Annotated in this window: 54 protein-coding genes, 1 tRNA gene and 1 pseudogene (1 of these 56 only partly in view); 19 read left to right on the top strand and 37 right to left on the bottom strand. The window is 54.2% G+C overall.

Annotated elements, in window-relative coordinates:
- The 12 genes from tssJ to ACESQ2_RS01960 all read right to left on the bottom strand — a co-directional run.
- On the bottom strand, positions 1–159 hold the beginning of the coding sequence (gene tssJ / locus ACESQ2_RS02015) for a type VI secretion system lipoprotein TssJ (protein WP_049104576.1). 372 nt of this gene lie to the left of the window's left edge; 159 of the gene's 531 nt are visible here — the first part of the coding sequence; its start codon is at positions 157–159; the stop codon falls past the left edge of the window.
- Entirely contained in the window at positions 143–1639 is a 1497-nt protein-coding gene (locus tag ACESQ2_RS02010) for a type VI secretion IcmF C-terminal domain-containing protein (RefSeq protein WP_368762895.1), read from the bottom strand. The genes tssJ and ACESQ2_RS02010 overlap by 17 nt, the downstream gene beginning before the upstream one ends.
- Entirely contained in the window at positions 1584–3458 is a 1875-nt protein-coding gene (locus ACESQ2_RS02005) for an ImcF-related family protein (RefSeq protein WP_368762894.1), read from the bottom strand. The genes ACESQ2_RS02010 and ACESQ2_RS02005 overlap by 56 nt, the downstream gene beginning before the upstream one ends.
- Positions 3451–4860: a hypothetical protein gene (locus ACESQ2_RS02000; RefSeq protein WP_373170119.1), complete on the bottom strand. Its 1410-nt coding sequence runs from the start codon at positions 4858–4860 to the stop codon at positions 3451–3453. The genes ACESQ2_RS02005 and ACESQ2_RS02000 overlap by 8 nt, the downstream gene beginning before the upstream one ends.
- Entirely contained in the window at positions 4860–5117 is a 258-nt protein-coding gene (locus ACESQ2_RS01995) for a PAAR domain-containing protein (protein ID WP_046877045.1), read from the bottom strand. The genes ACESQ2_RS02000 and ACESQ2_RS01995 overlap by 1 nt, the downstream gene beginning before the upstream one ends.
- Positions 5117–5578, bottom strand: a complete 462-nt coding sequence (locus ACESQ2_RS01990; RefSeq protein WP_373170118.1) for a hypothetical protein — start codon at positions 5576–5578, stop codon at positions 5117–5119. The genes ACESQ2_RS01995 and ACESQ2_RS01990 overlap by 1 nt, the downstream gene beginning before the upstream one ends.
- Before the next feature lie 65 nt (positions 5579–5643).
- Positions 5644–6438 (bottom strand): hypothetical protein, encoded by a 795-nt coding sequence (locus tag ACESQ2_RS01985; RefSeq protein WP_224322563.1) that lies wholly within the window; start codon positions 6436–6438, stop codon positions 5644–5646.
- 3 nt (positions 6439–6441) lie between these two features.
- The gene (locus ACESQ2_RS01980) at positions 6442–7203 is read right to left on the bottom strand and encodes a hypothetical protein (protein ID WP_046877043.1); all 762 of its coding nucleotides are present in this window, start codon (positions 7201–7203) and stop codon (positions 6442–6444) included.
- A gap of 14 nt (positions 7204–7217) precedes the next feature.
- Positions 7218–9305, bottom strand: coding sequence for a DUF3274 domain-containing protein (locus tag ACESQ2_RS01975; RefSeq protein WP_014228085.1), 2088 nt, complete (start codon positions 9303–9305; stop codon positions 7218–7220).
- Positions 9302–11815: a type VI secretion system Vgr family protein gene (locus tag ACESQ2_RS01970; protein WP_373170117.1), complete on the bottom strand. Its 2514-nt coding sequence runs from the start codon at positions 11813–11815 to the stop codon at positions 9302–9304. The genes ACESQ2_RS01975 and ACESQ2_RS01970 overlap by 4 nt, the downstream gene beginning before the upstream one ends.
- Before the next feature lie 712 nt (positions 11816–12527).
- A complete protein-coding gene (locus ACESQ2_RS01965; protein ID WP_373170116.1) occupies positions 12528–13385 on the bottom strand; it encodes an HNH endonuclease in 858 nt (285 codons plus the stop codon).
- Between the two features lie 317 nt (positions 13386–13702).
- Positions 13703–14167, bottom strand: coding sequence for a helix-turn-helix domain-containing protein (locus tag ACESQ2_RS01960; RefSeq protein WP_373170115.1), 465 nt, complete (start codon positions 14165–14167; stop codon positions 13703–13705).
- A 239-nt stretch (positions 14168–14406) separates the two neighbouring features.
- Between ACESQ2_RS01960 and ACESQ2_RS01955 the strand changes: the two genes are divergently transcribed.
- Positions 14407–14904 carry a hypothetical protein gene (locus ACESQ2_RS01955; protein ID WP_046877039.1) on the top strand — a complete coding sequence of 166 codons (498 nt, stop codon included), beginning with the start codon at positions 14407–14409 and terminating at the stop codon, positions 14902–14904.
- 14 nt (positions 14905–14918) lie between these two features.
- Here ACESQ2_RS01955 and ACESQ2_RS01950 read toward each other — a convergent pair whose 3' ends face one another.
- The 5 genes and pseudogenes from ACESQ2_RS01950 to ACESQ2_RS01930 form a co-directional block, all read right to left on the bottom strand.
- A complete protein-coding gene (locus ACESQ2_RS01950) occupies positions 14919–15842 on the bottom strand; it encodes an SIR2 family protein (protein ID WP_046877038.1) in 924 nt (307 codons plus the stop codon).
- Between the two features lies 1 nt (position 15843).
- Complete coding sequence (locus ACESQ2_RS01945; RefSeq protein WP_373170114.1) at positions 15844–16797, bottom strand: DUF4365 domain-containing protein; 954 nt, start codon at positions 16795–16797, stop codon at positions 15844–15846.
- Between the two features lie 27 nt (positions 16798–16824).
- A complete protein-coding gene (locus ACESQ2_RS01940; protein WP_129671107.1) occupies positions 16825–17169 on the bottom strand; it encodes a hypothetical protein in 345 nt (114 codons plus the stop codon).
- Between the two features lie 135 nt (positions 17170–17304).
- Positions 17305–17580: pseudogene (locus tag ACESQ2_RS01935) on the bottom strand (recombinase family protein); the annotation flags it as partial.
- 699 nt (positions 17581–18279) lie between these two features.
- Complete coding sequence (locus ACESQ2_RS01930; protein WP_145976068.1) at positions 18280–18486, bottom strand: hypothetical protein; 207 nt, start codon at positions 18484–18486, stop codon at positions 18280–18282.
- A gap of 58 nt (positions 18487–18544) precedes the next feature.
- Between ACESQ2_RS01930 and ACESQ2_RS01925 the strand changes: the two genes are divergently transcribed.
- From ACESQ2_RS01925 to ACESQ2_RS01915, 3 genes are all read left to right on the top strand, one after another.
- Positions 18545–18808, top strand: a complete 264-nt coding sequence (locus tag ACESQ2_RS01925) for a hypothetical protein (RefSeq protein ID WP_046877036.1) — start codon at positions 18545–18547, stop codon at positions 18806–18808.
- A gap of 107 nt (positions 18809–18915) precedes the next feature.
- Positions 18916–19248: an NIPSNAP family protein gene (locus ACESQ2_RS01920; RefSeq protein WP_049104564.1), complete on the top strand. Its 333-nt coding sequence runs from the start codon at positions 18916–18918 to the stop codon at positions 19246–19248.
- A 269-nt stretch (positions 19249–19517) separates the two neighbouring features.
- The gene (locus ACESQ2_RS01915; RefSeq protein ID WP_046877034.1) at positions 19518–21359 is read left to right on the top strand and encodes a TIGR04141 family sporadically distributed protein; all 1842 of its coding nucleotides are present in this window, start codon (positions 19518–19520) and stop codon (positions 21357–21359) included.
- Positions 21360–21453: 94 nt separating this feature from the next.
- On the opposite strand, the gene ACESQ2_RS01910 is transcribed toward ACESQ2_RS01915, so the two are convergent.
- From ACESQ2_RS01910 to proB, 4 genes are all read right to left on the bottom strand, one after another.
- Positions 21454–23385: a site-specific integrase gene (locus tag ACESQ2_RS01910; RefSeq protein WP_046877033.1), complete on the bottom strand. Its 1932-nt coding sequence runs from the start codon at positions 23383–23385 to the stop codon at positions 21454–21456.
- 87 nt (positions 23386–23472) lie between these two features.
- A tRNA-Thr gene (locus ACESQ2_RS01905) sits at positions 23473–23548 on the bottom strand.
- A gap of 112 nt (positions 23549–23660) precedes the next feature.
- Complete coding sequence (proA, locus tag ACESQ2_RS01900) at positions 23661–24914, bottom strand: glutamate-5-semialdehyde dehydrogenase (RefSeq protein WP_014228088.1); 1254 nt, start codon at positions 24912–24914, stop codon at positions 23661–23663.
- A 10-nt stretch (positions 24915–24924) separates the two neighbouring features.
- Entirely contained in the window at positions 24925–26028 is a 1104-nt protein-coding gene (gene proB, locus ACESQ2_RS01895; protein ID WP_004848066.1) for a glutamate 5-kinase, read from the bottom strand.
- Positions 26029–26318: 290 nt separating this feature from the next.
- Here proB and phoE point away from each other — a divergent pair, with 290 nt between their 5' ends.
- Entirely contained in the window at positions 26319–27371 is a 1053-nt protein-coding gene (gene phoE / locus ACESQ2_RS01890) for a phosphoporin PhoE (protein ID WP_004129421.1), read from the top strand.
- A 62-nt stretch (positions 27372–27433) separates the two neighbouring features.
- On the opposite strand, the gene ACESQ2_RS01885 is transcribed toward phoE, so the two are convergent.
- Complete coding sequence (locus ACESQ2_RS01885; RefSeq protein ID WP_004848069.1) at positions 27434–27997, bottom strand: C40 family peptidase; 564 nt, start codon at positions 27995–27997, stop codon at positions 27434–27436.
- Between the two features lie 330 nt (positions 27998–28327).
- Here ACESQ2_RS01885 and ACESQ2_RS01880 point away from each other — a divergent pair, with 330 nt between their 5' ends.
- Positions 28328–29272, top strand: coding sequence for a LysR family transcriptional regulator (locus ACESQ2_RS01880; protein WP_046877030.1), 945 nt, complete (start codon positions 28328–28330; stop codon positions 29270–29272).
- On the opposite strand, the gene ACESQ2_RS01875 is transcribed toward ACESQ2_RS01880, so the two are convergent.
- A complete protein-coding gene (locus ACESQ2_RS01875) occupies positions 29269–30336 on the bottom strand; it encodes an ABC transporter substrate-binding protein (RefSeq protein ID WP_373170113.1) in 1068 nt (355 codons plus the stop codon). The genes ACESQ2_RS01880 and ACESQ2_RS01875 overlap by 4 nt on opposite strands.
- Before the next feature lie 222 nt (positions 30337–30558).
- Between ACESQ2_RS01875 and ACESQ2_RS01870 the strand changes: the two genes are divergently transcribed.
- Genes ACESQ2_RS01870 through ACESQ2_RS01860 form a run of 3 tightly spaced genes read left to right on the top strand, consistent with a single transcriptional unit; the run spans position 30559 to position 34678 of the window.
- Positions 30559–32127: an ABC transporter permease gene (locus ACESQ2_RS01870; protein WP_373170112.1), complete on the top strand. Its 1569-nt coding sequence runs from the start codon at positions 30559–30561 to the stop codon at positions 32125–32127.
- Positions 32124–32867, top strand: coding sequence for an ABC transporter ATP-binding protein (locus tag ACESQ2_RS01865; protein ID WP_014837530.1), 744 nt, complete (start codon positions 32124–32126; stop codon positions 32865–32867). The genes ACESQ2_RS01870 and ACESQ2_RS01865 overlap by 4 nt, the downstream gene beginning before the upstream one ends.
- Positions 32868–32890: 23 nt before the next feature.
- The gene (locus tag ACESQ2_RS01860) at positions 32891–34678 is read left to right on the top strand and encodes an aryl-sulfate sulfotransferase (protein WP_049069033.1); all 1788 of its coding nucleotides are present in this window, start codon (positions 32891–32893) and stop codon (positions 34676–34678) included.
- A 7-nt stretch (positions 34679–34685) separates the two neighbouring features.
- On the opposite strand, the gene ACESQ2_RS01855 is transcribed toward ACESQ2_RS01860, so the two are convergent.
- Positions 34686–35483, bottom strand: a complete 798-nt coding sequence (locus ACESQ2_RS01855) for a helix-turn-helix domain-containing protein (RefSeq protein ID WP_025107222.1) — start codon at positions 35481–35483, stop codon at positions 34686–34688.
- A 100-nt stretch (positions 35484–35583) separates the two neighbouring features.
- Between ACESQ2_RS01855 and ACESQ2_RS01850 the strand changes: the two genes are divergently transcribed.
- The gene (locus ACESQ2_RS01850) at positions 35584–36393 is read left to right on the top strand and encodes a sulfite exporter TauE/SafE family protein (RefSeq protein ID WP_064377649.1); all 810 of its coding nucleotides are present in this window, start codon (positions 35584–35586) and stop codon (positions 36391–36393) included.
- A gap of 110 nt (positions 36394–36503) precedes the next feature.
- Positions 36504–37166 (top strand): HAD family phosphatase, encoded by a 663-nt coding sequence (locus ACESQ2_RS01845; protein ID WP_014228097.1) that lies wholly within the window; start codon positions 36504–36506, stop codon positions 37164–37166.
- A gap of 99 nt (positions 37167–37265) precedes the next feature.
- Here ACESQ2_RS01845 and phnE (ACESQ2_RS01840) read toward each other — a convergent pair whose 3' ends face one another.
- The 4 genes from phnE (ACESQ2_RS01840) to phnC form a co-directional block, all read right to left on the bottom strand.
- Positions 37266–38147, bottom strand: a complete 882-nt coding sequence (gene phnE, locus ACESQ2_RS01840) for a phosphonate ABC transporter, permease protein PhnE (protein ID WP_025107219.1) — start codon at positions 38145–38147, stop codon at positions 37266–37268.
- The gene (phnE, locus tag ACESQ2_RS01835; RefSeq protein ID WP_025107218.1) at positions 38144–39016 is read right to left on the bottom strand and encodes a phosphonate ABC transporter, permease protein PhnE; all 873 of its coding nucleotides are present in this window, start codon (positions 39014–39016) and stop codon (positions 38144–38146) included. Before phnE (ACESQ2_RS01835) ends, phnE (ACESQ2_RS01840) begins: the two co-directional genes overlap by 4 nt.
- A gap of 68 nt (positions 39017–39084) precedes the next feature.
- Positions 39085–40026 carry a phosphonate ABC transporter substrate-binding protein gene (gene phnD, locus ACESQ2_RS01830; protein WP_009654530.1) on the bottom strand — a complete coding sequence of 314 codons (942 nt, stop codon included), beginning with the start codon at positions 40024–40026 and terminating at the stop codon, positions 39085–39087.
- Between the two features lie 23 nt (positions 40027–40049).
- On the bottom strand, positions 40050–40892 hold the full coding sequence (gene phnC, locus ACESQ2_RS01825; RefSeq protein ID WP_014228100.1) for a phosphonate ABC transporter ATP-binding protein: 843 nt from the start codon (positions 40890–40892) through the stop codon (positions 40050–40052).
- A gap of 926 nt (positions 40893–41818) precedes the next feature.
- Here phnC and ACESQ2_RS01820 point away from each other — a divergent pair.
- From ACESQ2_RS01820 to ACESQ2_RS01795, 6 genes are all read left to right on the top strand, one after another.
- Entirely contained in the window at positions 41819–42361 is a 543-nt protein-coding gene (locus ACESQ2_RS01820; RefSeq protein ID WP_014228101.1) for a helix-turn-helix transcriptional regulator, read from the top strand.
- Positions 42362–42514: 153 nt separating this feature from the next.
- Positions 42515–43102, top strand: coding sequence for a common pilus major fimbrillin subunit EcpA (locus ACESQ2_RS01815; protein WP_004848092.1), 588 nt, complete (start codon positions 42515–42517; stop codon positions 43100–43102).
- 59 nt (positions 43103–43161) lie between these two features.
- Entirely contained in the window at positions 43162–43830 is a 669-nt protein-coding gene (locus ACESQ2_RS01810; RefSeq protein ID WP_004848094.1) for a hypothetical protein, read from the top strand.
- Positions 43831–43855: 25 nt separating this feature from the next.
- Positions 43856–46381, top strand: a complete 2526-nt coding sequence (locus ACESQ2_RS01805; protein ID WP_046877023.1) for a fimbrial biogenesis outer membrane usher protein — start codon at positions 43856–43858, stop codon at positions 46379–46381.
- Positions 46382–46400: 19 nt separating this feature from the next.
- Positions 46401–48014 carry a hypothetical protein gene (locus tag ACESQ2_RS01800; RefSeq protein WP_223239395.1) on the top strand — a complete coding sequence of 538 codons (1614 nt, stop codon included), beginning with the start codon at positions 46401–46403 and terminating at the stop codon, positions 48012–48014.
- Entirely contained in the window at positions 47983–48687 is a 705-nt protein-coding gene (locus tag ACESQ2_RS01795) for a molecular chaperone (protein WP_014837540.1), read from the top strand. The genes ACESQ2_RS01800 and ACESQ2_RS01795 overlap by 32 nt, the downstream gene beginning before the upstream one ends.
- 27 nt (positions 48688–48714) lie before the next feature.
- Here ACESQ2_RS01795 and ACESQ2_RS01790 read toward each other — a convergent pair whose 3' ends face one another.
- From ACESQ2_RS01790 to ACESQ2_RS01775, 4 genes are read right to left on the bottom strand one after another with little or no spacing between them, the layout of a single operon-like run.
- On the bottom strand, positions 48715–49398 hold the full coding sequence (locus tag ACESQ2_RS01790) for an amino acid ABC transporter permease (RefSeq protein ID WP_046877022.1): 684 nt from the start codon (positions 49396–49398) through the stop codon (positions 48715–48717).
- Entirely contained in the window at positions 49388–50140 is a 753-nt protein-coding gene (locus tag ACESQ2_RS01785) for an amino acid ABC transporter permease (RefSeq protein ID WP_014228108.1), read from the bottom strand. The genes ACESQ2_RS01790 and ACESQ2_RS01785 overlap by 11 nt, the downstream gene beginning before the upstream one ends.
- Positions 50137–50955 carry an amino acid ABC transporter ATP-binding protein gene (locus tag ACESQ2_RS01780; RefSeq protein WP_373170138.1) on the bottom strand — a complete coding sequence of 273 codons (819 nt, stop codon included), beginning with the start codon at positions 50953–50955 and terminating at the stop codon, positions 50137–50139. The genes ACESQ2_RS01785 and ACESQ2_RS01780 overlap by 4 nt, the downstream gene beginning before the upstream one ends.
- A 13-nt stretch (positions 50956–50968) precedes the next feature.
- The gene (locus tag ACESQ2_RS01775; RefSeq protein ID WP_014228110.1) at positions 50969–51778 is read right to left on the bottom strand and encodes an ABC transporter substrate-binding protein; all 810 of its coding nucleotides are present in this window, start codon (positions 51776–51778) and stop codon (positions 50969–50971) included.
- 722 nt (positions 51779–52500) lie between these two features.
- Here ACESQ2_RS01775 and ACESQ2_RS01770 point away from each other — a divergent pair.
- Positions 52501–52683, top strand: a complete 183-nt coding sequence (locus ACESQ2_RS01770; protein WP_222582028.1) for a hypothetical protein — start codon at positions 52501–52503, stop codon at positions 52681–52683.
- Between the two features lie 107 nt (positions 52684–52790).
- Here the strand turns inward: ACESQ2_RS01770 and ACESQ2_RS01765 are convergent, their stop codons facing one another.
- From ACESQ2_RS01765 to ACESQ2_RS01745, 5 genes are read right to left on the bottom strand one after another with little or no spacing between them, the layout of a single operon-like run.
- On the bottom strand, positions 52791–53486 hold the full coding sequence (locus ACESQ2_RS01765) for an ABC transporter ATP-binding protein (RefSeq protein WP_004848112.1): 696 nt from the start codon (positions 53484–53486) through the stop codon (positions 52791–52793).
- Positions 53479–54261 (bottom strand): ABC transporter ATP-binding protein, encoded by a 783-nt coding sequence (locus ACESQ2_RS01760; protein ID WP_014228113.1) that lies wholly within the window; start codon positions 54259–54261, stop codon positions 53479–53481. Before ACESQ2_RS01760 ends, ACESQ2_RS01765 begins: the two co-directional genes overlap by 8 nt.
- Positions 54248–55297, bottom strand: coding sequence for a branched-chain amino acid ABC transporter permease (locus ACESQ2_RS01755; RefSeq protein WP_004848115.1), 1050 nt, complete (start codon positions 55295–55297; stop codon positions 54248–54250). Before ACESQ2_RS01755 ends, ACESQ2_RS01760 begins: the two co-directional genes overlap by 14 nt.
- Entirely contained in the window at positions 55297–56196 is a 900-nt protein-coding gene (locus ACESQ2_RS01750) for a branched-chain amino acid ABC transporter permease (RefSeq protein WP_004099333.1), read from the bottom strand. The genes ACESQ2_RS01755 and ACESQ2_RS01750 overlap by 1 nt, the downstream gene beginning before the upstream one ends.
- Positions 56197–56216: 20 nt before the next feature.
- Positions 56217–57323, bottom strand: a complete 1107-nt coding sequence (locus ACESQ2_RS01745) for an ABC transporter substrate-binding protein (protein WP_024359092.1) — start codon at positions 57321–57323, stop codon at positions 56217–56219.
- Between ACESQ2_RS01745 and ACESQ2_RS01740 the strand changes: the two genes are divergently transcribed.
- Entirely contained in the window at positions 57316–57459 is a 144-nt protein-coding gene (locus ACESQ2_RS01740) for a hypothetical protein (RefSeq protein ID WP_162557331.1), read from the top strand. The two genes, ACESQ2_RS01745 and ACESQ2_RS01740, sit on opposite strands and share 8 nt — an antisense overlap.
- Positions 57460–57671 lie beyond the last annotated feature (212 nt).

Genomic DNA, 57671 nt, shown 5'->3' with positions numbered 1-57671 from the left:
GGCGGCCAGTGTCAGATGCAGGGTATCCACCTTCCGGTAAAAAATGGCGTCTGTCACCGCCGTTGCCCCTTGTCCGGCGCGCTGTGCCAGACCACAGCCTGCCAGGGAGAGGACTGTCAGTAAAGCGCCGCAGATACGCCAGCTAGCGGACATCATCATTACCCCCGTCATCCTGAATAAACACCTGCTCAGGCAATTTAAAACGGCGCAGTTTCAGCAAATCCAGCGGCCCGTTGTAGCGCTGGGCGCGCAGGTTCAGCGACAGGCCGACGCCGTCCTCAGCAGGCCAGCTTAAGCGCCAGCGGCCGCTGTCAGTCTTCTCGCGCTGCGCTTTCTCCAGCAGACGCAACAGCGCCCAGGGGCCGTCGGCCTGAAAAGCAGTACGCACCGGTCCGATGTTCTCCCCCTGATTGCGGGAATAACTAAGCACGGCCTGTGGCTGCGCGCTCTGTTTATCCGGCCAGGTGAATGTCTGCCATTCCGCCTGCTGGTTAAAATACTTCATCATCGCGCTGTCTATCTGCAAATCCGTCTCCACCACATTGCGCATCGGGTACATCTGAATATCAAATTCCGTATGCAGTTCGCCCTGCATAAAAAACGCCTGCCCCAGTTGTGTCAGCAGATTAACCGCATCCAGAAACGCCGGACTGAATTTCATCCCCTGGCTGTTCAGTGCGGAAGGCACCCAGACATCGCCCTGTTTATCCAGCAGGCCGCCCAGTTGCTGACGAAGAAACTGCTCCGTCACGCCTTGCTGCGGTGCTATAAAATGAGCCAGCAGCGCCGGGGAGGCATCATTTTCGGAAGAGGCAAAGGGGTAGCGCCCGGAGAATGCATCCTGCCAGGGCTGAACAATCTGTGTGCGCCAGGCTTCATTCATCGCCTGCTGCGCCGGGGCCAGTACCGACTGCCATGCCTGCGCAAGCGGCTGTACAAACGCTGCATCAGCGAAGCCGCTCCAGTCCTGGCCGAGACTGGCCGCCAGCAGCTCACCCTGGCTGCGCGCCACCGCCAGCGGGTTGTCGCGCCGGGAAAAGGCGTCCTGTGCCAGTGCCAGCGTCATGGCCTGCGGATCCGGTGAGGTACTGACCTGCCGGAGCGAAAGACGCGCCTGCGTCACCTGAATCAGATAATCCTGTAATGTCAGCCCGCTGACGGGCGTTGCGCTGTTTTTCGTCTGACCAGGTTGATTCTCGTCAGGGGGTAAAACCGCCAGCAGCGGCGCAAAAGTTTGCGTCACCACGGAGGCCGGATCGGCAGTTTTTGCCGTGCGCGCATCCGTACTTTCCTGACCGGAAACCCGTTGTTTTACCGATTCCAGCAGCGAAGTGCCCATCGTCGTCTCTTCCTGCCCGATACCTGCCTGCCAGCGCAGGGTTTTACCGAGCGCGACCAGCGGGGAGCGTTGTACGTCCCCCAGCAGGGTAAGCTGGTCAATGGCCGAAGAGAGCGAGTCTGCCTGACGCCAGCGCAGACTGTTGAGGAATTCCAGCCAGGCGTTGCTGTAGTCGGTAAAGTAACGTTCCGCCAGACGGGTACGCAGTGCCTCTTCACTTAACACCGGGGAGGTTCGTCCGGTATCATCCAGCACCCAGTCGGTGTGGATTTGCCGTCCGGCTGATGGCCTCCCTGACATTCTGCCGCCAGGCTTCGCGGGTAAACATACCGGGAAGTGACGCATTGCTGTAGAACAGGTCGCCGCTGCCAGCGTCCCCCAGCAGGTCGTTGAGGGTGATATCGGCATGACGCTGCGCAACCTGTTGCAGAACCTGCTGATAAAGCGTGTTCTCACTGTTCTGTATCCCTTTCTGACTGCGCAGCAGGGTACGAACATTCGCAATCATGGTGCTGTATGCCGGGAGTCGCCAGGCCGGGTGCGCAGGCAGTTCGCGCGCGTAAAAATCCAGCATATCGGACGAGAGCATCATCCATTCACCGGGCGTTATACCGCGGGCCGGGTTCTGCCATAACGGCAACAACACCTTTTTCAGAAATTCCGGCTCTGCCCGTTCCGGTTGCGTCAGCATCAGATACGCCTTCAACTGGCGATAAGTTTCTGCTGTCAGCGTGCGGCGCTGCGTCGAGCCGGGCGGCAGCGCCATATACTGGCGTAAATGGCTGCGAAGCTGTTCCGCCAGTGGTGCAACCAGCAGCGTCTGGTTTTGCTGTTGCCAGACCGGCCACATGGCCGCCAGCAGCGCATCATTCTGGTTCAGACCGAAGCGATACCACCAGGGAGCACCTTCGCGACTGCGGTATAACAGGGTATCCATGCGTGCCTGACGCTCCTGTTGCTGACGCACCTGCTCCGCGACCGGTCGCGCTTTTTTCTCCGGCAACAGCAACGCCATATCTGCCTGAACCAGACGGTAATTAAACAGTGCCGAGAGCAGCATTCCCGCTCCCCATAGTCCCAGAAATGCAACGGTGCCACGCACCAGCCAGTCGCCTGCAATCAGGTGGTCGCGTTCTCCCCTGGCGTGACGTATCTGCGCCACAGGCTCTGACCAGGCCGCAGACAGTGAACAGGCGTGCTGGCCCATATGCTGACCCGGCAGGGCGGGGGGCATGAAAAACAATCCGCAGAGTGGGGTTTCGCTCCCGCGCCGGACGAACGGTTGCAGGGCCGTGGTAATTCTGCTGCCGGTGGCGTGCTGGATATCGTGCGACACCTGCAACAGCCAGTTCCAGCGCGGCTGAAGGGACAGTTGCGCCATTCCCTGTCCGGTCAGTTGCGGGAGCAGGGTATGCAGTTGCGTCTGAATATTGGTTTCCTGCGCAGGGGACAAGGCAATACCCACACTCTGGCGCGGTCGGTCGTACTGGTCATGCACGCTGTCGCGCACGCAGAGGGTGTACAGCGGGGGCCGCCAGCTCAGCGTGCGGGCAATATCCCGTAACTGCTGCCAGAGCGTGCGCATGACTCCGTCGTTAAACTCGTCCGGGCTGCTGTTTTCCAGCCCCGGCAGACGCGCCATACCCGAAGGCGGCGTAATGTCCGTCACCCACAGCACCGCGTTCAGCACCCGCCGCCCGCGCAGACGGCGGAACAGGGCGATGTCTTCCTGAGCAATGTTTCCCGGCTCGCCGCACCACAGCAGAGTGGCGGACAGGCTGCGCTGCCAGCGTTCACTGGTCAGACCCGGCAGCAGGGCTTCCACGGTCTGCGCCTGCCCGGTGACCAGCAGCCAGGGCTGACGGTGACGCCGGTGTTCATTGTGCAGACGCCAGAATACCCGTTCGCTTTCTTCCTGTTTTTTATCCGCTGGCCGGGAGAAAGAGAGTAGCTGAAAGGCAAAACCCAGTCGCGCCAGCAGAAAATAGCCCAGCAGAATGCCCGCCTGGGCAATCCGCAGGGTGGATTCATCCACAAACCATGCCTGTGCCTGCGTCTGGCACAGCGCCATCAACAGTATCGCCAGCAGCAATAACATCAGATGAAGCGCTTTACTCATGGCGTATCCCGCCCTGCAACTGCCACTCATCATTCAGCCTGCGTTGCCAAAGAATCAGGGCCAGCGGCACCGCTGCCAGCATTAACAATGCATACAGTACGCCGCCGCCCGCCAGCCACGGCCACAGCGTCTGCTGCACCGTTGAGTCCATCAGCAGAAAGAACAGCAGCAGTACGCAGCAGACGCCCGCCGTCCAGGCCAGCGGGTAGCGTGATATGCTATCCTCCGGCCACTGGGTCGCGGGCGCGGGATGGACGTTTAACTGTACGCAGGCAGTTTGCTCTGGTAACGGTGCCACCACCATCTGGCCGCGCTGCCCGGTGTCGGTGGCCTGTGCCGCCAGTCCCAGCGCCAGCCAGAAGCTGTTTTTATCCGGCTCCCCGATATGGCGGGCAAGCAGGTGCTGTCCGTCAGACGGCAGTGTCTCCCCCTGCGCATCCAGTACGGCAAGCACGGTATTACGCGCGCGGGTATCCAGCCCGGCATCCCACAGGTGGCGGCGCTGCCCCTTTACCATCTGCTCCACCGCCAGCAGGTCCGTCAGAGCCTCTTCCGGTTCAGTGGCGGGTGCAAACAGCGGGCGAAATACCGATACCGGACGAAAACCCGTGTTTTCAGGTAAACGCTGGCGAGCCGCCGTGAACAACAGCGCCACGCTGAATTCACTGCCTGCCGCATCTGCGCTGAGCAACTGTGTGCAGAGCAGCAGCCGTGGCGTATCGGACGCTTCATCGCACCACTGATACAGCAGGCGGGCATCAGGCGGCTCCGCCTGCCAGTGAATACGGTTGTCCGGCAACTGGCGGCTCAGCAACGCAAGCCAGCACTGTGCCAGCGCCTGTCGGCTTTCGTCTTCCACGCTGCCGGTATACAGCCAGATATCCACCACCGGCTGCGGACGCAGAACCGCCAGTAGTGGTGTGAGCGTTTGTCTCAGAATGTCCCGTAACGGCGACATGCCCAGCTCACTTTGCGGCGGACGGGGCAGTAATACCGCCTTCGCTGGTGCCTGGGGCACGACGCCTTCCAGCCCCAGTACACGCAGTGCAAGGTCGGGTTCCGGTGTCAGGACATGCCATGCAGCCAGCGTCAGCGACTGGCGTCCCCACTGTCGCCACTGTGCCTGCTTACTGTCGATAAACAGATGCCGCCAGCGGATTTCCCGCCGCTGATGCAGGGCATGGCTTAGCAGAAACAGCTCCAGCGCCACGGAGGTCAGCAGGGGAATAAGCAGCAGCCAGAACCAGAAACGGCGGTCGGCGAAACCCCGCGCCACCGGCCAGGTGAAAAACAGCACCACAGCCGCCGCCAGTACACACGCCAGCGGCAGTAACAACCATACCCACCAGGCAGGGAAACCCGGTAGCGATTTACGCTCCATTTGCGGTAAACGCCAGTCCATCAGCAGTCCGCTCCGGCATTGGGCAACGATGTTCTCAGCACGCATCCGCACTGTGCCGTGCAGCCGTCAACAATCACCGCCCGGTCATTCATCGTCCAGGTTGGGTGACCTTGGGTTACCGGCACGGTGCCGTGCTGCGGGCAACTCACGGTATCGCCCGCCAGCATCACCTGTTTGCCATCGAATATGGCCCCGGATGCGGTGATGACGTTGCCGCCGTGAGAATGGCTGTCGCCGAGTCGAATTACGCCGCGCATTAATTGCCTCCCTGATGATAGCGGTCAACAGCAGCCTGAGGAATAGTCTCAGATATTTTATCCACGCCGAAAACGTTCGACTGAAAACCGGCCATATACATGATGACAAACGGTGTTCCTGGCTTTTTCCCGGTCTGGTAATTTTGTGACTCAGAAGTGACCTGATAGGTTTTATTTTTATCAGAAGGCATCAATAACCCCAGCCCTTTAATAATAGCCGTGCATTCGGTATATCCCTGTTCTTTAAGCTCTTTGGCTTCTGGCCTGATGACCGATAAAAATTGCGGTTGATGGTCTTCTGATTCAATCATTGCCAGATAACTGCCATCGCTTTGCTTCTGAATATACAGGTCTGCACGCTGCTCGACTTTATAGCTCCCCTGAAGTTCCGGGCAGGCATAAACAAAAACAGGCACCATTAACAACAGTGAACCCAGTATGTTTTTTGACAGTAACATCATAATTCATCCCTTCTGTTTGTTATTGTCTGCGACATCAGGAAAAGAAGTATCGAGTTCTTCATTATTTATTTTCCCTGTTCCGATGCAGTCAGCCCTAAATCCGGGTCGCAGCGCATATGGTCCCAGCCGGTGTAATTTTTAACCTCCGGGACTTTATTGGGGATGCCCTGCCAGTTGGGTTTATGAGCAAAAATACTCCAGTGGTCTGGGCCAGCAACTGCATTCCAGGAAGTATATTCCCATCCCCAGTCCATCCCTGAGCTTCCGGGCATTAAACGATCATGTTCCAGTTCTCCCCGCGAATTACGCCATGAATAAAGAATACCCTCGCCACCTGGTTGAAGACGTGGATCGTCAAAAGGTTTTGAACTGATATACAAATCACCCTGTCTGGTCAGCAGGAAACTCTGGTCGTTGACCACTGTGAAGGATTCAACATCATCTTTATCTGGTCTCCAGTTACCATATCGTTTTGCTCCTCCTACCGGAGAGAATCGCGCCTGTCCCCAGGTCTGACCATAATCGCGGGAAATTAAAAAACCCGATAAATCGTCCCAGGGAACGGCAATATACTTCTCCGATGGGTGAACATATTTAAAGAATGAAATCCTGAAAACAGGAGTATCACGCGCCACCACTTCGGCGCGGATCTGCCTCTGCGTGTCGTTGTACCAGAGCGCGCCTTCACAGTTGAAACCCACCAGCTCCAGATAACGGTGATCGTCAAAACGGTAAACCACCTGAGTGGGCGGCTTTTGTGACTGGCGATTGCCAGCATGGCAGGCTGTCAACAAAACCGTGCTAAACGCCAAAACAGTAAAGTGGGCAGCAGGCAACGGAATGGCACCCTTTATTTTCATCACCTATTTTCCCCCCCGTTCCGATGCTGGCAACCCTAAATCCGGATCGCAGCGCATATGGTCCCAGCCGGTGTAATTTTTAACTTCCGGGACTTTATTGGGGATGCCCTGCCAGTTGGGTTTGTGAGCAAAAATACTCCAGTGGTCTGGGCCAGCAACTGCGTTCCACGAAATGTATTCTCTTCCCCAGTCAAGTCCTGAGCTTCCGGGCATTAAACGATCCTGTTCCAGTTCTCCCCGCGAATTATGATATGAGTAAGGAATACCTTCCCCCCCCTTTTGAAGACGCGGATCGTCAAAGGGTTTTGAGCTCATATAAATATCGCCGGATTTAGTTTGTATAAATCCCTGATCGTTTACTACTGTGAAAGACAGAATATCATCACTTTCAGGACCCGAGGCTCCATATTGCTTTGCGCCTCCACCTGGCATAAAGTGGGCATCGTGCCATGTTTTCCCATAATCTTTAGAAACCATTACACCTGATACATCGTAATAGGTGATCGCAATGTACTTTTCGGAAGGATGGACGTATTTTTTGGTAAAGAGACGGTAAAACTGAGACGTCACTTCGGTATGGATATTACGCTGTGTATCCGTATACCAGAGCGCCCCTTCACAGTTGAAGCCCACCAATTCCAGATAACGGTGATCGTCAAAACGATATACCACCTGAGTGGGAGGTGTCTGTCTGGCCGTACCCGCACTACAGGCGGTCAATGCACCGGTTCCGACAACAAGTACGTGTATAAGTATCTTTTTCATTGGGTTTCCTCTCCTCAAACCTGTGGCTTCGGCATATCCCACTGTAAAACCTCCACCATCTCGTTTTCGGTATCACGTTTACTGCCCGGTTTAACGCGTTGACGAGGGCCATAGTCATTCACCACGCCAGACTCCCCCGTGGGCATTGGCTTTTCGCCTGTTTCAGGTTTGTTCATTAATTTTTTGAATTCATCTGGCAATATTCCCTCTTGATAGTATTTCTTGATTTTAGGCTCTGGATTCCCCGGTCTGCGCCAGTCCGCCTGTAACAGCAAACTGTCCCAGAACGCCTTATTCTCAAACGCTTCATTACGACCAATGGCCAGGTCATAGGGTACGGCTTTCACCGGCACATCCGGGTTACACACAATTGACGAGTGTTGACTGTAGGTGGTCTTGTTGGCAGCGACTTTCTCCAGCTCTTCCTTCGTCATATAGCGCCGTACTTTCAGCCGCTGTGACGGGCCGTATCCACCCTCCACCCTGCCGCTGACAGCTTCCATCTGATGAAGCGTGCTCAATTCTGCCAGTTGCGCCGTACCCAGCGACTGGCCGTCGCGCAGATAGCGGAACGTCGCCGTATCCGGCACCTCCAGCACCTCCTGCGGAAAATCCTCGGCTTTTCTTGCTGCCTTAGCGATTGCCGGGTCATTGCCAGTGAGCGACATTTCGTAACCGTCTTTTTGCCCCTGAAGCTCAAAGACGAAGGGGGCGGGCAGTACCGCGCCGTTGATGGTGACATCCTGGTAAGTGTATTTCACATCTTGCTTGGGGATTTCCGGGTCATTTGCTTTCGCCTGCGGCATGACAAACGAATAACCGGTTTTATCTCCTACCATCACATCCTTGCAGAACACCCGCTGGCGTAAATTCTCCCCCATCTGCGCGCTGATTTTGTCCGGAATGCCGCGCCAGCCCATGCCCTGCACCGGCAGCATCGACACAACCTGGTCGTTCGGGCAGAAATAGTTGTACACCAGGCCAAAGTTGTTGCGGTTGTATGCTTCAGCACTCCATTTGTCCCGTCCGCTGCGCGACAGGCAAAGCTGGTCGTACAGTTTTTCAGTATCCCCCGCATTATGGGACTGACCGCCGTTATACTGAGGGTTATCCGCCATTACTTTGCAGAAGTGTGCCAGCGTCTGCTGACGTGCCTTATCCGTCTGCTGGTTGCCCGGCTGGGCGTTCTCCAGCCAGCGGTTTTCCAGCGAATAAGGGGAGTTATTGAGGATTACACAATCTGCGGGGTTAAAACCTTCCGCCTTCACCCACAGGTTCGCCAGCATGGTGACAATGGTGCCCTGACTGTGGGCGACAATATTGATGGTGTCTTTTTTAGTTGATTCATTCTGCCGGATAGCCAGAATCAAATCCGCCAGCCGCCGCGCGGCGAATGCCTGGTAAATGCGGTGCGGGTTGGCATAAATCGGGTGGCTCCAGTCGCCGTCATTCATCTTCGAGCGGGACAGCGCCCCGACAATCTCCAGCGCTGCACCGTTAGCGCCCGGCCCGAACATATCGGGGATGTTGGTGGTGGCGTTGGCGAAAGTGCCGCCCCCTTTGGCGAACGCCGGATCGAGCCAGTTGTTCAGGTTATCGACATTTTCACCGTTATGGGCATGAAGGACTTTTTTATCATCCTGTTGATACGTATCGTAAGCCAGGTCTGTCTTATCCCGCTTTTCCCGCAGTTCATCGCGATAGCGCTTCTGGTCGGCTTCCCAGGTGGCTTTATCCACGGGTTTGTATCCCCAGTAGAACGGGATCGTTGGTGAACGGTTCACCACCCCGATACAGGTCTGTTTTTCCTGTGGACAGGTGGTGGCGGAGATATTGCCGTCCGGGTCGCTTATCATGAATTCATGTGCTTTCCAGTCGTGGGGATGTAAATCATCCCGGCCCAGCCGTTCGTTCAGCCCCTGACAGATACCTTCGTCCTGGTTCTGATAGGCCTCTCCCACATCATTGACGCCGTGAACCAGAATCACGATACAGGGTAAGGGAGACTCCACTTCACAATCCTGCACCAGCATTTTTCCTGAATCTACCGGACGGCAGATGTCCCCCACCGATAAAAACTTCGGGTTACGAATATCACTCATGATGCTTCTCCCTTAAGGAGTTCAACGGTGGCTTTTTCCAGTTCGTTCATTGTCAGTAGTGAAGATTCGCCACTCTCGTCTGTAATGCCTTCCTGCACGGAACCATCCTGACGGTGAATACGGAATTTCTGGTTTTTCAGAATATGTGAAGGATCGCCCTTGCGGTGCAATCGGTATTTCAGGCCAAACGTCCCTTCGTTAAATGACGGCATCGCCTGGCTGATGCTCTCTCCGCCCTGGTAAATCAGGTTTGGCGTTTTTTGTACAATACGCGTGGGGCCAAGCTGTTCAAGCACGCCGTCTTTAATGCGAATGCCTGCACCGCCGCACATCAGCAGCAGCTCCTGTTTAGCATTCAGCACAATGCGCCCGTTGGTGCTGGTCAGTTGCATATCTGCAAACGAGGTCAGTTCCATCTGGTCTTTCTGCGCCTGGATCTGAATTTTCCCGGCGGCGGCTATCAGTTTGATGCCCATTTTGTGAACGAATACGGAGAATATCTGCCCGACGGCGACGGAAAACTGGCGGAAGACGCTGAAGCTGGCGTCCTGTCCGGCGGTGGCGAGCAGGTTTTTGCCAGCGGAATGTTGCAGGGACTCCGGCGTGGTCTGAGCAATTCCGGCTTCGCCATGTACCACGATGCCGGGCTGTTGCAGTGAGGTCAGGGCAGCGGAAAGCTGCTGTTGCGTGGCGGTACTGACCGGAGAGGACTGGGCGATATTCGCCGTCTGCTCCAGCGTTTTCGCCAGCGCCAGTGCTTTCTCCAGTTGCGCGATGGTCGCTGCCATATCCAGTTGTTTGCCCTGCGCCTTTGGCTGGGCTTCGCTGGTGAGCAGAACGCCTTTTGCGGCGCGTATCGCCGCCCAGCCCCCGGTGCGCAGTTCCGCGCCTTCGCCGCGCAGTTTACGGTTCTGATCCACCAGGTTGCCGAGGTTAAGCTGGCTGCGGTCATTATTGGGTGTGGACAGCTTGATATGCTCTTTGCCGCGTGTGTCATCCATCCGCATTTTGTTGCCGGAAGGCGTTCTTAACACATTGCGTTTGTGGTTCTGCTGCGCGACATGGTCCGGGTGGGTGGAATCATGCATTACATGGGCGATATACGGGCGATCGCCGTCGCTGTTTTCAAACGCTATCAGTACTCCCGTACCGTCCAGCAGCGGCCAATGGAAGCCGTAAGTATCTCCGGCATAAGGTTTCGCCAGCCGCACCCAGCAGCTTTCAAAGCCTTTCTTCCACTCTTTCAGGTCGAGATCAAAACGGATGCGGTAACGGCCCTGATTGTCGATATACGAGTAGGTGTCGTTTTCCTCTTCGCTCGACACGCGGGCTGGCAGCGTGCCGGACATCGGCGGCCACGGCAGCAGCGGCGGGCGGTATGTAAAGCGGTTGTTCCAGGGAACGGCGGTGAAGGTGACAAAATACGCTGTGTCGCGCGCCACGTTTTCGCAGCGGGTGGAGACAATCAGCAGCCCGTCCGGCGCATCGGCGAAGGTTTTACCGGTGACGGTGATTCGCATCCCTGGTCGCAGGGCCATGCAGTTACATTTCCCTTCGAAGGTAATCAGTTCGCTGAGGTGGCGCTCCTGACGACGCTTCGCGTACCAGATGCCCTGGCCGGGCTGCTCCTCATATTCTTTTCCGGCGTCGGGATAATGTTCCGCCCAGCGGTAGTCGGTGGCCCACAGAGCTCGAAAATCCTCATGGGTTTTCACTTCCGACTTCATGTCGCTCTGCGCCTGAAGATAGTTATCGTCGTTAGTCTGCACCCGTTTCGGCACCGCCTGGCGGTTAACGGTGATATCCCATACCGATTCCAGCCCGCCATCGAACAAACCTGAAGGATGACGGAAGGGGATTGCCGGACCTTTTATCCAGCCGCCGGAATGGTCGGTAAGGACAATGACGTCTTCGTCATTCTCTTCGTCGTACTGACGGTAAAACGACACACCGCTATCGGCCAGACGGCGTGAAACGTGGTCGTAGTCGGATTCCCCATACTGCAACATAAAATCGCGTGGCGGGTAGCGATCGGTGAGCTTAAAGACGAAGCTTAGTTTGTCTATCAGGTAGTCACCGAAGGTGTGTTCCGTCAGGCTGATGATGCTGTCATTGAGGAACACCGCGTTGTTGTGCCCCTGCGCCATGCGCGCCATTTTGTGTTCGAGCACCGCGACATAGCGGGTTTCATCGGCGGAGGTGCTGCACTGACGAAACTGCGTAATAATACCGGGGAGAATTCGGGGTTTAAGTTTTTCGTAAGGCTTGCCGTCGGGGTACATCAGTAACTGTGCGCTGTAGTTAATCAGCAGATTTGCGGGGATGTCGGGCGTGGCGCTGGTGAATACGATTTCGTAGCGGGGTATCTGACTGATGGCCTCACAGCCGCCGAATTTCAACACCGATATCTGAATATCCGGCCTTGCCTGGTTCAGCTTTTTCAGCAGTAACTGATAATGGTTGTAAGTGCCGTACTTACCGCCCGCAATAATGTAGTCCTGGATCGCCATTGATTATCCCTGCCACCTTGTTCTCGAAAGAATAAAAGCTGAAGCGCAATAACAGGAGGAATATTACATCTCATCATATCCCTGACCATCCGATGGAATGTAGTTAATCGTTAATGTTTGATCAGGATCAGGATGCATGTTGTTTATGATAAATATCAGGATGTAATTAGCTGAATGCATTTATTTATCTGATAATAGGCGGATGCATGTTTCCTTTGCAAATTCAGAAAACAAATAAAATAAGCGATTTTATTTATTTCATTAATACATCGTTACTGCGTAACCATATATTAAAAGATCGCGTTAAAATACTTTTCCCCTTTTAAATATTTATTCCTGTGCGCTCCCGCTCATCCTCACCGAGGAGCAGTTTTTCCAGCATTTCACGCTATGTTACATCCAGAATCGAACCGGATTGACCACCAAACGTATGCGATGTCAAGAAATAACTTGAGTGATTAATGAACAGGAATGATTTGTAACTGTTTGATTTTATTGAACTTAAAGGAGTAGTGCAATGTCATGAAGAGATGAAATGGTGCCGATAATAGGAGTCGAACCTACGACCTTCGCATTACCGAAACTCGCGTAACCACATGAGTTTGTGAGGTTAGATTGTAGGACGCATTTGTAGTAGGTGCTACATGATGAAGTAGTCTTACTCCAAAGACCTTAAACTCTTTTACAGTTCTCTCCTGATGACATTTAGATTTTACTTTACGCGAGAACAGAACTCTTCCCAGCGAGCGACCAAAGCAATTTTATCAAGTGACAGCACTGTTTGAATTACGTGTCCTTCAAAATCGAGGTAGCTATCAATTGCTCGCTTACTAAAATGAATCGTGAGGGTTTCCGGGTTGACTGCCATATCACCGCGATCAAAAACAGCATGAAGGTCTTTTCGAAGAGCAATCCCATTAGCTACCTTCATCGCACCACCATTACTATGCGGGTGTATATGCGCAGCATCCAAGGCGGCGCGATACTCAACACCAGTTACAGCACACACATTCAAGGAATTCAGCAATACTGCATTACGGAAGCGAGCCTGACCGAAGCGACTATATGTGTTATAGGTCTTACTCATTGAGCTATTCACCATATCCCATATCTGATCGGGATGTAGCTCGAAATCAGCTTGATCAACCTGACTCGGTTTTAAGTGAAGGTGGCTTCCTGCTGACCCTCTAACCTCGTTGTAAGTCGAGTAAAGCTCTCCTCTCGTCATTGCTTCGATTCGTGCGGGCTGATAGCCCTCTTTAATCAAGCGACGATAAGCACTTCGGTAGTCTTGTTGGGACTTTTCAGAAAGTAAAACACCGCCTTTTCCATCAAATGAAATTAACCAGAAATCTTCTTGGTTACTGACCTTATTCTTACATGCCTTCAAGTGCCAGCCACCATCTCTCGCCCAATCAGCTCGCTGATTACTATGATTGGTCGTGTCATACCCTAAGCTATTGAGCCAGCTATAAAATGAAGTAAAACCCAAATTCTGAACTTCTGAAGAAGGAATACGCACAACTTGTAGTGTGTGGCGCGGTTTTAAGAGTGGAGCGGATTCGTTCAATGATTTTTCCTAAGGTTAAATACTGCCGTTACTCACTCAAACCGGAAATGCAACTGCGTTCAAATTCCGAAAGGACAAATGAATATCAGTCACTTTCAAGGCAAACCCATCAAGCTTATGTTATATATGATTTTTATTGCACTTACTTTGACTTAGCTTTGAAAAAAAACGCCACCGTAACGCCTACGTAATGCACCTGAATTTTGGTGTTTCATTCACTCTTATAGAAACAAAAGGCTGGTGAAACGGTAGAATATTAGCATTTAATGAATACTGTTCATCCATACAGCATAAAAATTCATAAACTTACATTTGAACTACTTTCTCAGTTTGTCCCACCGCACTGCCGAAACAATGCCCCAGTTGCCACTGGCATTGGGCCTACGCCATTTTGCCGTCTCCATACTACGGAGATACTCAAGCGCTTCGGAAAAGGTGCCAAAACGCTTCTGAGCCGCTTTATCACCTACACCAAACGAACCATCACGGGTGCTCGCCAAACCGGGGTGAAAACAGGAACCATCGGCCGCGTATGGAACCAACAGTTCCGGGTCGTTATCTTCAGTTGAGCCAGACGCTAATAACTGCCACGGCTCAACGCTCAGAGCGGTAGCCAGCACCTCAATCGCATCCAGAGACGCATTAGAGCCACCACGTTCAATTCTGCTCATATAGCTACGTGCAAACCCACACCGATCAGCAAAGGCTTCCTGGCTCAATCCGGTGGCTATGCGGAGTTCTTTTACCCGCTCGCCAAACTGTATTCTCAAGGTCTTTTTCATGCACTGAATGTGCAGTTTTGACCACTGCAAGGCCACGCTCTATATGAGACATTTTGAATCTAAAAGTTCTATTTGTGAGCACAATCTCCCTCGCAAGAAGCCTGTATCACTACACCAAACAGATTCAAAATGAACACCAATGGTGACAAATAAAATCAAAACCGTATGATGGTCATCACTGGTTAAGTGTCTCCAGCACTCACTACAAGCTGTGATGTTGTTTGGCAAATGAGGGAATCATGACGGAATCAGGCTTTATATTACCGATGGCAGCGGGAGCCGTGCTTAGCTGGGCCAGTTACAGCATAGTTGCTCACGTTTCAATAAAACGGCAGATCAGCAGCCTACGAGCAATATCATGGGGCATTTTGGGAACTCTCGCTTTGGTGCTGGGAGTGTGTGCGTTTTCTGCTGTGAGTGCAGAACACACAACAGAAAAGCAAGGCGCTGCTTGCTCAGATAACACACCGGAATGCTATGCAAAAGCGCACCACAACCCCGTCAGACAGTGCAAGCAGGTAATGGACAATAAAGCGACGTTTCGCCATGTGTGGCAGGAAACTGAAGCTCAACCGGTTTTCGGAACTTACTTATGGCACGACGAGAAAAAGAAAACGATTCAAGCATTTGGACAACAGGCTAAGGCCATTAACAGTCTTGGGATACAAACACCGCTTCAGTATTTTTGTGTTTTCAACGCCAATACCGGGGAAGTAATCGCAGCTTCATTTGAATGAATTAAGCAACCTGCTCATAATATTTCGAACCACTTTTCCGGAAAAACAATATCATTTAAGGGGTTGATAGTCTCTATTGATGCCGAAGGCCAAAGACATTTGGCCTCATCAACTTTCGGATAGGGATCTATCAAAATTACCTTTTTCAAATTTGAGCCACTTTCCCTCAATAGATTCAGCAAAGCATTATCATACGCATTAAAAGAAAAGCCAAAAACAATTAAGATTTTGCTATTGACTAAGGCATTCCTAGCAAATGTCCAAACATCTAGTAATTCAAGCGGAGGTTCTTTTTCAGGAGCAGGGGGAACAATTAAAGCTTTCCCTGTCCTGCCAGGTTTGCCGCTGGTGTATTTATTATATTTGTCCCACGATAAAGAGCCATGTAATTTAGCCAGTAGGATCTCACCAGTAACTCTCACATCTGCATTTTGCCAAGGAAATTGTGGATTTCTTCCTCTTCCCACTAAAATTTCATTTTTTATACCATAATTAAACCCAGAGCAACCTAGGGTATACTCGACAATATTATCATAATTACAAGTAATGATATTTTTTAAACCAGCCCCCTCTAGCTCATTAAATAAATTACGTAAATAAACTATCCTTTCATTTTGTTTCACAATTTTTTCATCGAACATAGCAGCAGAATATCCACCACGAATCCTAGTAATGAATGGTTCAGTTAACCTTCTATTAACATACCAAACAACTCTGCTCCTACGGTGAGAGGATTTATTAATACACCAATAAACAAAATTTTCGTATGTTGCTTCCGGATTTTTTTGTATCCAGACAGACCAATCCTCCTTAATTAGATCGAGCTTTTTCTCTTCTGAGGCAGTAAGGTAAGAAATATTAAAATCAAAAAGCTGACTTACCAGTGGCAAATCGAAAGCCCATTTAGAAAAACCGGCCCCCAAAAATATAGAAATCATGTTACAACAACCTTTTATTACTAATCATGTCCCATAAATCTTGACGTTCATATTCTGATAAAGATTCAATCAATTGAATAGCAACAGCATTCACATCATTACTCAAATTATTGTTGAAGATAATACTTTCCAACCTTAAACATATATCTGGAATGTATCTCATTATATTACATATATGCTCCGCCACATGCTCACAACAATCATCCAATGCAACCTTCACTGAAAATATCATTTTGATTAACTGGACATCATTAAGCAAAGACAATCTTTTTATTATATATTTGTAGCGAAAATCACTTTTTTCCTTCGGGAAATATAAACTTAATCTATAACCAGCATCAGCAACAATTCTGTCATCATAAAGAAGGGAAAGAAAAGTATCTAATAGTTCATCCCATGCAGTATGAGATGAGATGGTGCTTAAATTTTGAAATGAATCTTTCTCTTTCTTTTGATTCGATTGAGGCATGGTTAAGTAAGAAAACTTAATAAAATCTTTCTTAATCCTTGTTAATTCAGCGCTATCAATAAGGTTTTGCAAGCTGTCAGAGTCTAATAAGTGTTCTTGAACAGAAAGATTAATTACCCATGGCCCTTTATTGGTAAGCCTGTCCTTAGCTATATCGCTCAAATTAACCCAAACACCTTTTTCATCCTCAGGATCATAGACGACACCTATTATAGGTAAAGTGCATCTAGACCAATATTCAAAATGAGCTTTATCACTTTTGAAAGAATAACGACCTAAACTAGTTTTAAAGCTTTTCCCTGTTTTTATTTGAACTCCTATCATTGCTCCTGTAGCAATATTTCCCACTTGAGGCTCAATAAACGCATCTATACCAACATCAAAAATCCTAACTGGACGGTAAATTACTTCTTGTTTGCTACATAGATATTGTAAAAAAGCTGAACCTAGCTCGCCAATGTGGGATTCAGAAGTTACTCTTGTCATAAAAACCACCTAGCAACATTTAATTTTTTAATAATTACCTCTACAAACCTCACATTCACTTTGGTCTCTTTTCTCATTAGTCGTTCTATATGAAGCTCCATAATGATAAAAGTTCTTGGCCTGACCACATTTTGGACATAGCTTAAGAAATTCTCCATTTAGAATCCCACATAGATTGGTTACCCTCAGTCCTCTACCTTCATTTTCGTTTGAAGAGTCATAACCATTCACCTTTGTTGGCATCCCAGACAAATCAAAAAAACTATAATCACCAGTTAGATAAAAATCTGTTAATTGAGTTATCGAAAAAGAATCATTTCCGTTCGAAATTAATATTTCGCTATCTAATCTCACAGGAAGAACAAGCGACATTTACACCCCCTATAATGATTACTACGCTCTTATCTCATTATGACGATCATGAGCTACTCAGAAAATCTACAACACCTTATAAATGACATCAATCTCATCCTTCTCATTCTGTGACACTCTGCTCTCGTTTAAAGGCATGATAGACGCTATAGTCGCTCTAGAAACGCCATATTCTCGTGCTAACGCACTGACACTGGTTCCGCTATACTTTTTCTCTAAAATTTCGCGACGGGCTTCTGGCGCGATTTTAGACGGTCTTCCCAACTTCTTGCCTTCGGATTTTGCTCGTGACAGCCCCGCCTGAGTGCGTTCAATTAGCAAGTCACGCTCCATCTCCGCAACTGCTGCCAGCATCGACAACAGAAGCTTACCGGCAGCAGAGGTGAGATCAGTTGTGACAAGCTGGTGGACATCCTCCCTTTACCAATCGAGGTGTGAAATTAACGGCATCATGTCAGCGTGCTCCGTCTGCCATCTCGTCTCTACTCCTGTTTTACTTTCGGCATTTGATGCAAAAGCTTGAATCAAAGATTCGAAATGTTATCATTAGTATACATTTCGAGGTTTTGGTATACAGACGCTTACTCGAAATGGCGCATCAACAAGGCTCTGCCGCTAGCGTAGCAGAGCCGGGGTGAAAAGAGGGGTCGCACTATTACCCACTGGTCTAGTTCCGAAAGGCGGCGTATGCCAGAGTGCGTGAGGTTATGCAGGGTGCTGAGTCTTGGACTTGCATAGCCAATACCTAATAGTGAGTTATCATGTTTTGCAAAGGGTTTATGTCGTGAGCCTTTTTTAAAGCAGAGTAGCTTACATCGCCGATCCAAGCAGGGACCCAGAGAAGAGGTTACAACTCCGGAAGCCTGATTAGCCAAGGATCTCACTGCAAAGCATCGCACTGATCCCTTGGGCTAGTTTTGCTCCCCAGAGAAGAGGTTTAATAAAACATTTAAAACAAAACAAGAAGTTAAGAAGGAAAAAAATCTAAGAACCAAGTTCTTATTGTTTTGAAAATTTCAGCTTAGAACCCACCAGCCCCCCACACGACAAAAGTTACCGGAAAAATTTGTCGGGCCAAAAAGTGGATGTCCTAGGTTTGCCAACCCCCTTTCAAGCATTGCGTTCAAAAACTTCGGCGGTGACAGGCTTTTCCTTATAGAGGCTAATAACTTCAGAAGTTAGGCGGCGTGCTGAAACGCGCCCAAATTTCTCAGTGATTGCTCGATCTTTGGTATCTGCTATCACTCTTGATACCCATAAATTCTGGTAGTACGGTAATTTTTTATTTCTCAAGGCATTGATCTTTAAAATTGGCATCCCCAACTACATTTTGCAGTCGATAACTTTGGGATTCGGACTATTGAAGGGGTGATAAATGTTTGACCGTGATGCAGATGGTGCCCGCGAAGCTACTGAACGTGGCAAAAGGGATATGCGTTTTAAAGACCTAATGGATTCAATCTTTTATGAATTAAATGATTGCCAACGATTTGGGCAATCTAGCGCAAGCTACAGACTAAGCGAAGAGGATATCAATGAATTTCTCTATGATGTTACCGAGTCATTGCAAGCGCGTGACTACGAAGTCACCTTCGAGCATCCATCATTAAAAATCTCCTGGGAGTTACCAGAGGAATAATCAAAAGTTGCTGAGTTTCAGGCTCATTACTAGCTGTCACTCAGCTCTTTTTCTCCCCATTATATTGATGATGGATACATAAAAGCCCAAATGACTGGGATAACCATTTGAAAATATTAGAGATACTGCAATACACCTTACGCAAAGGCAGCGGTGCCACTTTTCACGCCATCATGCAGGAAATCAGCGTTCCCCTTCACCAACGCCACGGGATCGATGTTGTTTCGTTTGGCAACTCGCTTCATGACCCGGATTACTACTACCTCATTCGCACCTTTGACAGCGCTGAAAAAATGGCTGCGGTGCTCAATGCTTTTTATGCAAGTGATGACTGGCGCAGCGGCCCACGCGAAGACATTATTCGCAGCATCGAAACCAGCGTTAAAACAGTGATGAATCTACCATCAGAAAGCGTGGAAGGTCTGCGGTTGCAATCATAGGTTACATAGCTTAACCAGACGCGTTTTGAGTGTCTCCAAATTTGGCACTATGAAATACACTACTTTTAAAGAAAAACCGCGTAGAGAGCATCCTAGTGCTCTTGAAACAATACTTCAGTTAGTGACCGCCTCTATGACTCAGTGGGGCAGCATAGTCACCAGTAGGCGGTATGTTTGACCTATATCACGATTAGTATGAGTAAAAATGTAAACTTTTCTCAAATACAAGTAACTTCATAACTGCTTACCTCTCAAAGGGCTGAAATGATATGAAAACAAGGTCTTTTTCTATTTTTTTGCTTAAAGCAGGCTACAACGCACAGAACTCCCTCAAGCCAGATCATCAACTTCTCGATGACTTTCAGGCTCAAAACCTCCCACAGGGTGCAAGTTTATTTATTTCTGACAGATTTAAAACAACTCCTTGGTGGGTGAATTACTTCTCAATTGGCGGGAATTTAGAACAAGAAAGTAAGGGAGCGTTAATTTTTCTTCCAGTAAGAGATCGATGTTTCGCACTAACTTTTGGGCACATTTATCACAATCTACGCGATGTTTCCTATGAGTATGACTTTGGTCTTAAAGTAACATTAAATAGCCTTGAACCTAAAGAGTTAAAAAGTGCTGACATAGTGGATCCTGGTGCATCAAGAAGAAAAAGAATGCAAGTTCCTGTCATGTCTGACTTAACCTATTTGGATTTTGATAGTAATAGCGAGATTTTAAAAAGCTTAACAGGAAAAGTTAAGCCACAGTATATAGAGTTATTTAAAAATGCCACTGGCTCTACAAATTTAAAAGTAGGTCTAAAATTAGAACCGGATGAGCTTATAGTTTTATGTGAACAGCTACTGGATTTATATGCAAGCAATGAATATTTAGAGTCTTTCCCTAACATACAAAAAATAGTCCCGGAAAAAGACCCTCTGAAAATAGAAAAGTTAGACACTTCACTTTTAGAGGCATTTATAAATAAAAGTGATGAATTATCCTTATCAATTCCGGACATTGTTGATTATAGTGACAATATATATTGTGTTTTCAAAGGAAGAAAAGGAATCTCCCCAATATATACTGATATTAGTCTTGATGAATTTTATGACTATCTAGGAGAGATTGATTTAAATACATTTGATATAGAAAAAATAAAAAGCTTTTCATTAAACCTCTGTAATGAAGAAGGGATTACAACTAAAGCATATAATATTTACAGAAGCTTTATTTATGACATTCCCTTTGATGATGAGGGAGTTGTTTATCATCTTTGCGAAGGAGAATGGTATAAAGTTGATCAAGATTATTTAGCAATTTTGAAAGATTATATCGATCAAAGATGCGAGAACACCTCACTTCCACCATACAATCACGATAACATAGCAGCAAACAAAAGAAGTTATAGTGAAGAAAACTACAATGAAGATGTTGCCCGTAACTCACTTACACATATCTGTCTTGATCAAACAGATATAAGCCCTGATGGATATACGCAAATAGAGCCTTGTGACATAATTAGTTATAATGGAAATACGTGCATTTTCCACCATATAAAAATATCCTCACGCTCATCTCAGCTTAGTCATCTTTTTAATCAGGGTGTCAACTCTATGGAGTTGTTAATACTGGAAGGACATAGTAGAGACAAATTAAAAAATCTCATTGAAGAAAAAATACAACATCGTGATTTAGATAGTTTCAAGCGAGTAATCGATGGAAATGACTATAAAGTTGAGTTCGGCATAATTACAAAAAAACCTGCAATATCTAAATCTGATAACCTTCCACTTTTTTCAAAAATAAGCTTAATGAGAAGTTTAAGAGCACTTTCTCTTTGCCGCACGGAAGGTGTGGTAAGTTTTATACAAGATATAAGTCCTCCTAAAGAAAGCTATAGTAAATATCCTCGTATTACAGTAGTCGTATCTCTTGATGCAAATGGTAAGAATGAGGTTGTTGTAGATAAAAACCAAATTTTCCCACAAGGGAAAAAAGTAATGAGATGCTCTCAAGAAATAACCAATAGCGCTATCGGTTCAAAATATATGATTTATGTCAAAGCAAGCGAAAATGGGGATCTTAGCACCAGTCACGCTTGGGAAAGTGAACGGATTTAGATAACTCTATTTATCTAAAAAGAAACACACACCATAGCCCCATAAATTCGACGGAGCTATGGTGTATTTTAAAATGAATAACTAAATGTTACCTTTATCTACGTTGTTTATTAATTTGTTTGATTCTAAGAGCATCAGCTACCGCATCTACACCATCTTCGCAAACAAATGGAGCTACTTCCGGTAGCCCTAACGTAACGCTCTCAAGCACAGCATAAAGGGCTGCTGGTGGATGATCTTTGCTATACCGATTCTCTGTCTCGCCAGAACCGCGGATATGTCCAACAAACTGCGCACGCGTCTCGCTGTCGATTCCAGCTTGTTTGAGCCTGGTAGAAAACGTGTGGCGGAATGAATGAAAAGATTTTTTGCTGTCTTTTTCAAAGCCTAACCGTTCTTTGAGCAACGAACGGTTAAACCAGTCAGAAGCCTTATCGCCGTATCCTTTTACAGAGTGGTAAGGAAGCTCTGGAAATAAACGCTCATGACCTGCTTTCTTCAATGCTTCACAATAGTGGATTAATCCAAGCTTGATCAATGTCGGATGCAACGGTATTTTTCTTCGTGAATTAATCGTTTTCAGTGACTGATCGTCCCGTTCGTTGATGATTTCAAAGAAATAAAATCCGGTAGCATCCTGCTTAATATCATCTAGATAAAGTTGACATAACTCATTTATCCTCGCGCCGGTAAAAAAGCCAATTAGCGGTAGCCAGTAATGAAATGCACGATAATGATGGAATTGCCCCTGACTGTTTTTATCGACAGTCCCACGCTTATACCAAGGCATACCAAAAATAGCGTTTAAATCCTCATCAGTGAAATCAGATTTGAAATCCTGATCCATCTTTTCATTTTCAACAGGTGCAAAGAATTTATTCGCAGGAGACTTAATAAAAATGCCTTCTCCATCAGCCCACTGGAAAGCCTCGAAGAGAATTCGCATATATTTACGAACGGCATTATCGCTCATTAGAGGGTCGCCATTCTCTTTTGCCTTGCCAATCAATTCATGAGCATCATTGATTTTATATCTTATTTTCGCCAGATCGCGTCTTGCAGGTATCGACCTTAGTAAGCTCTCATACTTACGGAGGAAGTCACGGTCAACCTTTTCAAGCGTTGAATCACCCATGACTTCAAGGAGTAAGCCAAAACCTTCCCGGACTCGATTCTCTGCCTTTTCCGTGAATTTCCCCCCGCGCTTGTAGCGAATATATTTTTCACATAACTCGCTCATTTTCACTGAGTAGTATTTACGATTTACATATTCATTATCCGGTATTGATGAGGACAATAATACAGGGGGAATTGTTTTTGGTTTCTCTGGCATGACTGGAGAAACTGCGGTGCTATGTGACAGCCAAAATAATCGTAAGCGCTCGGCTTGAACACGATGAATCATCAATGAATTAGGCGAGATTTCGACACCGGGAAAGTCAACGAACCAAGCGGCTTTGGATGAAGCCTCTGAGGATTTAAATGCGGTTTCTGCATCCAGCGGCTCGCCAGCGCTCATCTGACGTAATATACGTGATGAAACCAAGGGCTGAACATAACCGCTCAGAGAACCTCTGATACCGATGTTAATGGCACTATCGATGATAAATCCAGAAACCTCAGGATCGTCTTTATCAACGAGTGAAAGGTCTTCCACATAGTAAGCAGGACGCCCATCAGCAAGCCAAAACAGCGGGATATTCGTATCAAGCAAGCGCTGAGCAACTTGTTGCAGGGAAGCACTCGTTAAACCGCAAAATTCAGCAAGGCTGATCATTCCTTCGCCCGCCAAAGCAGGCGCACAGCTCACCAACTTTTCTCTATCCAATTTTTGATACTCACCCAAACATCGCTGCCAGACAGCCAATAGGAGTGCGGCAATCGCTCGTGCTTTTCTGATGTCGTTTGTTTCTGTTGAAGCGTGAATCTCACGCTGTCCCGTGTAGAGACGGTATCGGGCGGGAACTGCAATACGGACAACATAAATACCGCTGCTACGGCGATACAAATTATCACGTTGAGCCATCGGCTGTATGACCTCTATGTAGTAGAGGCTACGCGATTTCACTCTGAATGAATTTAATTTTAACTAAATCAATAAGATAAGAGTGACTGGTGCCGATAATAGGAGTCGAACCTACGACCTTCGCATTACGAATGCGCTGCTCTACCAACTGAGCTATATCGGCCCTGCAAGATGTGCTGACGAGCGTAAGCACGGGATAGAAGGTTAAAACTAAGTGGGTGATGCGTCAATGCCCTTGCGAATCAAACGGCTACTTTTGCATCACCCAATTAGCATTAAGCACGAATGGTATCATCGCCGAAACCAATCCACTTATAGGTCGTCAGGGCTTCCAGGCCCATCGGGCCGCGCGCGTGCAGCTTCTGGGTGCTGACCGCCACTTCCGCACCGAGGCCAAACTGGCCGCCGTCGGTAAAGCGGGTAGAGGCGTTGACGTACACCGCCGAGGAATCCACCTCGTTGATAAAGCGGTTCGCGTTGCCCAGGGTGCGCGTCAGGATGGCGTCAGAATGCTGGGTGCCGTGCTCGCGAATATGCGCTACCGCTTCATCCTGATCGGCCACCACCTTCACGTTCAGATCCAGCGACAGATACTCATTGTCATACTGCTCCGCTTTCACCGGCTCTACGCTGGCCGGGCCGTTTTGCAGCGCGGGCAGGGAGGCCGCATCGGCGTGCAGGCTGACGCCGCTTTCCGCCATCTGCTTGCTCAGCGCGGGCAGGAAGCGTTCGGCGATATCCTGATGCACCAGCAGCGTTTCGACCGAGTTACAGGCGCTCGGGCGCTGCACTTTGGCGTTAACGATAACCTTCAGCGCTTCGGCCACGTCGGCGGAGTGGTCGATATAAATATGGCAGACGCCGATACCGCCGGTGATCACCGGGATCGTCGACTGCTCGCGGCACAGCTTATGCAAACCTGCGCCGCCGCGCGGGATCAGCATATCGATATACTTATCCATCTTCAGCATCTCGCCGACCAGCGCGCGATCCGGGCTCTCAATCGCCTGCACGGTGGCCGCCGGTAAGCCGCACTCCTGCAGCGCCTGCTGAATCACTTTCACCGTGGCGGCGTTGGTGCGCCAGGTCTCTTTACCGCCGCGCAGAATCGCCGCGTTGCCGGTTTTCAGGCACAAAGAGGCGACGTCGACGGTCACGTTCGGACGGGCTTCATAAATTACGCCCACCACGCCCAGCGGCACGCGGCGACGCTCAATGCGCAGGCCGCTGTCCAGCAGACCGCCGTCGATCACCTGACCGACCGGGTCCGCCAGGCTGCAGACCTGACGAACATCGTTAGCAATCCCGCTCAGGCGCGCCGGGTTGAGCGCCAGGCGGTCAAGCAGCGCCTCGCTCAAACCGTTGGCGCGCGCTTCCGCCAGATCCTCAGCGTTAGCCCGCAGGATCGCGTCGGTCTGCGCTTCAAGATAGTCGGCAATCTTTTCCAGCACCCGGTTCTTTTCGCGGCTGGAAAGCTGCGCGAGTTTGTACGAGGCCGCTTTGGCAGCAATGCCCATTTGTTCCAGCATTTTCAGCTCCTTAACGGATAATCATGTCGTCACGGTGGACGGCGACCGGGCCGTATTCATAGCCCAGAATGGCATCGATCTGCTGCGAGTGCTGCCCGGCGATGCGGCGCAGCGCATCGCTGTTATAGCGGCTGACGCCGTGGGCGATATCGCGGCCTTCAAGGCTGCGAATGCGGATCACTTCGCCGCGCGAGAAGTTGCCGGTGATGGTTTTAATCCCTTTCGGCAGCAGGGAGCTGCCGCGTTCGAGAATTGCCTGGGTCGCGCCGGCGTCCACGGTAATTTCGCCCGCCGGCGGCGCGCCGAAAATCCAGCGCTTACGGTTTTCCAGCGGCGATTCCTGGGCGTGGAAGCGGGTCCCGACGGAGATGCCCTCCATCACGTCGCCAATCACCCCCGGACGGCTACCGGCGGCGATGATAGTGTCGATGCCCGCGCGGCAGGCGACGTCGGCGGCCTGCAGCTTGGTGCCCATACCGCCGGTACCTAAACCGGACACGCTATCGCCCGCGACGGCGCGCAGAGCGTCATCAATGCCGTAAACGTCTTTAATCAGCTCGGCCTGCGGGTTGTTGCGCGGGTCGGCGGTGAACAGGCCCTGCTGATCGGTCAGCAGCAGCAGTTTATCGGCGCCGGCGAGAATCGCCGCCAGCGCCGAAAGATTATCGTTATCGCCGACTTTAATTTCAGCGGTCGCCACGGCGTCATTTTCATTAATGACCGGCACGATATTGTTATCCAGCAGCGCGCGCAGGGTATCGCGGGCGTTGAGAAAACGCTCGCGGTCTTCCATATCGGCGCGGGTCAGCAGCATCTGGCCGACGTGAATACCATAAATAGAAAACAGCTGTTCCCACAGCTGGATAAGACGGCTCTGGCCGACCGCCGCCAGCAGCTGTTTCGACGCAATGGTCGCGGGCAGTTCCGGGTAGCCGAGGTGCTCACGTCCGGCGGCGATCGCCCCGGAGGTGACTATCACAATTCGATGACCCATCGCGTGCAGCTGCGCGCACTGGCGCACTAATTCAACGATATGGGCGCGGTTCAGGCGGCGGGATCCGCCCGTTAAAACACTGGTGCCCAGTTTTACCACCAGCGTCTGGCTATCACTCATGATTCTCTGCCGTTCAAAAAGGAGTTTCGATATCGAGTTGATGTTGTAACAGGAGTCAGCCCGCTTGCCAACACCTGGCGTGGTGGACGAACCACTTCCTTGCGCGGATCGGGCATTCTGGCGGGGAAGTGTGACACATTCATGACGGAAATAATTTAATACCCTTTTTTAGAAAAAGTTCCATATTGTCATAAATTTTTAATATTAGAGCGTTAAAAAACCTGCAGTTTTTGACGGGGCTTCCGCCCGGAATTGATTAGCGCGTATAAATAAATCACCAGGACTGAATAATGAAAAAGAGCTCACTGGCATTAATGATGATGGGTCTTATTGCTTCTTCGGCTACGCAGGCGGCAGAAGTTTATAATAAAAACGGCAATAAACTGGACGTCTACGGCAAAGTCAAAGCGATGCACTATATGAGCGACTATGACAGCAAAGATGGCGACCAGACCTACGTTCGTTTCGGCATCAAAGGCGAAACGCAGATTAACGACGATCTGACCGGCTACGGCCGCTGGGAATCGGAGTTCTCCGGCAACAAAACTGAAAGCGACTCTTCGCAGAAAACGCGTCTGGCGTTCGCCGGCGTGAAAGTCAAAAACTACGGTTCATTTGACTATGGTCGTAACCTCGGCGCGCTGTACGACGTCGAAGCCTGGACCGATATGTTCCCGGAATTCGGCGGCGACTCTTCCGCGCAGACCGATAACTTTATGACCAAACGCGCCAGCGGCCTGGCAACCTACCGCAATACCGACTTCTTCGGCGTGGTGGATGGCCTGGACCTGACTCTGCAATATCAGGGTAAAAACGAAGGCCGTGAAGCCAAGAAACAGAACGGCGACGGCTTCGGTACCGCCTTAAGCTACGACTTCGGCGGCAGCGACTTCGCCGTCAGCGCGGCCTACACCAGCTCCGATCGCACGAACGATCAGAACCTGCTGGCCCGCGGCACGGGTAAAAAAGCGGAAGCCTGGGCGACCGGCCTGAAATATGACGCCAATAATATCTACCTGGCGACCATGTACTCCGAAACCCGCAAAATGACGCCAATCAGCGGCGGTTTTGCCAATAAAGCGCAGAACTTTGAAGCCGTGGCGCAGTACCAGTTCGATTTCGGCCTGCGTCCGTCCCTGGGCTACGTGCTGTCAAAAGGCAAGGATATTGAGGGCGTGGGGAGCGAAGACCTGGTCAACTACATTGACGTTGGCGTGACCTATTACTTCAACAAAAACATGAACGCCTTTGTGGATTACAAAATCAACCAGCTGAAGAGCGATAATAAGCTCGGGATCAACGATGACGATATCGTCGCTGTCGGTATGACCTACCAGTTCTAAGCCGTTGCCGGTAAAAAAACAATAAAGCCGCCGTGGTGACAGGGCGGCTTTATTTTTGCTGATTAACGGTTTTTCGCCAGATGCAGATTATCGTTATTCATCGTGATCTGCGCGTTATATTCCTTCGGCAGGCGGCGCGCCTGATAAAATACCGATTGCCAGTACGGATTATCCAGCGAAGAGCGCATCACGCCCTGGCTGGTGGAGGCATGAAGGAAATTACGGTCGGTATCATAGAAGCCGACGTGCATGCCGCCTTTAATGCGGAAGAAAACCAAATCTCCCGGCCGCAGCTGCCGCGGGCTCACGCGTTCTCCCATATGCAGCAGTTCGCGGGTGGTGATGCGCTCCATCGGCAGGTTGAAGCGATCTTTGAGCGTACGCCAGACAAACCCGGAGCAGTCGACCCCGCTTTGCTCCGTCCCGCCCCATTCGTAGGGCGTTCCCTCCCAGGTATGCATCTGATCGTGCAGCGCGGCGATCACCGGGATCAGATCGTCAGAACCTCCGTCGATGGTCGCGTGGCTACTCTGGGCGGCGGTTTTATGCGGTTTCGATGAGGATGAACATCCTGCCAAAAGCAAAAAAGGAACCAATAATAGCGCGTGAGAGAGTCTGGGCTTCATATCATTGTTTTTCGTCACTGAAAACGGGCCGTGATATTTTATAGCCGATTCGCTACGGCCTCAGAATGACCAAAAGCAAAATTTACGAAACCTTACGTAAATAATATAGGTCGGATACGCGGTGAACATCGGCGGTCTTTATTTTCGCCGGGACCGTCTCATCTTCCATTAATAAATTTTTTCTCCGTGAAACAATATTTCACAAATATCCATATGTCGCGCGTCTGTTCCGCTTCAGCGCAAGGTGAAAGATCCTCATCATCCCGCCATTGCGCCGCCAGGCTGCCCTCCAGTACTTTTGTACCCTAAAAGAGAGAGTGGGGCGGGCTAATGCATCTGGATTTTCGCCAACTGCGCAACTTTGTCGCGTTAGTTGAATACGGCAGTTTTAATCGCGCGGCGGAGGCGGTGTGCCTGTCGCAGTCGGCGTTCAGCCGCAGCATTCAGGCGCTGGAGCAGAGCGTCGGCCATCCGTTATTCGATCGCCAGAGCAAGCTACCGACGCTCACCCTGCACGGGCAAAAGCTGCTGCCCTACGCCCGCCGCTTTCAGGAGCTGAACGTGGAGCTCAGCAGCCAGCTGCGCGAAGCGGACGATGCGCAAAACGGCGAGGTCGCTTTTGGCTGCGGGCCGGCCCCTGCCGCAAGGCTGATTCCGGCCGCCGTCGGCGAGTTTCATCGCCTTTTGCCGCAGGCGAGGGTGCGCTTTCAGATTGATAACTGGCTGGCGCTGCATCAGGCGCTGACCTCTCAGCTCTACCCTTTTGTGGTCGCCGACAGCTGGCAGGCCGAGCTCGACCCGCAGCTGCGCGTGCAGCCGCTCAGCCCGCAGCGCTGCTTTTTCGTCTGCAATGCCGATCATCCGCTGGCCAAACAGGGGCCGGTCTCTATCCAGGCGATGCTGCGCTACCCCTTTGCCGCCCCCTATCTGCCGCCGGGCGTGCGCAAGGTGCTGGCGACCCTCAGCCAGCAGCAGGACTTTACCCCGGCGATTCAGTGCGATCATATCTACGCGCTGCTTGCCACCCTCGCGCAGACCAACGCGATTAGCTTCGCCAGCGAGGACGGCTTCGCGCTATGTCAGCACAGCCATCGGCTGGTTAAGCTGGAGCTCAGCGATCTGCCTGAGGAGTGGCGGCTGATGCAGACCCGGTTTGCCATTATCTCTCCGGTTCACGCGGCCCAGCCGCCGCTGGTGGAGAAGCTGATTGAGATTATCCTTCATACCGATCGTCAGCATCAGCTTCAGCTGCTGGCGCAGGAGGATAGGGGTTAACCGGCGTTTTTCGCCTGGCCTTTGGCATCGTACTGCGGCCAGCGGTTTTCCAGCCCCTGGGCTTTCAGCGCCTGCTCGACAAACTGGCCGTCTACCCACTGGCTGACGTCAAAAGCGCTGCGGATTAGCCGCCCGGATTTAGCCTGTTCGACGCTATTGCTAAAGCTGTCGGTCAGGAACGGATCGATACGCGGCGAGGTGGTAAAGTTCAGATCCTGCGGCTGCAGCTCTTCGAGAAACAGCGCCTGCGGGATCTGGCTCTGCTGCGCCATCTCGGCGGACCAGGCGTCGCGATTGGCCGGGTCGCTGATTTCCGCGGCGTTCTTCACCAACACGTTAACGATCTGCTGGGTCGCCTGCGGCCAGGCGTCAATAAACGCCTGCGTCCCGAGGAACCCCGCCTGAGTTGTGTTCTGGCGGCCGGAGTCACCGCTTTTGACGACCACATCAATCTTATCGCCGCGCAGCGCCAGCAGCGAAACGCCGCCCCACACCGCATCGACGCGACCGGCCGCCAGCGCCGCTTTGCCGGCGTTCCAGTCAAGGTTGATCGTCTGCAAACTGCGCTCATTGAGGCCGACGGTTTGCAGCGCCCGGTCAAAGGCCAGCTGGTCCGCCGTGCCGCGATAAACCGCCACCCGTTTGCCTTTCAGATCGGCGAGGGTTTTAATCCCGGAAGCTTTGGTCACCGCGAGGTAAGATTCCGAACCCCGGCTGCCCAGCAGCAGGCGCGTCGGCAGCCCGTTGGCCCTACCGATAATCGCCGCCAGATCGCCGAGGTAGACAAAATCCAGCTGGCGGTTGGCTAATGCTTCATTTACCGCCGGACCGGCGCCTTTGAAAAACTGCCACTGCACTTCCACGCCCTGCGGCTTAAACACCTCTTCCAGCTGATGGCGGATAAACGCCATGCCGACCGGCCCCTCAATAAAGGGTTTACTGCCCGCGCTCTGGTCCGGCACGCCGATGCGGATAGTGCGTAGCGTTTCGGCCTGGACGCTGGACGCCAGGCTGATGACCGCCACCAGCGCCAGCAAGGTGCGGTTGAATATTGCTTTCATCATAACGTGTTGCTCCCTTGAGTTTTTTCTCACCCTAAAGAGCCAACGGGCTGCGTGTTAAATGCTTTTATTCGCCAAGCTTGGGTGAAAAAAAGCTAAATCAAACGCCGCGCGCCCGGCAGGCTGAAATGCATTCGATGCATCGGGATTATTCGCCTTACGCAATGGCGGCGAAGGAGAAGTCACGTTTTGATAGCGGCATAACTTGCCGAAAAGTGGACCGATATGTCGCAGATGATCTTAAGAACCGATACCCCAGGCAGGCCGGGCTTCAGGCTTAACGGCTGGCCGTGGCTGCTGCCTGCGTTACTGCTGCTGCTGTGGTACATCGCCGCCCGCGAACGGTGGATGCCGGAGCAAATTTTGCCCGCGCCGTCGGTGGTTGCCGATACCGCGCTATCGCTGCTGAGCGGGGATCTGCTGGCGCAGTGGGGATTCAGCCTTCAGCATCTGGCGCTTGGCCTGCTGCTGGGCGCCATTGCTGGGACGCTGCTCGGCGCGCTGTTCGGCCTGGTGCCGGCCGCCGCGCAGCGGGTGGAACCGCTGTTCTACGCGCTGGCGCAAATCCCGACGCTCGGCTGGATCCCGCTGTTTATGGTGCTGTTCGGGATTGATAACGGCCTCAAGCTGGCGGTTATCATCAAAACCACCGTAGTGCCGATGACCATTAACACGCAGCAGGCGGTGGCCGGCGTGACGCTGACCCTGAGCGAAGCCGCAAAGGTGATGAACTTTTCCCGCTGGCAGCGGCTGCGCTGGCTGGTGATCCCCGCAAGCCTGCCGGGCTGGTTTACCGGCCTGCGTCTGGCGCTATCGCAGGCCTGGGTGTCGCTTATCGTCGTCGAACTGCTGGCCTCTTCAGAAGGCATTGGCTACCTGATGGTCTGGGGTCGCCAGCTGTTTCAGCTGGATATCGTCTTCGTCACCATTGCGGTCGTGGGGCTGAGCGGCATGCTGATGGAGTGGGCGGCGAACCGCGCCTGTACCCGTCTGGTGTTCTGGCCGCAGCCTGCCGCCGGACGCCTGGCGTGGAAACCGCAGGCCAGCTGGCGGGCGCTGCAGCTGCCGCTGGTCCTGCTGGCGCTGTGGCAGCTGGCAAGCTCGTGGGGCTGGATCGATGGCGCGCTGTTCTCTTCGCCGCTGGCGGTGGCGACGCGTTTTATTCAGGGCGCCCTGAGCGGGGAGCTGACCGCGGCGATGCTCGCAAGCCTCGGGCGAGCCTTTGTCGGCGGCGCGCTGGGGATTGCGGGGGGCCTGCTCTGCGGACTGCTGCTGGCGCTGCGCCCGCGCGCCGGGCAAATCTTCACGCCCACGCTCAACGTGCTGCGCCATATCGCCCTGTTTGCCTGGCTGCCGCTGCTGACCGCATGGGTGGGCAACGATAACGGCGGCAAAATCGTTTTTATCGCGCTGGCGTCGTTCTTTCCGATGTTCTTCAGCACCCTGCAGGCCGTGCTGCAGCGTAACCCGCAGCTCGATGAAGTCGCCAGGGTACTGCGCCTGGGCGAGTTAGCGCGCCTGCGCAGGGTTATTCTTCCCGGCGCGGCGCCGGGGATCTTCGCCGGTCTGCGGCTGGCGCTGATTTACGCCTGGCTTGGCAATATCGGCGCGGAATATTTCATGTCCTCCGGCGTCGGCATCGGCAGCCTGATGATCAATGCCCAGCAGCTGCTGGATATGCCCACCATTCTCTGCGGCATGATGCTGGTCGGTATTACCGGCGCGGCGCTGGATAAAGCCGGACGTTTACTGGAAATGCGCGCCACCCGCTGGCGTCAACAGGAGCAGCTATGACCTCTTCAACCCTGGTCTCTTTTCGCCACGTGCGTAAATCCTGGCAACAGGTGACGGCGCTACAGAATTTCAGCCTGGATATTGCCGCCGGTGAACTGGTGGCGCTGGTGGGCAGCAGCGGCTGCGGTAAATCGACGCTGCTGCGGATGCTGGTAGGCCTTGAATCAGCGACCCAGGGCGATATTTGCATTAACGGCGAGCCGGTCACCGGCGTGGGCAAAGAGCGCGGCATTGTGTTTCAGGAGCCGCGCCTGTTTCCCTGGCTTAACGTGCTCGACAACGTGATGCTCGGCCTGGCGGATGAAAAGCTCAGCCGGGCGGCGAAGCGCCAGCGGGCGCTGGAAATGCTGGAGCGCGTGCAGCTCAGCGAATTCGTCAACGCGCTGCCCGCGCAGCTCTCCGGCGGCATGGCCCAGCGGGTGGCTATTGCCCGCGGCCTGGTGGCTCGTCCGCAGATCCTGATGCTCGACGAGCCTTTCGGCGCGCTGGATGCCCTGACGCGCCACACCCTGCAGCAGGAACTTTTACAGATCCACCAGCGCGCGGGAACCACCACGCTGCTGGTGACGCACGATGTGGAAGAAGCCGTCGCCCTGGCCGATCGCGTCGTCGTGCTTTCGCCGCGTCCGGGGCGGATACGGGAAGTGGTAAGCCTGGCGCTGCCCCATCCGCGCCAGCGCGATGATGCCGCGTTTACCGCCGCCTGCCGCCAGATTCGCAACCTGATTACTTCTGCCTGATTCTATTATTTAAGGAGCAACATATGGGACATCCTTCCGTCTACCCGACCGGCGCCACCCTCTACGATCCGCAGCGCGCCTGGAGCGGCTATACCCTTTTCCAGGCCACCGAACACGGCGCGGTGCTGGTGGACATGAACGGCCGCGTGGTGCGCGAATGGCCTGAACTGCACGGGTTTCCCAATAAAATCCTGCCCGGCGGCGCAATCCTTGGCCACAGCGGCGAGCGCGACCCGCGCTACGGCATGCAGGATATGCTCGATCTGATCCAGGTGGACTGGGAAGGCAACATCACCTGGAAATTCGACCGCTACGAGCAGGTGAGCGATCCCGGCAACGCCACGCGCTGGATGGCGCGCGCGCATCATGACTATCAGCGGGCGGGCAACCCGGTGGGCTATTACGCGCCGGGGCTGGAGCCGCAGGTGGATGGCGGCAATACCCTGATCCTCGCCCACACCAATCTGGTGAATGAAGCGATCTCCGACAAGCTGCTGCTGGACGACACCATTATTGAAGTCGACTGGCAGGGTAACGTGGTATGGGAGTGGCGCTGCAGCGACCATTTTCACGAGCTGGGCTTCGACGATGCGGCGCGCACCGCGCTCTACAACAACCCGAATATGCGCGCCAGCGGCGGCGGAATGGGCGACTGGATGCATATCAACTCGATGTCGGCGCTGGGGCCGAATAAGTGGTACGACGCCGGCGATACGCGTTTTCATCCCGACAACATTATCTGGGACGCCCGCGAATCCAACATTATTGCCATTATCGACAAACAGAGCGGCAAGATCGTCTGGCAGCTGGGCCCGGACTACAGCAAACCGGAGCTGAAGCACATCGGCTGGATCATCGGCCAGCACCATGCGCATATGATCCCGCAGGGGCTGCCGGGCGCGGGTAATATCCTGATTTTCGATAATGGCGGCTGGGCCGGATACGGCGCGCCGAATCCGGCGTCGGCGGACGGGGTGAAAAACGCCTGGCGCGATTATTCACGGATCCTGGAGATCAACCCGCTGACCCTCGATATCGAATGGCGCTACTCGCCCTATGAAGCGGATCTGCCGCAGCCAACCGATTCGTACCGCTTTTACAGCCCCTACATCAGCAATATGCAGCGCCTGGAAAACGGCAATACCCTGATTAACGAAGGATCGAACGGGCGCATTTTCGAAGTGACCCGCGACCACGAGATCGTCTGGGAGTATATTTCGCCGTTCTGGGGCAAGACCCTGAACAACAATATGGTCTATCGCGCCTACCGCATTCCCTACGGCTGGATCCCGCAGCTGGCGCAGCCGCAGGAGACGCCGATTGCGGCGGTCGATGTACGAACCCTGCGCCAGCCCGGCGCGGCGGCGGCCGGTCCGGCGCAGAGCGTGGTGCGGGTGGCGGGCGTACAGCCGTACAGTAAAAGCGCCGATGCGCTGTGCGTGGCAACCGATAACGATACCCTGCGCCGCAGTCCGAAGCTGTTCCGCGTCGCGGAAAGCGCGTTCACGCCGATAAGCGCGGCGGGCGAGCTGGAGAGCGAACGGCCGGTTCTGCTGTTCGTCGGCGCGGAACGCTGCGTGCACTGCCGCAAGCTCTGGCAGCTGCTGGCGCATGAAAAGCTCAGCCCGCGGCTTGCTCAGCTGGATACGCGCTATCTGGATGCCGACCGGCATCAGGATCTGGCGAGCGACCTCGGCGTGCGCGGCCTGCCGACGCTGCTGCTGATTAAACCGGGGCAGCCAGCATCGCGCGCGCCTGCGCAGCTCTCGGTGGACACGCTGCTCGACTGGCTGCATCGCGCAGCCGGGTAATCCGCGACTACGGCGGGCTGGCGTGTGCCGGTCCGCCGTTTATCTGGCGGATAAACGCCATCGGCGAATAGCCCATCGCTTTGCGGAACATCGCGGTAAAGGCGGCCGGATACTCATAGCCCAGACTGAGCGCGACTTCGGTAACCGAACGCCCCTCACGCAGCGCCGTCATGGCGTACATCAGGCATGCCTGCTGGCGCCAGTCGCAAAACGCCATCCCGGTCTCCCGGCGAAACAGACGATTAAACGTGCGTACGCTTTTACTCAGTTTTTGCGCCCACTGCTGCGGCGTACTGCGGATGCTCGGCTGGCGCTGAAAATCGCCGCATAGCGCCGCGAGGTGGCTGTTCTGCGGAAGCGGCGTAAACATCGGCAGCGGCGCGGCGGCGCGCAGTTCATGGAGCAGCAGCGCAATCAGGGCGGCATCGCGCCCGCTCTCGTCATACAGCAGCGGTAGCTGACAGGCGGCCAGCAGCAGCTGATGGGTCAGCGGAGAAACCTGTAAGACTTCGCAGCGTTCGCTTTCCCGCGGGGCGTCCCGCGCGTCAATATACAGGCTGTGGGTGCTGACGCCGGGCATCCAGACGCGATGCGGTTTCGTCGCCGGGATCCAGACCCCGCTGAACGGCGGCACCAGCCACTGGCCGTCGTCCGTTTCGACCTTCATTAATCCGTGCATGGCGTACAGAAACTGCGCCCGGCGGTGGCTATGTCGCTCCAGAAGCGTGTTGGGCGGATAGTCGCTGCCCAGCGCCAGCACCCGGCGAGGAAGATGGTCGACGTCATTAATCGCAACGTTGCGCATGAAGATAGCCCTGGCTGAAATTCGTAATAGATTGGCTTTAAAGCGTAAGCCGGCCACGGCGTTATTCTATATCGTTACCTCCTTTTGTGGAGGAGTGCGAATGAGTGACTGGCTTTTTCTGTGCGGCATACTATCGGGCGTGACCACCTGGCTCTTTGGCTTCGGCGGCGGTTTCGTTACCGTCCCGCTGCTCTATTTCCTGGTGACCGGCGCGTGGGGCGCGCAAAGCGTCGTCGGGCAACAGGCGATGCACATCGCCGTCGCCACCTCGGCGCTGGTCATGCTTTGCTCCGCGCTGCTGGCGAGCTGGCGACACGCGCGTACCGGTACCATCCGCTGGCGCCGCTTATGGGCCATGCTCATCGGCATTGCCGTTGGCGGAACGGCGGGCGCGCTGCTGGCGCTTGAGGCGAGCGGGGCGTGGATCCGCTGGCTGTTCGTTATCTACCTGCTGGCAACCGTTGCCGATTGCTACCTTCGCGCCGGATTTATGACCCCGCCATCCCGCCGGGTGATACCGACGGTGCCGCATGAGCTAACGGTAGGGGGGATCATTGGCCTGATCGCCTCTTTTCTCGGCGTGGGTGGAAGCGTGATGACCGTCCCTCTGATGCGCCGTCGCGGCGTGCTGATGGCTGAAGCGGCGGGGATGGCCAACGTGCTGACGCTGCCGCTGGCGGCAACGGCGACGCTAACCTGGCTGTTGATGGCCTGGCTCTCGCCGGTGGCGTTACCGAATGGGTTTGTCGGCAACATCTGGCTGTCGGCGGCGGCGCAGCTGGTGGCGGGAAGCTGGCTGGGGTTAAAAATCGCCTCCCGCTGGCTGGCGCGTTTACCGGACCGCTGGCATGTGCGAATTTATCCGCTATTGCTGATTGCCGTGCTGCTGGTGATGAGCGTGTGGGGATAATGAGGGACGCGGCGCTGCGCATCCATCCGAGAGTAGTCCGGGTCATTCTGCTGTCATTTTTCTTGCGCATGCTCTCGCCAGACGCCGTGGCCGATAAAGGAAAATAAACGATGGGTAAAACGCTGACCATTTTCGATCTGGATAATACGTTAATTAAGGGCGACAGCAGTACGCTGTGGAGCCGCTTTATGGTGCGCGAAGGCTGGGTAAACGATCCCGATTACCTGGCGCGGGAAGCGATGCTGATGGACGACTACGACCGCGGCGAAATGAATATCGCCGATTATGTGGCTCTGATTCAGGCGCCGCTGATTGGCGTCGCAAAGCGGGACGTGGATGCGCTGCTGGCGCGCTGCGTGCGCGACGAAATTATGCCGCGCGTGTATCCCCAGGCGTGGGATCTGATTCGGACTTTACAGGCTAAAGGCGAGCAGATGCTGGTGATTTCGGCCTCGGTCAGCCTGCTGGTGCAGGCGGTGGCGGCGCAGCTGGGTATCGAACAGGCGCTGGGGATTGACGTTGAGATGGCCGACGGCGGCTATAGCGGCGTGATTGCCGGTACGCCGAGCTATCAGCAGGGGAAGGTGGTGCGCCTGGCGCAGTGGCAACAGGCGCATCCTGAATACTCGGGGGAGGTGACCTTCTACACCGACTCGATCAACGACCTGCCGCTGTGCCTGCATGCCGATCGCGTACGGCTGGTCAATCCGTGCCCGCAGCTGGCGGCGGCGAACGCGCAGCACCAGTGGCCGGTGCTGGCGTGGCGGCTGTGATTTTTCCCCCGGGTCGCGGCGTAAACGCCTTACCCGGGCTACTTTTTCGTGCCGTTTGGGTAGCCCGAACAAGTGCGCAGCACCGCCTCCCGGGAAAAACTAATCAGCTTTAAACAGCGGCACCGCGCTGCCGCCGATATAGCGGCGGCGCAGCCAGGCGGACAGCGTATCCATCGCCATCACCACCGCCACCAGCAGCAGGGTAATAAACATCACTACGTCCCAGTTCCACAGACGCATATTTTCCGCATAAATCAGGCCAATGCCTCCCGCGCCGACAAAGCCGAGCACCGCGGCGGAACGGGTATTCGATTCAATCTGATACAGGCTCAGCGCCAGGAACGTCGGGAAAGACTGGGTAAAAATGCTGAAACGGTGCTTCTGCAAACCGTTCGCCCCCACCGCCGTCAGGCCGCGTCCCGGCGAGCGGTCAACCGCCTCGTGTCCCTCTGCGTACAGTCGGCCCAGCAGCCCGGTATCCTGCATAATTATCGCCAGCACCCCGGCCAGCGGCCCGAGCCCCACGGCGCGGACAAAAATCAGCCCCCAGATAGCCATATCGATACCGCGCAGCACGTCGAACAACCGGCGCATCAGCAGGGCGATCGTTCCCGGAATCACGCCGCGCATAATATTCCGCGCCGCCAGAAACGAGAGCAGCAGGGCGATGACCGTCGCGGTAAGCGTCCCGGCGAAAACAATCGCCAGGGTAATGGCGATTTGCGTGAAGTAATAGCGAAACGGCCAGTTGAAAAAGTCGTGCCAGACGAACATCCGTAGCAGATAGCGGCTGATTTGCTGCAGCCCCGTGGCGAGCTGCTCGCCGCTGATGCCGAACTGCATAAAGAACCAGACATAGTAGAGGGCGCTGGCCAGCGCAAGCAGGCCGACGTAGCGCAGATAGCGCCCCTGGGCCTGGTATAAATGCCGATGCTGGCGACGGCTGGCGGCGATATCCGGTTGATTTTGCCACTGACTCATTTTTTCCCCTCCAGAACCCACTGCCGCAGGCGGCCGGATAGCATATCCAGCAGCGATACCACGATAATAATCAACAGCAGCGTGATGCTGACCTGATCGTACCGGTCCAGTTTGATATTGGTCATCAGCTCCTGGCCGATGCCGCCCGCGCCCACCAGCCCGAGGATCGTTGAGGAGCGGAAGTTAATTTCGAGGCGCATAAAGCCGTAGGAGAGAAAGATGGGTTTCACCTGCGGCCACAGGGCAAAGCGGATACGCTGCAGATGCGAGGCGCCGCAGGCGGCCAGGCCGCGTACCGGTTTATCCTGGGCGCTCTCTACCGCTTCATAGAACAGCTTGGTCAGGCTGCCGATGGTGTGGAGCATTAATGCCAGAAAGCCGGGGATCGCCCCGATACCAAAAGCCATCACGAAGATCACCGCCCACGCCAGCTCCGGCATGGTGCGCAGAAAAGCCACCAGCACGCGGACGGCAAAACGCAGCGGGGCAGGGGACCATGCGTTGTTGGCCGCAACGAACGCCAGCAGGGTGGCAATCGCCACCGCCACCAGCGTGGACGCCAGCGCCAGCTGCAGCGTTTCCCAGATAAGCGGCAGCTGAATGGGCAGACGATAGCCCCAGTAAGCCAGAGAGCCTTTAGTGTGCGAATCGGCAAACAGGTCGGCGACGTGCAGCGTCGGCAGCGTCTCAAACATGTAATCGAGAAAATTGGGCAGCGAGTGCCAGATAGTAAAGAGATTAAACTCGGCCATACTGCCGGCGGCAAAATAGAGCGCCAGCAGCAGCAGGGACCAGCTAAAGGTGTCGCGCTTTTGCCGCGAGCGGACCTGCTGGTAATAGCGTTCGAATTCGGTATGGGTATTATTCATGCGTCGCTGTGTCTTCAACGAGTCGCCGCCGCCCGCGAGACTGGCCGGGCGACGGCGTCAGGGCGGGATTAACGCGCGGTAACCAGTTCGCGTTTCATATCAATGATCTGCTGGAAATCGGCTACGCTGCCCGGGCCGATATGCTGCGTACCGCCCATCGCTTTGATAAAGCAGGCGTGATCGTCGGTATCCAGCTTTTTAATCGCGGTGACGACTTTGGCCTTAAAGTCAGCAGGCAGGGAATTGCTGACCAGGATTGGGCCGTTCGGGATCAGCGGCGATTGCCATATAATGCGGATTTGCTTCATCAAATCCGGGTGATCCATGCGAATCAGTCGGTTGAAGGCGCCGACGCTGTAGCCGCTATTATAATCACCCACCATCGAGGTCCAGGTCACCGCGCCGGCAAACTGACCGTTCAGCACGCCCAGAATATCCTGCTCGTGGCCGCCGGAGAAGGTCACGCTGGAGAAGAAGTTATTATATTTATTATCCGACGTGCCGCCGAACTGCTGTTTAAAGGCGTGGTTGGGAATTAAAAAGCCGGAAGTGGAGTCCGGATCGGCGAAGCCAAACGCTTTGCCTTTCAGATCTTCTAACTTTTTATACGGACTGTCGGCTTTGACAATCACCACCGAGTGATAGCCGCGGGACTGATCTTTATCATCTACGGCAATCCCGACAATATCGACGGCTTTAGGGTTGTTAATATAAACGGAAGCGTATGATGACGGCGACATACTTAAGACCACATCAACTTTCCCACCCAGCAATCCCTGAATCACGCCGGAATAGTCGGACGAGTTACGTAATTTTGTATCGACCTTCAGCTCCTTATCAAGAAACTGTTTAACGCACTGGTTATCACCAATTTGTTGGGTTGCGTTCTGACCGCCAAGGATGCCAAGATTTAATTCCTTCGGCTGTTCAGCAGCGCTTGCCTGCCACGCCATCATAATGCCTGCAACCGCTGCGGATAAACGAACTGCGCCAGTGATGTACTTTTTCATTATTTTGCCCGTGTGAGTGAAATTTAATGCAATTGGCTAATTTCATCGCCGTACAGCCGATGCAGAATATCCTGATTCAGCTGCGTGGGATGATCGTCAAAAATAATCTTGCCCTTGGCTACGCCGATGACCCGCGTGCAATATTCACGCACCAGCTCCACCGAATGCAGGTTTACCATCACGCTGATACCCTGTTCGCTAATTTCGCGAAGGACATTCATAATCCGCTGCGTATTTTTCGGGTCGAGAGAAGCGACCGGTTCATCGGCCAGCAAAATACCCGGGTTTTGCATCAGCGCCCGGCAAATCGCCACGCGCTGCATCTGCCCGCCGGAGAGGTTTTCCGCCCGCTGTAGCGCATGCGGCAGCATATTCATCCATTCCAGCAGGGAGATGGCGCGGGCGCGGTCCGCGTCGGGGAAAACTTTGAATAATGATTTCAGGGTGGAGGTCTGGCTCAGGCGACCCAGCAGCACGTTGGTCAAAACGTCGAGACGCGGGACCAGGCAGAAATCCTGAAAGATCATGCCGCACTGGCTGCGCCAGGCGTTTAGCGCGCGGCCCGACAGCTTTGATACGTCCTGCGGCGTACCCACTTCCGGATAGCTGAGGATCTCGCCGCCGCTGGCGCTGTGGGTACCGTTCAGTACGTGCAGAAGCGTTGACTTTCCGGCGCCGGAGCGGCCAATGACGCCAACCAGCTCGCCCGCATGAAGATCGAAACTGATGCCGTCCAGTACGGTTTGCTGCGCGCTGTAGGATTTGCTCAGGTTGCGTACGCTCAGGACCTTACGCTGCCTGTCGATAAAGGGCGGCGTAAACGGTTGATAATCGGTTTCTGCCACCGCAGCCAGGGAACTGTTCATAAATGCGTCCAGGTTCGTCAGTAAACTGGGCACTATTAATGGTGTTTTATATGACTGCCGGATGACAGTAAGGCGAACAAATAGTGAACGGATGCGAAAGCTGGCCTATTTGTTGGAAAAAAGTTCGTCATAGATCACACTTTTGCATCAGCAATCGGGCATCTGAGAATACTCTGCCTACCTTTAATACGCGATAGCGCATGAGATTAATAATGATACGTATTTCATCTGATAAAGATGACGCGTTTTATGCGACATTAGCCGGGTAATGCTATCGCCGCGGGTACAACGGGACGACTCTGGACGCTCGTGCAATTCTTATATCTGAGTCGGTTTAACCGAGTAGATAATCTTCAGGTACTGGATTACGATTCGCGGCGGAAAATTTTTAGTCGGTGACTATCCCTTTTGTGCGGCGTGTAATTCCATTATTTACGCTAATTAATGAAATTAACCACTGATTTTGTGTTGTTTATTGGTTTTATGTTCTTATTTTTTGAATTTATTCGGTTTTTTCGCTTTTTTAAATAAAAGTGAGGTTAAGAATAGTCTTAACAACTAATGGCTAAGATCCTGGAACATATAATATTCACTTAAGAATCTACGCATATCCCACCAATAACCGTATGAAAACCAATGATTTTTGTGTTTAACTCAATATCCTTATTTTTATTCTTCTGACTTAAATTGACCTGGTCGGTAATTAGCCCTTTGCGCACTTATTGACACACATGGAGAAAAATCCTAAATTTGGTAACACAAGAAACAAGCAAGTCATTTAGTGCTCTTTATCTCTAGCAATACTATTTTGAATTTTGATTGAATATATTAAAGAGGGAATTTGCTGACTTAGACTTTGCAGGCCTGGGCTATCAGCAGTGTTGTGATACGTTCAAGATTTCCAGGACTATGGGGTTTAACTTTATATGGATTATAAATATTCTTTGGACCAGTGCATCTGGCCAGCGCATGACAGCTATTTTTTAAAAGGACTCGCTGAGCTAATTATTGATATTGATGACCTGATTTACCTGTCGCTTGAAAAGGTACGCCGGGAGTTTGTATTTATTAATCTTAGCGCCAGTTCGCTGAATTATTTTATCCGCCGCGATAGCGAGTGGCTGGCTGAAATGAAAGGCAAGCAAATTGTATTAATTGCCGCGAGGCGCTCGGAAGCGCTGGCCAACTACTGGTATTACAATGGTGCTATTCGTGGCGTGGTCTATGTGGACTTAGCCAAGGATATTCGTCAGGAGCTGGCATACGTTATCAACGGCCGTTTTCTACGTAAAGATATAAAGAAAGACAAAATTACCAACAGGGAAATGCAAATAATTCGGATGACGGCACAGGGAATGCACCCGAAATCTATTGCCAAGATTGAAAATTGTAGTGTGAAAACGGTTTATACCCATCGGCGAAATGCCGAGGCCAAACTGTATTCAAAGATATATAAGTTAGCGCTGTAATTAGTAATAAACGTTGTTTTTAAAATTGTGCACCAGGTCGTAACACCCAAAATAATTTGCGTCGCAGATAATAATGATGCGGCCTGAACTATGGCGGGAATGCACACAGACGTGGGACATCAGGTCCCTTAATAAACTCAGGATGAAAAAGCTATGAAAAAAAAGGTTCTTGCAATTGCTCTGGTAACCGCGTTTGCCGGTATGGGTGTCGCTCAGGCAGCTGACGTTACTGCTCAGGCAGTCGCTACCTGGTCCGCAACCGCCAAAAAAGACACTACCAGCAAGCTGGTGGTGACTCCGCTGGGCAGCCTGGCTTTCCAGTATGCCGAAGGGGTTAAAGGCTTTAACTCACAGAAAGGCCTGTTTGATGTGGCTATCGAAGGTGACGCCACCGCGACCGCATTCAAGCTGACCTCTCGTCTGATCACCAACACCCTGACTCAGCTGGATACCTCTGGTTCCACCCTGAGCGTGGGCGTTGACTACAACGGCGCTGCGGTCGAAAAAACTGCTGACACCACCATGATCGACACCGCGGCGGGCACCCTGGGCGGCAACCTCAGCGCGCTGTCTAACGGCTATAACGTCGCCGGTCGCACCACCGCTCAGGACGGCTTCACGTTCTCCATCATCAGCGGCACCACCGATGGCACCACTGCCGTTACTGACTACAGCACGCTGCCGGAAGGTATCTGGAGCGGCGACGTCAGCGTACAGTTCGACGCGACCTGGACCAGCTGATCCTCTCGTAGCACCAGGCAGGGGGGCTCCCCCTGCCTTATTTCACGGATTGAATTCATATGAAAAAACACATTCTGGCCATCAGCCTGTTGCTCAGCACAATGACGCCAGCCCTGGCGCTGGATGTGGGCGATATCTCTTCATTTATGAACAGCGGCAGCAGCACGCTGAGCAAAGAGATCAAGAACACGACCGACAGCGGTCGCTTAATTAACATCCATATGGAACGCCTCTCTTCGCCGCTGGACGGTGGCAAGGTGATCCCGATGGATAAGCAGGACGAGATTTTACTGACCCCCGCCAGTCTGCTGCTGCCCGCGAAGGCCAGCGACGTGATCCGCTTTTTCTACAAAGGCCCGGCGGACGATAAAGAACGCTATTACCGCATTGTCTGGTTCGATCAGGCGCTCAGCGATGCTCAGCGCAATGGCTCGACCCGCAGCGCGGTAGCGACGGCCTCGGCGCGTATCGGCACCATCCTGGTGGTCGCGCCAAGAAAAGCCAACTTCCGCTATCAGTACGCCAACGGCACGCTGGTCAATACCGGTAACGCGACGTTGCGCATTCTTGCCTACGGCCCGTGTCTGAAGCCGGCTGACGGTAAAGAGTGCAAGGAAAATTATTTCCTGATGCCGGGAAAAGAACGGCGCTTCACGCGCGTGAATGTGGCGGATAAAAAAGGACGGGTCGCGCTCTGGCAGGGCGAGCAGTTTGTTCCCGTGAAATAGACATTTCTTCTGACGGATCAACATTATGGCTCTACCAGGGAACGCTCCAGGATTAAAAACACTCCTTGCCTCCGGCATGGTCATTTTGCTGGTTCCGTTTAGCGTCACTGCCGCCACCGACAAAGTACAGCAAATCGGCGGCGTGATTATCCCTCAGGCCTTCAGCCAGGCGCTGCAGGACGGAATGAGCATCCCACTGTTTATTCATCTTGAAGGCAGCACCGGTACCCAGGACGATCAGCGGATCGGCAATGCCTTTATCTGGCTGGATAATGGCGTTCTGCGCGTTCGGCAGATTCAGCTGGAAGAAAACGATAATAACGCCACCGTCAGCGAGCAGACCCGCAAACAGCTGACCGCGCTGGCCAATGAAGCTTTCAGCAAAGATCTTAACATTAGCCTGACGGATGACGCCCGGCTACAGCTCAGCCTGCGCCAGCTGCTTCTGCAGCTGGTGGTAAAAAAAGAGGCGCTGGGTACGGTGCTGCGCTCGCGCAGCGAAGATATCGGTCAGTCCAGCGTCAACACCCTTAGCAGCACCCTGAACTATAACCTCGGGGTCTATAACAACCAGATGCGCAACGGCGGCAATAATACCTCCAGCTATCTGTCGCTGAACAACGTTACCGCGCTGCGCGAGCACCACGTGGTGCTGGACGGCTCGCTTTACGGTATTGGCTCCGGCAATCAGGACAGCGACGTCTATAAAGCGATGTATGAACGCGACTTTGCCGGTCACCGCTTTGCGGGCGGGATGCTGGATACCTGGAATTTACAGTCCCTTGGCCCGATGACCGCCGTTTCGGCAGGGAAGATCTACGGCGCTTCCTGGGGCAACCAGGCCAGTTCGACGGTGTTCGATAACACCCAGTCGGCCACCCCGGTGGTCGCCTTTTTACCCGCCGCTGGGGAAGTCCATCTGACCCGCGACGGACGCCTGATGAGCGTGCAGAACTTTGCCATGGGTAACCATGAGGTCGACACCCGCGGCCTGCCGTACGGGATTTATGATGTCGATGTTGAAGTGATTGTGAACGGCCGGGTGGTCAGCAAACGCACCCAGCGGGTCAATAAATTGTTCAGCCGCGGACGCGGCGCTGGCGCGCCGCTGGCCTGGCAATTCTGGGGCGGCAGCTTCCATATGGATCGCTGGTCCGAAAGCGGTAAAAAAACGCTTCCGGCAAAAGATAGCTGGCTGGCGGGGGCCTCGGCCTCCGGGTCGTTCAGTACCTTAAGCTGGGCGGCCACCGGCTACGGCTATGATAACAACGCCGTCGCCGAGACGCGCCTGACCCTGCCGATCGCCGAGTCCATTAACGTGAACCTGCAGAATATGCTGGCCAGCGACAGCTCCTGGAGCAGCATCGGCAGCATCAGCGCCACGCTGCCCGGCGGCTTTAGTTCGGTGTGGGTCAACCAGGAAAAAACGCAGATTGGCGACCGGATACGGCGCAGTAATGCCGACAACCGGGCCATCGGCGGCACGCTGAACCTCAATTCACTCTGGTCAAAGCTGGGTACCTTCAGCATCAGCTATAACGACGACCGCCGCTATAACAGCCATTACTACACGGCGGATTACTACCAGACGCTTTACACCGGCTCATGGGGATCGCTGGGCCTGCGCGCGGGTGTACAGCGCTTTAATAACGGCGACAGCAGCGCCAGCACCGGGAAATATATTGCGCTCGATTTCTCGCTGCCGCTCGGCAACTGGTTCAGCGCCGGGATGACGCACCAGAACGGTTACACCATGGCCAACCTGTCGGCGCGTAAACAGTTTGATGAAGGCAGTATTCGCACCATCGGCGCGAACGTTTCGCGCGCCATTTCCGGCGATACCGGCGATGACAAAACCCTCAGCGGCGGCGCGTATGCTCAGTTTGATACCCGCTACTCCACCGGCACGCTGAATGTGAACAGCGGCGTGGATGGCTATGTGAACACCAACCTGACCGCCAACGGCAGCGTGGGCTGGCAGGGGAAAAATATCGCCGCCAGCGGCCGCACCGACGGCAACGCCGGGGTGATTTTCAAAACCGGCCTTGAGGATGACGGCAAGCTCAGCGCCAAGGTTAACGGCCGTATTGTGCAGCTCTCCGGCAACCGTAATTACCTGCCGCTGTCGCCGTACAGCCGTTATGAAGTGGAGCTGCAGAACAGTAAAAACTCGCTCGATAGCTACGATATCGTGACCGGGCGTAAGAGCCAGTTGACCCTTTATCCGGGCAACGTGGCGGTGATTGAGCCGGAAGTGAAGCAGATGGTGACGGTCTCCGGGCGTATCCGCGCGGAAGACGGCACTCTGCTGGCTAACGCGCGGATTAATAACCATATCGGTCGTACCCGCACCGATGAGAACGGTGAGTTTGTGATGGACGTGGATAAAAAATATCCCACCATCGATTTCAGTTACGGTAAAAACCAGAGCTGCGAAGTGGCGCTGGAGCTGAGCCAGGCGCGCGGCGCGGTGTGGGTGGGCGATGTGGTCTGTAGCGGCCTCTCCACCTATGCCCGCACGCAGCAGACAGGAGAAGGTAATGAAAGCTAAATGGCTGGCATGTTTAGTGATGTTCACGGCGGCGCTGTGCGTGACGCGGGTCAACGCCGCGGTCACCAAAACCACCTGGCCGGATGCGGCGGCCATGCAGTTTGTTTTCGTGGAAAACAACTCGGACGATAACTTCTTTGTCACCCCGGGCGGCGCGCTGGACCCGCGAATGACCGGGGCTAACCGCTGGACCGGGCTGAAATATAACGGCTCGGGCACCATTTATCAGCAGAGCCTGGGCTATATCGACAATGGCTATAACACCGGCCTGATTGCCAACTGGAAGTTTGATATGTGGCTGGATAACTCCCCCACATCTCATCCGTTACAGGGGCTGCGCTGTATCAACTGGTATGCGGGTTGCGACATGGCCACCAGCCTGATTCTGCCGCAAACCAGCGATGCCAGCGGCTTCTACGGCGCGACGGTGACCTCCGGCGGACAAAAGTGGATGCACGGCATGATGTCCGACGCTTTCTACCAGTATCTGCAGCAGATGTCGGTGGGCAGCAGTTTCTCGATGACCATCAACTCCTGTCAGACTTCGGTGAACTATGACGCAACCAGCGGCGCGCGCTGTAAAGATCAGGCTTCAGGAAGCTGGTACGTGCGTAAAGTCACCCATACTAAAGCGGCAAACCTGAAGCTGATTAACACCCATGCGCTGGCGGAAGTCTTTATCAACAGCGACGGGGTCCCGACGCTGGGCGAGGGGAACGCCGACTGCCGCACCCAGACTATCGGCTCCCGTTCCGGTCTGAGCTGCAAAATGGTGAACTATAATTTGCAGCACAATGGCCTGAGTAATACCTCAATTCATATTTTTCCGGCAATCAGCAACTCGGCGCTGGCTTCCGCGGTCGGAAGTTATGATATGCAGTTCAGCCTGGATGGGAATTCATGGAAGCCGGTGAGCGGCATCTCCCAGTACTATACGTTTAATGAGATGAAATCATCTGACTCGGTTTACGTATTTTTCTCGAGCAACTTTTTTAAGCAGATGGTCACGCTGGGCATCAGCGACGTGAACACCAAAGACCTGTTTAATTTCCGTTTCTATAACACCACCTCGCCGGAGTCAGGCTGGTACGAGTTTTCGACCTCCAACACCCTGATTATTAAACCGCGCGACTTCAGCATCAGCATTATTTCCGATGAGTACATTTCGGCGCCGACGCGCGAAGGCTACGTGGGCAGCGGCGAGCCGTCGCTGGACTTTGGCTATATTGTCACCACCAGCGGCAAAACCGCCGCCGATGAAGTGCTCATTAAAGTGACCGGGCCAACGCAGGCGATCGGCGGACGTTCATACTGTATTTTTAGTTCACCCGACGGCACGTCGAGAGTACCGTTCCCGGCGACGCTGGCGTTTACCACCCAGACCGGGACCATCAAAACCTACGATGCCGGATGCGATGATACCTGGCGCGATATGACCGACGCCCTGTGGTTAACCACGCCGTGGACGGATATTTCCGGCGACGTCGGGCAGATGGACAAAACGACGGTGACGTTTTCCATTCCGATGGATAACCCGATATCGCTGCGCACGGTGGAAGATAACGGCTGGTTTGGTGAAGTGAGTGCTTCAGGAGAAATTCATGTTCAGGCGACGTGGCGTAACATTAACTAATTTGCTGCGGATGCTTATCTGCCTGCTGTCGCTCGGCTTCGCGACCGCGGCGCAGGCCATCTCGGTGGGTAATTTAACCTTCTCGCTGGCGGCGGAAGATAACTTCGCGTCTAAACGGGTGATTAATAACAATAAAAGCGCCCGGTTGTATCGGGTTTCTATTGTCGCTATCGACCGCCCCGGCGGCAAAGAGGTGCGTTCTCGCCCGGCGGACGGCGAGCTGCTGTTTGCCCCGCGTCAGCTTACCCTGCAGGCGGGGGAGAGCGAGTATTTTAAGTTTTACTACCACGGCCCGAAAGATGACCGTGAGCGCTATTACCGGGTCTCCTTTCGTGAAATACCCACCCGCAATTACGTGATGCGCAATAAAAGCGGTACCGAGGTGAGTATGGATCCTGTGGTGGTGATGGACACGATTCTGGTTGTGCGCCCGCGCGAGGTACGGTTCAAGTGGGCCTACGATCGGGCGGCGGGCACCGTCAGCAATACCGGGAATACCTGGTTTAAGCTGCTGATCAAGCCCGGGTGCGATACGACGGAAGAGGAAGGGGATGCATGGTATTTACGGCCCGGGGACGTTGTTCGCCAGGCCTCGCTGCGCCAACCGGGGAACCACTACATCATCTATAACGATAAATTTATAAAAATGACCAAAGACTGCCCGGTGAACTAACCGGGCAGCTTTTTTCGCGCTTCGTCGCTAAACCTTACGCCCGGCATAGCGGCGGTTCGCCAGCAGGCTCAGGCCGCAGCACAGCAGATAATAAACCGCGCCGGTAAAGACAAATATCGCCAGCGGGTAAATCTGCACTCGGTTATTGACCTGCCCGGCGACGGTGGTCAGTTCCGGCACGTTGACGATAAACGCCAGCGACGTGTCTTTGAGCAGCCCGATAAATATCCCTACCAGCGAGGGCTGAACGTTGCGCAGAGCCTGCGGCAGCAGAATAAGGCGCAGCGTCTGTCCGGGGGCAAAACCCTGAGTCAGCGCCGCTTCGTACTGCCCGCGGGGTAGCGATTGCAGGCCCGCCAGCACCGAGTGCATCACCGACGCGGCGGTAAACCACGCCAGCGCCACCGTGACGGTGACCGCGCCCGGCAGGTCGCTGCCGGTGAGCATGGGGAGCAGATACCACAGCCAGAAAATGACGAAGATCAGCGGGATGCCGCGAATAATCTCCGCCCACAGGAATAGCAGCCGCCGCACGATCCCGTCGTAGCGCCAGGCGATGGCCGCCAGCAGCACGCCCCCCGGCAGCGCCAGCGCGGCGGCGCCGATAGCCATCAGCAGCGTCAGCACCACGCCGCCGGGAATACCGTCCGCCAGCCGTCCCCACAGCAGATAATCGAGGTTATCAACGATAACCGCCAGGTTAGCGTTCATAGCCGGCTCTCCTTTGCTGATCCCTTCCCGGACCGAGACGCGTCAGCGCCACGCCCATGAGCACCCCAAGCGCCAGATACAGCGCGGTGCCGACGGCAAACGCCTCCAGCGCATGCGCGTTGTAGCTCTCGATTTGCCGCACCTGATAGGTCAGTTCGGCGAAGCCGATACCGCTCGCCAGCGAGGAGAGCTTCATCAGGTTCAGATACTGGCCGATAATCGGCTGCCAGGCGTTAGCCAGCCCCTGCGGCAGCAGAATGTGGCGCAGCTCCTGCCACGGTGTAAACCCCTGCGACAGCGCCGCTTCCCGCTGGCCGTGGCTAACGGCGCGCAGCCCGGAGGCGATCTCTTCGATCAGAAACGCCGAAGTAAAGACCCCGAGTCCCCACATTGAGCAGAGAAATTCCGGCGTCAGCCACCAGACGTTGCCCGGCAGAATCGACCAGCTGTGGTCGTCGTTGATAAAATCTCGCGCCCCCAGCGGCAGCAGATTCCAGGCGGCAAAATACCAGAACAGCAGCTGGACCAGCAGCGGCGTATTGCGGAACAGTGAAACCCAGGCCGCCACCAGCCAGCGGCCGGGCCTGCCGCCCCCGAGACGCAGCGCCAGCAGCAGGACGGCCAGCACGGTCGCCAGAATCATCCCCGCGACGCTGACCCAGACGGTGGTGAGAAAACCGGAGATGATCCACTGCAGCGGCTGCCCGCTCAGCACGCCATGCCAGTCGAGATGTGGGATCACGCCTCACCCTCCTGGTGCAGCGGATCGAGCACCTTCTGCAGGAAACGGCGGGTGCGGGCGTGCTGCGGCCGGGCGAAAAACTCGGCCGGCGGCGCGACTTCGAGAATATCGCCGCCGTCGATAAACACCACCCGATCGGCAATCTCGCGGGCGAACTGCATCTCGTGGGTCACCACCACCATGGTGATCCCGCTGTGGGCGAGGGTTTTCATGACCTGCAGCACTTCGCCGATCATCTCCGGGTCCAGCGCCGACGTGGGTTCATCGAACAGAATGATCTGCGGCGAGGAGGCGAGGGCGCGGGCGATCGCCACCCGCTGCTGCTGACCGCCCGAGAGCTGGGCAGGCATCTGCCGGGCTTTATCCGCCAGGCCAACCTGGCTGAGCAGCGCCAGCGAGCGCTCGCGGGCGGCGCTTTTGCTCCAGCCGTGAACGCGTTCCAGCGCGAGGGTAATATTCTCCTGCGCCGTCAGGTGGGCGTAGAGATTAAACTGCTGAAAAACGAAGCCGACCCGGCTGCGCAGCTGGCGCAGGGCGCTGCCGGTAAGCTGGCGCGTCGGTTTGCCGTCGATCAGAATCTCGCCGCCGCTAAGGGATTCCAGCTGATTGATCAGGCGGATCAGGGTTGATTTGCCGGATCCCGAAGGGCCGAGGATCGCCACCACTTCGCCGGGTTCAACCTGTAAATTTACGCCGTTCAGCACCCGATGGTCGCCGTAGCTTTTGGCGACATCGCGAAACTCAATGCTGGCGCTCTGCAGATGCGAAAAATCCGCGGACGATGCCGCGGAGCGTGAAAATAGAGCCGATAACATCATCTTTCTCTGCTTATTTCGCTTCGATAGTAAAGGCGCGCGGCTGCGGGGTTTTGGTGCTCGGGCCAAACCAGACGTCGTAAATTTTGGCCGCTTCACCGGTTTTTTCCAGCTTGACCAGCTCGTCATTGACCGCTTTCAGCAGGGCCGGTTCGCCTTTCTTCACGCCGACGCCAATCTCTTCTTTGCTCAGCAGGTCGGGGATGATTTTGAAGTTTGCCTTGTCCGGCGCTTCCGCCAGCAGTCCGGCGAGGATGGTGCTGTCCTGAGTGATGGCCTGCACGTTGCCGTTGCGTAGGGCGGTCAGCGCCAGCGGAATATCGTCATAAGAGAGCACGCGCGATTGCGGGAAACGCTGATGCAGCGCCTGCTCCCCGGTGGTGCCTTTTACCGCGCCGATGCGCGCTTTGCTGTAATCATCGAGCTTATCCGGTGATTTTGCCGGAACGAGGAACTGCTGGCCGGTCACGAAGTAAGGCGTTGAGAAATCAATTACCTGGGCGCGTTCCGGGGTGATGGTGATATCGGCGACGATCAGGTCGGCCTTACCGGATTGCAGCAGCGGAATGCGGTTGGCCGGGTTGGTGGCGACCAGCTCCAGCTTGACGCCGAGCGATTTTGCCAGCGCTTCGGCGAAGTCCACGTCGTAGCCGACGATTTTATGCGTTTTCGGGTCTACCGAGCCGAACGGCGGGTTGGCGTCGAAGGTGGCGACTTTGACCACGCCGGCGGCTTTGATATCGGCTAGTTGATCGGCCTGAGCCTGCGCGGCGAGCACCAGCATGCCCAGCGCCAGCGCGATTTTTGTTTTTGCAATGCGCATTGTTATTCCCCTGAATCCCTGTTTTGTTTTGTGTTTATCACGCTCCCACAAATCGCCCGTCGGCGGCAAAGAAGAAAAAGTTCTTATCTATAACGAAAAAGAACTTAACAAAGTTGTGGATATTGTTTACCCGGCTCTGTGCTACCAAACTGGGGAGACATTCCGTCAGCTATTGGTATCTTTCTGAAATCACAAGACTCGCAGCGATGCCCTGGTGCCCGCTGAAATCGGCGAACCGGAGGTCGGAAGACAAGGGCTGGCCGCCAGGGATGGCGGCCAGAGGCGAATCGAGACAGCGATGTCGAGTTGAGCCGACCGCAGGCTGAGGACCGGGAGGTGAGCGCAGTGCGCAGCACCGATTTCTTTGCGGGACCGCGGGGATTGTAAAGGGGGAGACGGTTTTCTCCCCCTTTACCCGTTCACGGGTAGCGGTGAGGCATTTTCTGCAGATTGCGAGTGAACGGAACCCTTACGCATAGAATTACAAATCAGGCTTCGGCAAACGCTGCGGGTCCTTCCCAGCCTGCGCTGCGCTTGGCTGGGCTACGGGGCCTCAGTTGTCTGGGGTCGTGTAGCCCGGATAAGACGTTTGCGTCGCAATCCGGGAAAGGCCCCTAATATGCGCCCGACAGAATTACAAATCCGGAATTGATATTTCCCGCCCGCCGTCAACTGTGGTTGAAATAGACACAGGCAAAAATGCTTCCCGACGGAGGAGAAAAATGAAAGTGGCGCTGTGGCAACGCATAACGAGCTGGCTGGCTTCTTTATCAGGATCCGGCGGTGAAGCCGGTCAGCAGGATACCCAACGCATCATGGAGGCAATATTACCGGTCGCCAGTCTCTACGGAATTGAGCTCGGCAACGTTGAAACAAGGTGGTTTCGCCATGATAAAACATACTGAGCGGCGCAGGACGCGTGAAGCCTACTGGAACGAGGTGTGCTTTGTGTAGCGCGAGGCTGTTTGCGGTTGCGGCGACGCAGGAAGCGAAGCCGCAGCCCTGAACAGCTTTATCCCCCCAGATACATCCGTTTGATTTCCGGATTCGCCAGCACCTCCGGCGCCGGACCAGAGAGCATAATCTTCCCATTCTCCAGCACATAGGCGCGATCGGCGATGGTCAACGCCGCCGTGGCGTTCTGCTCTACCAGCAGCACGGTAATATTCTCTTCCCGCAGCTGCTTAATCGTCGCAAACAGCTCCCCGACAATTTTCGGCGCCAGGCCGAGGCTTGGCTCATCGAGCATCAGCAGTACCGGCTCGCTCATTAACGCTCTGGCGATCGCCAGCATCTGCTGCTCGCCGCCGCTCATGGTTCCCGCCATCTGGCTGCGCCGCTCTTTCAGCCGGGGAAACAGGCTGTACATGCGATCGCGCAGGCGGGTAAAGCCGGCGAGATTGTTGTAGGCCCCCATGCGCAGATTCTCTTCGATGGTCAGGTTGGTAAAGATGCGCCGTCCTTCAGGCACCAGCGCCAGCCCCTTACGCACAATCTGATGCGTCTGGCTGCGGGAAATATCCTCGTTGAGAAAATTGACCCGCCCCGTGGAACGCACCAGGTTGACGATCCCGTTGAGGGTGGAGGTTTTCCCGGCACCGTTGCTGCCGATAAGGGTCACAATCTCCCGGTCGTGAATATCAATGTCCACCCCTTTCAGCCCCTGAATCACGCCGTAAAACACTTTTAACTCGCGCGCGCTAAGCATAACGAACGTCCCCCAGGTAGGCGGAAATCACGTCCGGATCCTGAATGGCTTCGGACATCAGGCCGCTAAACAGCGGTTTGCCGTACTCCAGCACCATCACCCGCTCGCACAGCTTGTTGACGAACGGCATATCGTGCTCGATCAGCAGTACGCTGAGCTGATAGTCGTTACGCATGCGGAAGATCAGATCCGCCAGATCCTCCGTCTCTTTCGGGTTCATCCCGGCGGCGGGCTCGTCGAGCAGCAGCAATTTTGGCGACGTCGCCAGCGCGCGGGCGATCTCCACCTTGCGCTGGTTGCCGTAGCTGAGGTTGGTGGCCTGCACGTCGGCGAAATGGGCGATACCGATATCGTCCAGAATCGCCATCGCTTTGGCCTTTGCCGCCCGCTCGGCGGGGAAGTAGCGGCCAATATGCAGCGCCGCTTCCAGCAGCGAATAGCGGCTGGCGCTGTCGAGGCCGACCATCACGTTTTCTAATACCGTCATCGAGTTGAACAGGCGGATATTCTGAAAGGTGCGGGCGATCCCGGCGTTGACCACCCGGTTCGGCTTCAGCCCCTTCAGCGACTTTCCCGCCAGGGTCACGCTGCCGCTGGTCGGCTTATAGTTGGCGGTGATGACGTTGAACATCGTGGTTTTGCCCGCGCCATTGGGGCCAATCAGGCCAAAAATTTCCGCTTCGTCGACGTGGAAACTGACGCTGTCGATGGCCCGCAGGCCGCCGAACTGCATGGTCACGTCCTGCACCTGTAAAATGACCTTATTTTGCGCCATAGCCGCGGCCCCTTTTGCCCACTTGCCAAATCTCTTTTTTGCCCAGCAGACCTTCGCGGGCGAACAGCATGATGATCAGCAGCAGCAGCGAGAACACCACCATCCGCAGGCCCGGATACGCGCCGAGATCGTGACCGAAGAACTGGAGCGGCTGGTCGAGAAAGCGCAGCCACTCGCCGCTGCCGACCACCAGTACGGTGCCGAGCAGCGCGCCGGTGGTGCTGCCCAGGCCGCCGAGCACGATAATAATCAGCAGCTGGAAGGTGAGCATAAAGTCGAACAGGCCCGGCGAGATGGTGGTCAGCAGCGAGGCCAGCAGGCCGCCGCCGATCCCTTCGAAGAAGGCGCTGGTGGCGAAGGCGCAGGTTTTAATGCGAAACGTGTTCACGCCCATGGCGATAGCGGCGTCTTCGTCGTCGCGCACCGCTTTCATCATTCGCCCGTACTTCGACCACACCAGCTGCAAAATCATCCCGGTCGCCAGCAGGGCGAACAGCCCGCACCAGAACAGGAGATGCGGCTGCTGCGGAATATCGTTGAGGCCAATCGCGCCGTTGGTGATCTGCGGATTGTTGATAGCGAGGATTTTAATGATAAAGCCGAAGCCGAGGGTCACAATCGCCAGGTAGTCGCCGCGCACGCGGAAGACCGGCAGGGCAAGGCAAACCGCCAGCGCCGCCGCGCACAGGCCGCTAATGAGCAGCGCGGGCAGGAACCCGGCGTGCAGCACGAGGATCCACGGGCTGGGGGCGGCCATCTCAAACATATCCAGCTTGCTGTCGCTGGGGAGGATTAGCAGAGCGGTGACGTAAGCACCGACCGCCACAAAGCCGTTGGGCTCCAGCGACAGCTGGCCGGTCACGCCGTTGATCAGGTTGTAGCTGACCGCGAGGATCATAAAGACGAAAATGGTGCTGATGACGCGAATAATGTAGTCGTTGAAGACGACGTTGATCCCGGCCAGCAGCGCGACGCAGAGAGCAATAATGACCAGGTTGCGCAGCTGCGCCCCGGCGGTAGTCGTAGCGTTGAGCATCAGAAACGGCTCCTTTCCAGACGTTCATCGCCCATAATGCCAACCGGGCGGAACAAGAGGACCAGAATCAAGAACATAAAGGCAAAGGCGTCTTTGTAACCGCCCAGCTCGGGAAACAGAGCGACCGCCACCACCTCGGTAAAGCCGAGAATAAAGCCGCCGAGCACCGCGCCGGTGACGCTGCCGATTCCGCCGAGCACCGCGGCGGCGAAGGCCTTCAGGCCGATCAGCACGCCCATCAGCGGGTCGATGGTCGGGTAGCTGATGGAGTAGAACACCCCGCCCAGCGCCGCGAGGCTGCTGCCGAGGGCGAACACCAGCGAGATAATGCGGTTGGCGTCGATGCCCATCAGGCGCACGGTATTAACGTCGAAGGCCACCGCGCGGATCGCCATCCCGTAGCGGGTGCGGTACAGCAGCCAGAGGATCGCCAGCAGCAGCAGTACGGTGATCAGCGGCACGATCCACGCCACGTTGGTGATAATCACGTCACCAAAGGCGCGGGTGTTGTTGAAAAATTCCGGTGCGGAAAAGAAGCGCGAGCTGCCGCCAAACAGCACGTTGAACAGGTTTTCGAGGAAGAAGCTGACGCCGATGGCGGTGATCAGCATGGAGATTTTTGATGCCTGACGCAGCGGGCGATAGGCCACCCGGTCGATCAGCATACCGAACAGGCCGCACAGCGCGAGGGTCAGGAAAACGGCTACCCCGAAGGGTAGCCCAATGGAAGAAAACAAAAACAGGGTGGTAAACGCCCCGACCATCATTACGTCCGCATGGGCGAAGTTGATCAGGCGCAGCACCCCATAAACCATCGTATAACCGATGGCAATCAGGGCGTACATGCCCCCAAGGCTCATTCCATTGACCACTTGCTGGAGAAAAATGGCACCATCCATCTGATATCCCTTATAAAACCTTAAGGATTAACCACGGTACGAAACGCCAGCTTGCCATCCTTCACTTCGTTGATGACCGCGCTGCGGATAGCGTCGCCGTTTTGTAACGTCAGCGTGCCGGTTACGCCCTGGAAGTCCTTAGTGGCGCGAATTTTTTCGTTAACGCAAACCCGGTCGTGCGGGTCGCTGCACTGGTTCATGGCGTTGATAATGACGTTATAGGCGTCCGCCGCCATCGCGCCCCAGGTGTGGGTCGGCTGCTGGTATTTGGCTTCCCAGGCTTTGATAAACACCTCGCCCGCCGGCGTTTGCTCTTTGGCGTTCGGCGAGTAGTAGTCGGTGGTCATATAGCCGTTGACCGCGTCTTTGCCGACGTCAAAAAAGACCTGATCCGCCGCCAGCCCGTCGCCGCCGACCACCGGCTTGCTCAGCCCCAGCTGCTTCGCCTGTACGGCGATCAGCGCCCCTTCGGTGTAGTAGATCGGCATATAGATCATGTCGACGTTCTTCGCCTTCACGCTGGCCAGCTGGGCCTTAAAGTCTTTGCTGCCGCCGGGAGCCTGAACTTCGATAGGAATGGTGCCGCCGTTTTTCAGGAACTGCGTGCGGAAGGCCTTCGCCAGGCCGACGGAGTAGTCGTTGCTGCTGTCGAAGACGATGGCGGCGGTTTTGGCTTTCAGATCGCGCGAGGCGAGGTTAGCGCCGACCACGCCCTGGAAGCTGTCGGAGAAGCAGACCCGGCTGACGTAAGGGTGGTTGCGGGTGACGCGGTCGTTGGTCGCGGTTGAGGAGACCAGCGGCGTTTTGCTGTCGTCGGCGATTTTGGTCATCGCCAGGGTATTGGAGGAGGTGACTTCGCCGATCACCGCATCGACTTTATCGCTGGAAACCAGGCGCTGCATGGCGTTAGCGGCTTCAACCTTATCGCTCTTATCGTCAATCACGATAAGCTTCACGGTGTCGCCGTTTTTTAACGTCGGCGTAATGCTCTGGATAATATCCAGCCCTTTTTGCGAAGGCTGACCGTAGCCGCTCAGCGCGCCGCTCAGCGGCAAGACCACGCCGATTTTAATTTCAGCCGCCTGCGCGCTGCTGGCACCGACCCACGCGGCAACCAGCGTGGCCATTAAAGACGCTTTCCCGGAAAACTTGTTCATTGTTACCTCACCGTCGGTCGATTATTTATCTTTAACCATCAATGACTGCATAACATTGAGACATAATTCGCCAGCGTATCCGGCGAATTATTGGCTGTTATGTTGAATAGATAACGAGATATATTTGGTATGCGGATTTACCTTACAACGTCCGTTTCGTTTTTACTCATGCAATATTCTTATTACCTCCAGGAGAGGGCATAAGGCTGATGAAAATACTGTTATTGGTACGGTAAACGCATTTTGCCAGGTGGCGGCTGACGCCTTACCCGGCCTGGAAAGCCCGCAATTTTAGAGCGCACCCGAATATAATATTCA

The sequence above is a fragment of the Klebsiella sp. Q11 genome (assembly GCF_964241505.1).
In the GTDB taxonomy this organism is placed as follows: Bacteria; Pseudomonadota; Gammaproteobacteria; order Enterobacterales; family Enterobacteriaceae; genus Klebsiella; species Klebsiella michiganensis.
Note: the sequence above shows the minus strand (reverse complement) of the source record. Positions and strands in the feature narration are given on the sequence as shown.

Coding starts and splice junctions, on each gene's coding strand:
- ACESQ2_RS01745 (WP_024359092.1), bottom strand. CDS start 57,323: ATGGCCACGCTGGTTGCCGCGTGGGTCGGTGCCAGCAGCGCGCAGGCG.
- ACESQ2_RS01810 (WP_004848094.1), top strand. CDS start 43,162: ATGAAAAAACACATTCTGGCCATCAGCCTGTTGCTCAGCACAATGACG.
- ACESQ2_RS01770 (WP_222582028.1), top strand. CDS start 52,501: ATGAAAGTGGCGCTGTGGCAACGCATAACGAGCTGGCTGGCTTCTTTA.
- ACESQ2_RS02010 (WP_368762895.1), bottom strand. CDS start 1,639: ATGTCAGGGAGGCCATCAGCCGGACGGCAAATCCACACCGACTGGGTG.
- ACESQ2_RS02000 (WP_373170119.1), bottom strand. CDS start 4,860: ATGGACTGGCGTTTACCGCAAATGGAGCGTAAATCGCTACCGGGTTTC.
- ACESQ2_RS01855 (WP_025107222.1), bottom strand. CDS start 35,483: ATGCGCAACGTTGCGATTAATGACGTCGACCATCTTCCTCGCCGGGTG.
- ACESQ2_RS01790 (WP_046877022.1), bottom strand. CDS start 49,398: ATGAACGCTAACCTGGCGGTTATCGTTGATAACCTCGATTATCTGCTG.
- ACESQ2_RS01950 (WP_046877038.1), bottom strand. CDS start 15,842: ATGATTTCTATATTTTTGGGGGCCGGTTTTTCTAAATGGGCTTTCGAT.
- proA (WP_014228088.1), bottom strand. CDS start 24,914: ATGCTGGAACAAATGGGCATTGCTGCCAAAGCGGCCTCGTACAAACTC.
- ACESQ2_RS01765 (WP_004848112.1), bottom strand. CDS start 53,486: ATGCTTAGCGCGCGCGAGTTAAAAGTGTTTTACGGCGTGATTCAGGGG.
- ACESQ2_RS01775 (WP_014228110.1), bottom strand. CDS start 51,778: ATGCGCATTGCAAAAACAAAAATCGCGCTGGCGCTGGGCATGCTGGTG.
- ACESQ2_RS01915 (WP_046877034.1), top strand. CDS start 19,518: ATGAAAACAAGGTCTTTTTCTATTTTTTTGCTTAAAGCAGGCTACAAC.
- ACESQ2_RS01985 (WP_224322563.1), bottom strand. CDS start 6,438: ATGAAAATAAAGGGTGCCATTCCGTTGCCTGCTGCCCACTTTACTGTT.
- ACESQ2_RS01850 (WP_064377649.1), top strand. CDS start 35,584: ATGAGTGACTGGCTTTTTCTGTGCGGCATACTATCGGGCGTGACCACC.
- ACESQ2_RS01945 (WP_373170114.1), bottom strand. CDS start 16,797: ATGACAAGAGTAACTTCTGAATCCCACATTGGCGAGCTAGGTTCAGCT.
- ACESQ2_RS01820 (WP_014228101.1), top strand. CDS start 41,819: ATGGATTATAAATATTCTTTGGACCAGTGCATCTGGCCAGCGCATGAC.
- ACESQ2_RS01880 (WP_046877030.1), top strand. CDS start 28,328: ATGCATCTGGATTTTCGCCAACTGCGCAACTTTGTCGCGTTAGTTGAA.
- ACESQ2_RS01755 (WP_004848115.1), bottom strand. CDS start 55,297: ATGCTCAACGCTACGACTACCGCCGGGGCGCAGCTGCGCAACCTGGTC.
- ACESQ2_RS02005 (WP_368762894.1), bottom strand. CDS start 3,458: ATGAGTAAAGCGCTTCATCTGATGTTATTGCTGCTGGCGATACTGTTG.
- ACESQ2_RS01970 (WP_373170117.1), bottom strand. CDS start 11,815: ATGGCGATCCAGGACTACATTATTGCGGGCGGTAAGTACGGCACTTAC.
- ACESQ2_RS01870 (WP_373170112.1), top strand. CDS start 30,559: ATGTCGCAGATGATCTTAAGAACCGATACCCCAGGCAGGCCGGGCTTC.
- ACESQ2_RS01800 (WP_223239395.1), top strand. CDS start 46,401: ATGTTCACGGCGGCGCTGTGCGTGACGCGGGTCAACGCCGCGGTCACC.
- ACESQ2_RS01995 (WP_046877045.1), bottom strand. CDS start 5,117: ATGCGCGGCGTAATTCGACTCGGCGACAGCCATTCTCACGGCGGCAAC.
- proB (WP_004848066.1), bottom strand. CDS start 26,028: ATGAGTGATAGCCAGACGCTGGTGGTAAAACTGGGCACCAGTGTTTTA.
- phnD (WP_009654530.1), bottom strand. CDS start 40,026: ATGAAAAAGTACATCACTGGCGCAGTTCGTTTATCCGCAGCGGTTGCA.
- ACESQ2_RS01815 (WP_004848092.1), top strand. CDS start 42,515: ATGAAAAAAAAGGTTCTTGCAATTGCTCTGGTAACCGCGTTTGCCGGT.
- phnE (WP_025107218.1), bottom strand. CDS start 39,016: ATGAATAATACCCATACCGAATTCGAACGCTATTACCAGCAGGTCCGC.
- phnC (WP_014228100.1), bottom strand. CDS start 40,892: ATGAACAGTTCCCTGGCTGCGGTGGCAGAAACCGATTATCAACCGTTT.
- ACESQ2_RS01845 (WP_014228097.1), top strand. CDS start 36,504: ATGGGTAAAACGCTGACCATTTTCGATCTGGATAATACGTTAATTAAG.
- ACESQ2_RS01865 (WP_014837530.1), top strand. CDS start 32,124: ATGACCTCTTCAACCCTGGTCTCTTTTCGCCACGTGCGTAAATCCTGG.
- phnE (WP_025107219.1), bottom strand. CDS start 38,147: ATGAGTCAGTGGCAAAATCAACCGGATATCGCCGCCAGCCGTCGCCAG.
- ACESQ2_RS01780 (WP_373170138.1), bottom strand. CDS start 50,955: ATGTTATCGGCTCTATTTTCACGCTCCGCGGCATCGTCCGCGGATTTT.
- ACESQ2_RS01975 (WP_014228085.1), bottom strand. CDS start 9,305: ATGAGTGATATTCGTAACCCGAAGTTTTTATCGGTGGGGGACATCTGC.
- ACESQ2_RS01805 (WP_046877023.1), top strand. CDS start 43,856: ATGGCTCTACCAGGGAACGCTCCAGGATTAAAAACACTCCTTGCCTCC.
- ACESQ2_RS01795 (WP_014837540.1), top strand. CDS start 47,983: ATGTTCAGGCGACGTGGCGTAACATTAACTAATTTGCTGCGGATGCTT.
- ACESQ2_RS01955 (WP_046877039.1), top strand. CDS start 14,407: ATGACGGAATCAGGCTTTATATTACCGATGGCAGCGGGAGCCGTGCTT.
- ACESQ2_RS01930 (WP_145976068.1), bottom strand. CDS start 18,486: ATGCCAATTTTAAAGATCAATGCCTTGAGAAATAAAAAATTACCGTAC.
- ACESQ2_RS01925 (WP_046877036.1), top strand. CDS start 18,545: ATGTTTGACCGTGATGCAGATGGTGCCCGCGAAGCTACTGAACGTGGC.
- ACESQ2_RS01940 (WP_129671107.1), bottom strand. CDS start 17,169: ATGTCGCTTGTTCTTCCTGTGAGATTAGATAGCGAAATATTAATTTCG.
- ACESQ2_RS01990 (WP_373170118.1), bottom strand. CDS start 5,578: ATGATGTTACTGTCAAAAAACATACTGGGTTCACTGTTGTTAATGGTG.
- ACESQ2_RS01860 (WP_049069033.1), top strand. CDS start 32,891: ATGGGACATCCTTCCGTCTACCCGACCGGCGCCACCCTCTACGATCCG.
- ACESQ2_RS01760 (WP_014228113.1), bottom strand. CDS start 54,261: ATGGCGCAAAATAAGGTCATTTTACAGGTGCAGGACGTGACCATGCAG.
- ACESQ2_RS01875 (WP_373170113.1), bottom strand. CDS start 30,336: ATGATGAAAGCAATATTCAACCGCACCTTGCTGGCGCTGGTGGCGGTC.
- ACESQ2_RS01750 (WP_004099333.1), bottom strand. CDS start 56,196: ATGGATGGTGCCATTTTTCTCCAGCAAGTGGTCAATGGAATGAGCCTT.
- ACESQ2_RS01910 (WP_046877033.1), bottom strand. CDS start 23,385: ATGGCTCAACGTGATAATTTGTATCGCCGTAGCAGCGGTATTTATGTT.
- ACESQ2_RS01980 (WP_046877043.1), bottom strand. CDS start 7,203: ATGAAAAAGATACTTATACACGTACTTGTTGTCGGAACCGGTGCATTG.
- ACESQ2_RS01885 (WP_004848069.1), bottom strand. CDS start 27,997: ATGAAGCCCAGACTCTCTCACGCGCTATTATTGGTTCCTTTTTTGCTT.
- ACESQ2_RS01960 (WP_373170115.1), bottom strand. CDS start 14,167: ATGAAAAAGACCTTGAGAATACAGTTTGGCGAGCGGGTAAAAGAACTC.
- phoE (WP_004129421.1), top strand. CDS start 26,319: ATGAAAAAGAGCTCACTGGCATTAATGATGATGGGTCTTATTGCTTCT.